At 73.0% G+C, this 57671-nt stretch carries 34 protein-coding genes (2 of these 34 running past the window's edge); 19 read left to right on the top strand and 15 right to left on the bottom strand.

Annotated elements, in window-relative coordinates; translation table 11 throughout:
- A protein-coding gene (locus SROS_RS11900; RefSeq protein WP_012889176.1) for a LysR family transcriptional regulator crosses the window boundary here: on the bottom strand, window positions 1-228 show its 5' portion. Its footprint begins 690 nt before the window's first position; the window shows 228 of its 918 coding nt (coding positions 1-228); its start codon is at window positions 226-228; the stop codon falls past the left edge of the window.
- Between the two features lie 116 nt (window positions 229-344).
- Here SROS_RS11900 and SROS_RS11895 point away from each other — a divergent pair, with 116 nt between their 5' ends.
- The 3 genes from SROS_RS11895 (at window position 345) to SROS_RS11885 (ending at window position 2782) form a co-directional block, all read left to right on the top strand.
- A complete protein-coding gene (locus SROS_RS11895; protein WP_012889175.1) occupies window positions 345-791 on the top strand; it encodes a carboxymuconolactone decarboxylase family protein in 447 nt (148 codons plus the stop codon).
- A gap of 115 nt (window positions 792-906) precedes the next feature.
- Window positions 907-2292: an MFS transporter gene (locus tag SROS_RS11890; RefSeq protein WP_043655361.1), complete on the top strand. Its 1386-nt coding sequence runs from the start codon at window positions 907-909 to the stop codon at window positions 2290-2292.
- 13 nt (window positions 2293-2305) lie between these two features.
- Window positions 2306-2782: a pyridoxamine 5'-phosphate oxidase family protein gene (locus SROS_RS11885; RefSeq protein ID WP_012889173.1), complete on the top strand. Its 477-nt coding sequence runs from the start codon at window positions 2306-2308 to the stop codon at window positions 2780-2782.
- Window positions 2783-2995: 213 nt separating this feature from the next.
- Here SROS_RS11885 and SROS_RS11880 read toward each other — a convergent pair whose 3' ends face one another.
- The 3 genes from SROS_RS11880 to SROS_RS11870 all read right to left on the bottom strand — a co-directional run bounded on the left by SROS_RS11880 (window position 2996) and on the right by SROS_RS11870 (window position 9460).
- Window positions 2996-3664: an AIM24 family protein gene (locus tag SROS_RS11880; protein WP_012889172.1), complete on the bottom strand. Its 669-nt coding sequence runs from the start codon at window positions 3662-3664 to the stop codon at window positions 2996-2998.
- 165 nt (window positions 3665-3829) lie between these two features.
- A complete protein-coding gene (locus SROS_RS11875) occupies window positions 3830-7921 on the bottom strand; it encodes an Ig-like domain-containing protein (RefSeq protein WP_012889171.1) in 4092 nt (1363 codons plus the stop codon).
- A 132-nt stretch (window positions 7922-8053) separates the two neighbouring features.
- Entirely contained in the window at window positions 8054-9460 is a 1407-nt protein-coding gene (locus tag SROS_RS11870) for a glycoside hydrolase family 43 protein (protein ID WP_012889170.1), read from the bottom strand.
- A gap of 404 nt (window positions 9461-9864) precedes the next feature.
- Between SROS_RS11870 and SROS_RS11865 the strand changes: the two genes are divergently transcribed.
- Both SROS_RS11865 and SROS_RS11860 read left to right on the top strand, forming a co-directional pair.
- Window positions 9865-11670 carry a histidine kinase gene (locus SROS_RS11865; RefSeq protein ID WP_012889169.1) on the top strand — a complete coding sequence of 602 codons (1806 nt, stop codon included), beginning with the start codon at window positions 9865-9867 and terminating at the stop codon, window positions 11668-11670.
- A complete protein-coding gene (locus tag SROS_RS11860) occupies window positions 11667-12323 on the top strand; it encodes a response regulator (RefSeq protein ID WP_012889168.1) in 657 nt (218 codons plus the stop codon). Before SROS_RS11865 ends, SROS_RS11860 begins: the two co-directional genes overlap by 4 nt.
- Here SROS_RS11860 and SROS_RS11855 read toward each other — a convergent pair.
- Window positions 12320-12970 (bottom strand): phosphatase PAP2 family protein, encoded by a 651-nt coding sequence (locus SROS_RS11855; RefSeq protein WP_012889167.1) that lies wholly within the window; start codon window positions 12968-12970, stop codon window positions 12320-12322. The genes SROS_RS11860 and SROS_RS11855 overlap by 4 nt on opposite strands.
- Before the next feature lie 119 nt (window positions 12971-13089).
- Window positions 13090-13806 (bottom strand): maleylpyruvate isomerase family mycothiol-dependent enzyme, encoded by a 717-nt coding sequence (locus tag SROS_RS11850; protein ID WP_012889166.1) that lies wholly within the window; start codon window positions 13804-13806, stop codon window positions 13090-13092.
- Window positions 13807-13934: 128 nt separating this feature from the next.
- Here SROS_RS11850 and SROS_RS11845 point away from each other — a divergent pair, with 128 nt between their 5' ends.
- A complete protein-coding gene (locus SROS_RS11845) occupies window positions 13935-16238 on the top strand; it encodes a tetratricopeptide repeat protein (RefSeq protein ID WP_148269030.1) in 2304 nt (767 codons plus the stop codon).
- A 148-nt stretch (window positions 16239-16386) separates the two neighbouring features.
- Here the strand turns inward: SROS_RS11845 and SROS_RS11840 are convergent, their stop codons facing one another.
- Together SROS_RS11840 and SROS_RS11835 are read right to left on the bottom strand one after the other, a co-directional pair.
- A complete protein-coding gene (locus SROS_RS11840) occupies window positions 16387-16767 on the bottom strand; it encodes a nuclear transport factor 2 family protein (RefSeq protein WP_012889164.1) in 381 nt (126 codons plus the stop codon).
- On the bottom strand, window positions 16755-17207 hold the full coding sequence (locus tag SROS_RS11835) for a VOC family protein (RefSeq protein ID WP_012889163.1): 453 nt from the start codon (window positions 17205-17207) through the stop codon (window positions 16755-16757). Before SROS_RS11835 ends, SROS_RS11840 begins: the two co-directional genes overlap by 13 nt.
- 194 nt (window positions 17208-17401) lie before the next feature.
- Here SROS_RS11835 and SROS_RS11830 point away from each other — a divergent pair, with 194 nt between their 5' ends.
- The gene (locus tag SROS_RS11830) at window positions 17402-18427 is read left to right on the top strand and encodes an aldo/keto reductase (protein ID WP_012889162.1); all 1026 of its coding nucleotides are present in this window, start codon (window positions 17402-17404) and stop codon (window positions 18425-18427) included.
- 83 nt (window positions 18428-18510) lie between these two features.
- Here the strand turns inward: SROS_RS11830 and SROS_RS45875 are convergent, their stop codons facing one another.
- From SROS_RS45875 to SROS_RS11800, 6 genes are all read right to left on the bottom strand, one after another.
- Complete coding sequence (locus SROS_RS45875; RefSeq protein WP_148269028.1) at window positions 18511-20391, bottom strand: serine/threonine-protein kinase; 1881 nt, start codon at window positions 20389-20391, stop codon at window positions 18511-18513.
- Between the two features lie 102 nt (window positions 20392-20493).
- On the bottom strand, window positions 20494-22164 hold the full coding sequence (locus SROS_RS11820) for a glycerol-3-phosphate dehydrogenase/oxidase (RefSeq protein ID WP_081453091.1): 1671 nt from the start codon (window positions 22162-22164) through the stop codon (window positions 20494-20496).
- A gap of 143 nt (window positions 22165-22307) precedes the next feature.
- Window positions 22308-23825, bottom strand: coding sequence for a glycerol kinase GlpK (gene glpK / locus SROS_RS11815; protein ID WP_012889159.1), 1518 nt, complete (start codon window positions 23823-23825; stop codon window positions 22308-22310).
- Between the two features lie 37 nt (window positions 23826-23862).
- The gene (locus SROS_RS11810; RefSeq protein ID WP_012889158.1) at window positions 23863-24690 is read right to left on the bottom strand and encodes an MIP/aquaporin family protein; all 828 of its coding nucleotides are present in this window, start codon (window positions 24688-24690) and stop codon (window positions 23863-23865) included.
- Between the two features lie 339 nt (window positions 24691-25029).
- Window positions 25030-26370 (bottom strand): APC family permease, encoded by a 1341-nt coding sequence (locus tag SROS_RS11805; RefSeq protein ID WP_012889157.1) that lies wholly within the window; start codon window positions 26368-26370, stop codon window positions 25030-25032.
- A gap of 121 nt (window positions 26371-26491) precedes the next feature.
- Window positions 26492-27538, bottom strand: a complete 1047-nt coding sequence (locus SROS_RS11800; RefSeq protein WP_012889156.1) for a class I SAM-dependent methyltransferase — start codon at window positions 27536-27538, stop codon at window positions 26492-26494.
- A gap of 303 nt (window positions 27539-27841) precedes the next feature.
- Here SROS_RS11800 and SROS_RS11795 point away from each other — a divergent pair, with 303 nt between their 5' ends.
- Both SROS_RS11795 and SROS_RS11790 read left to right on the top strand, forming a co-directional pair.
- The gene (locus SROS_RS11795; protein WP_012889155.1) at window positions 27842-29386 is read left to right on the top strand and encodes a PucR family transcriptional regulator; all 1545 of its coding nucleotides are present in this window, start codon (window positions 27842-27844) and stop codon (window positions 29384-29386) included.
- A gap of 145 nt (window positions 29387-29531) precedes the next feature.
- Window positions 29532-30782, top strand: coding sequence for an NAD(P)/FAD-dependent oxidoreductase (locus SROS_RS11790; RefSeq protein WP_012889154.1), 1251 nt, complete (start codon window positions 29532-29534; stop codon window positions 30780-30782).
- Window positions 30783-30871: 89 nt separating this feature from the next.
- Here the strand turns inward: SROS_RS11790 and SROS_RS11785 are convergent, their stop codons facing one another.
- On the bottom strand, window positions 30872-32632 hold the full coding sequence (locus SROS_RS11785) for an AfsR/SARP family transcriptional regulator (RefSeq protein WP_169369284.1): 1761 nt from the start codon (window positions 32630-32632) through the stop codon (window positions 30872-30874).
- A gap of 295 nt (window positions 32633-32927) precedes the next feature.
- Here SROS_RS11785 and SROS_RS11780 point away from each other — a divergent pair, with 295 nt between their 5' ends.
- The 10 genes in view from SROS_RS11780 to SROS_RS11735 are tightly spaced (at most 5 nt apart) and all read left to right on the top strand, a layout consistent with a single transcriptional unit that may run on beyond the window.
- Window positions 32928-36410 carry an amino acid adenylation domain-containing protein gene (locus tag SROS_RS11780; RefSeq protein ID WP_012889152.1) on the top strand — a complete coding sequence of 1161 codons (3483 nt, stop codon included), beginning with the start codon at window positions 32928-32930 and terminating at the stop codon, window positions 36408-36410.
- Entirely contained in the window at window positions 36410-37174 is a 765-nt protein-coding gene (locus SROS_RS50885) for a thioesterase II family protein (RefSeq protein WP_012889151.1), read from the top strand. The genes SROS_RS11780 and SROS_RS50885 overlap by 1 nt, the downstream gene beginning before the upstream one ends.
- Window positions 37171-39447, top strand: a complete 2277-nt coding sequence (locus SROS_RS11770; protein ID WP_012889150.1) for a lantibiotic dehydratase — start codon at window positions 37171-37173, stop codon at window positions 39445-39447. Before SROS_RS50885 ends, SROS_RS11770 begins: the two co-directional genes overlap by 4 nt.
- Entirely contained in the window at window positions 39444-41729 is a 2286-nt protein-coding gene (locus tag SROS_RS11765; RefSeq protein WP_012889149.1) for a lantibiotic dehydratase, read from the top strand. The genes SROS_RS11770 and SROS_RS11765 overlap by 4 nt, the downstream gene beginning before the upstream one ends.
- Window positions 41726-44029, top strand: coding sequence for a lantibiotic dehydratase (locus tag SROS_RS11760; RefSeq protein WP_012889148.1), 2304 nt, complete (start codon window positions 41726-41728; stop codon window positions 44027-44029). The genes SROS_RS11765 and SROS_RS11760 overlap by 4 nt, the downstream gene beginning before the upstream one ends.
- Window positions 44026-47562: a non-ribosomal peptide synthetase gene (locus tag SROS_RS11755; protein WP_012889147.1), complete on the top strand. Its 3537-nt coding sequence runs from the start codon at window positions 44026-44028 to the stop codon at window positions 47560-47562. The genes SROS_RS11760 and SROS_RS11755 overlap by 4 nt, the downstream gene beginning before the upstream one ends.
- Window positions 47552-52939, top strand: a complete 5388-nt coding sequence (locus SROS_RS11750; protein WP_012889146.1) for a type I polyketide synthase — start codon at window positions 47552-47554, stop codon at window positions 52937-52939. Before SROS_RS11755 ends, SROS_RS11750 begins: the two co-directional genes overlap by 11 nt.
- Window positions 52936-53139, top strand: a complete 204-nt coding sequence (locus tag SROS_RS11745) for an MbtH family protein (RefSeq protein ID WP_012889145.1) — start codon at window positions 52936-52938, stop codon at window positions 53137-53139. Before SROS_RS11750 ends, SROS_RS11745 begins: the two co-directional genes overlap by 4 nt.
- Window positions 53140-53144: 5 nt before the next feature.
- Window positions 53145-56279, top strand: coding sequence for a non-ribosomal peptide synthetase (locus SROS_RS11740; protein ID WP_012889144.1), 3135 nt, complete (start codon window positions 53145-53147; stop codon window positions 56277-56279).
- Window positions 56276-57671, top strand: the 5' end (the start) of a protein-coding gene (locus SROS_RS11735; protein WP_012889143.1) for a non-ribosomal peptide synthetase/MFS transporter. Its footprint extends 4124 nt past the window's final position; only the first 1396 of its 5520 coding nucleotides appear in the window; its start codon is at window positions 56276-56278; its stop codon lies off the right edge, out of view. The genes SROS_RS11740 and SROS_RS11735 overlap by 4 nt, the downstream gene beginning before the upstream one ends.

The raw sequence follows: 57671 nt of genomic DNA, 5'->3' as shown, positions 1-57671 counted from the left end.
GTGAATACCGCGGTGATGGGGTGTCAGGTCCTCGCGGAGCTGCTGCCCGACGGGCGTCAGCGTCACCCGGCGGCTGGTGCGATCGAACAGCGGGCCGCCGACGCGCCGTTCCAGGACTTTGATCATTTGGCTTACCCGCGCCCGTGACACGTGCAGCCGTTCCGCGGTGCGACCGAAGTGCAACTCCTCGGCCAGCGTCAGGAAGGCCTCGATTTCCTGCCAGTCCATCTCACACGCCCTCCGATCGGTAAAGCCACCTTACCGATAGGTGAGCATTTCGCTGTTGTTCGAGGTCACGGCGTGATCGATGCTTGACCAGCCAACAGGAATCAGAGGAGGGCTCGATGTATCACGAGCGAATCGCTCTGAGCGCGGTATCGCCACAGGCTGTCAAGATCATTATCGAGCTCGACGACGTGTTGCAGCAGGAAGCGCTGATCGATGACCGGTTGCGGGAGCTGGTGAGGATCCGCATCTCCCAGATCAACGGGTGCGCGTACTTCCTCGGCGGGCGCTCCAAGGAGCTCCTCCGCCTGGGTGACACCCAGGAGCGGCTCCACCAACTGGCGGGCTGGCGTGACTCCCGGTTGTTCTCCGCGACCGAACGGGCCGCGCTGGCCTTGGCCGAATCCATGACCTGGTTGCAGTCCGAAGGTGTGTCCGATGAGGAGTACGGCGAGGCCGAGCGGCTGCTCGGGCCCTACAACCTCGGCAACCTCATCATGACGATCTCCCTCTGCAACGCACTGGACCGCATGTGCATGACAGCTCGGCTGCATCCCCCGAGCTGAGCTTCGCCCTGCCCTGACCCTCACGGCACGAATGCCGCGCGGCCGATCCGTGCTGCCCGGATTCGCGTCAACGAAGAACGGAATGGAAAGCCTGATGTTTCAACAGACCGACCGCATGAGCGGGCGAGCATGGGGCATGTTGCTCGTCCTGTGCGGCGCCATCTTCCTGGAAGGCGTGGACGTCTCGATGATGGGCGTGGCCCTGCCGTCGATCCAGGCGGAGCTGGCCATGTCCACCGGCGAGCTGCAGTGGGTGGTCAGCGCCTACGTGCTCGGCTACGGCGGCTTCATGCTCATGGGCGGCCGGGCCGCCGACCTGCTCGGGCGCAGACGCATGTTCCTGTTCTGGCTGGCGGTCTTCCTCGTCTTCTCCGGCCTGGGCGGCTTCGCCGGCGAAGGCTGGATCCTGATCCTGTCCCGGCTGGTCAAGGGCATAGCCGCGGCGTTCCTCACCCCCGCGGGCCTGTCCATCATCACCACGAGCTTCCCCGAGGGCAAGCTGCGCAACAAGGCGCTTCTCGTCTATGCCGGTACGGCCGCCGCCGGGTTCTCCCTCGGGCTCGTCGTCGGCGGCCTGCTGACGTCGATCAGCTGGCGATGGGTGTTCTTCGCCCCGGTCCTGATGACCGCGGCGATCCTCGTCGCCGCCGTCGCGCTGGTGCCCAGGGACGAGCGGAGCGACCGTCCCGCCCAGGGCTTCGACTTCGCGGGCGCCATCAGCGTCACGGGCGCCGTGCTGCTGCTCGTCTTCGCCGTCGAGAGGGCGGCTCACGTGGGCTGGGCGCAGACGCTCCTGCTGCTGGCCGCGAGCCTGGCTCTGCTGGCCGCCTTCGTGGCCATCGAGCGGCGGTCGCGTTCTCCCCTGGTGCGGCTGGGCATCTTCCGTTCGGGAGCGCTGGTCCGCGCCAATCTGGGCGCGATCCTGTTCTCCGGCTCGTTCTTCGCCTTCCAGTTCATCGCCGTGCTCTACCTGCAGCAGCTGCGCGGGTGGTCTCCGCTCCAGACGGGCCTGGCCCTGCTGGCCATCGGCATCGACGCCGTCCTCGCCCCGACGCTGACCCCCTGGCTGGTCAACCGCTTCGGCAACGTGCGGGTGATCTTCGGCGGGCTGCTGCTGGCCTTGCTGGCCTACGTGCTGTTCCAGCCGATCGGCCTGGACTGGACCTACGCGGCCATGTTCCCCACCATGATCCTGCTCGGGACGGCCTTCGCACTGGTCTACGGGCCGCTCACCATCGCCGCCACCGATGGGATCGCCGAGGAGGAGCAGGGGCTCGCCGGCGGGCTGCTGAACACCTCCTTCCAGTTCGGCGCGGGACTGGGACTGGCGGCCGTGACCGCCGTCAGCCTCACCGCGACCGGAGGCGACGTCTCACCGCAGGGCGTACTCGACGGCTTCCGCGTCGCGTTGATCGTGCCCGTCGTCGCCGCCGCCCTCGGCGCTCTCGTCATCGCCCCCGGGCTGCGCCGTAGCAAGACCCCGATCGAGCAGCACGCCTGAAGCTGGAGACACCATGGCTGTGAAAGTGAAGTCCTTCGCCGCGATCGAGAGCGAGTTCAACGCGTTCGTCGGCGCCATCGTCTACGCCACGATGGTCACCGTGGACGCCAGGAATCGGCCCAGGACCAGGGTTCTGATCCCCATCTGGGAGAACGTCGACGGCACCCCGCTCGGCTGGCTCGCCACCTACAGGACGCCCGTCAAGGCGGCACACATCGCCAACAACCCTCACACCAACTTCTCCTACTGGACCCAGGGCAACGACTCCGTCGCCGTCGACACGGTCGCCGAGTGGGTCGACGACCTGCCGACCAAGAGCCACGTGTGGGACCTGTACAAGAGGACGAGCCCGCGTGGAGCCGGCTACAACCTGGGCAACTTCTGGCACTCGCCGGCGGACCCCAAGCTCCACGTCCTGCGCCTGACACCCTGGCGTATCCAGGTCATCCGCGGCATGGACCTGCGCAGCAGGATCTGGCAGGCCGCCTGACCTCCGGGGCCACGCCACCCGATCACCGGCGGGAAAAGGCCGCTCGTCATGAACTCCCCGGCCGGGGAGACACGGGAGGTTCCCCGTCCACCGCGGGCCGCCTCACAGCCCATGCGGTGGACAGGTCTCCGAAAGAGCGCGGCGGACCCGCCTCGTCATCCCGTACGGCGGCCCCGGGCGGGGTCGCCGTACGGCCCGCGGGCACCGGCCGGTTCAGCCGCCGGTCTGCGGGATGATCGGGCCCTCGCTCGCCTGGACCAGGACGAAGCCCTGGCCCTGGAAGGCGAGCTGCGCGGCCTCGCCGCTCCCCCGGCCGATGAGCGCCCCCGCCTTGAGGGTGCGGTTGACGCCCACGCGCAGCCCGGCGCTCCAGCACACCGCGGACTGGCTGTCGGCGAAGGTCGGCGCGTGGGAGGTGTCGAGCAGCACCGGCGCGCCGTGCGCGGTGACCGCCACCCAGCCGGTGCCGTGGATGGTGGTGTTGAACAGGCCGCCGGTGGCGATGCCGGCGCCCTGCAGCCGCTGGATGTCCCAGGTGAGCTGCGGGTCGAAGGCCAGCAGGCTGGTCCCGTTGACGGTGATCGCCTCGTTCTCCAGGTAGAACAGGTGCACGTCGTCGGCGTTGTTGGCCACGAAGAGCGCGCCCTGCCCGCGCACCCGCATCAGCGGCGCGCCCTCACCGGTGACCATCTTCTTCAGGAAGCGCCCGACCCCGCCGGATCCCTCGTAGTCGAAGTCCATCTGTCCCTGGAAGGCGACCATCGACCCCTGCCGCGCCAGCACCTCTCCGTTCAGCTGCACCCGCAGCATCTTGGGGTTCTGCAGAGCGAAATGGCCGGGGAACTGGCCCTGGTCCAGGTTCCCGAAGAACGAGCTACGCACGGAGAGATGCCTTTCAGCCTCGGAGAAGTCGTATGAGGAGTGACGAACGGAACGGGACGGGAGTTCCTCCACGGCCACGGTACCGGCGCAGGCGCCCGGCCGGGCGGTTCGGACGGCCGCCGCGCGCGGCCGTGGCGGGAGCCCCGGTCGCGGGCGGCGGCGCGGTCACCGCCGTGGGGCGGCCGAGGTGGCCCCGCCCGCCGTACCGCCCCCGCTCGCGCCGACGGTGACGGTCGCCTGCGCGGTGAGCGAGGTTCCCGGCACCGTGCCGGTGACCGTGAAGAGGCCTGGCTGGGCGTACTGGGAGGCGGGAATGGACGCCCAGGTCACGGTGGTGGTGATGTTGTCCTTGGAGCCGTCGTTGAAGGTGGCGGTCACCGTCGGAGGAAGGGCCGGGGCCGTGCCTGCCGGGGTGAAGACGGTCTCCGGCTCAAGGAAGGTGACGCTGACGGCGTTGGTCGGCCGCACCCACACCGTGGCCGTGGCCGCGGTGGTGGTGCCCTCCACGATCCCCGCGACGTCGAAGCCGGACCCGCCGTTCGCCACCTGGGCCGCGGTGATCTGTGCCCAGCTCACCGGCGCGTTCACCCGCGAGCCGTTACTGTAGATCTTCGTGACCGTGCCGGGGAGGGTGGGGATCTGCCCCGCCAGGGTCGCCTTGTGGACCGGGCGGATCGACTGCGGGTTCTCCGCGTACGCCCGCCACTCCAGGATTCCCACGGAGCCCGATCCGCCGGCCAGCGAGGCCCGCAACCGGGTCGTGGTCACGCCGGCGAAGGTCACCTTGTTGAAGGCGTTCAGCGCCCGGGGGTAGGTCCCGGGGATGTCCGCGTACGCGCTGCCGTTCCAGTACTGCAGCTTCCACGACGCGGGGAGGCGCACCCCGCCGTTGTCGTCGAAGAAGTACACCTCCGCCGAGTTGAGCCGCTGCGGCTGCGCCCAGGTCAGCTCCGCCCACTGCGTGCCGGTCTCCGGCCAGGTGCCCCACCGGGGGTTCGCCGAGTCGTTGGAGCTCGAAGGGGTGAAGCCGTCGTTGAGCGCGGCCACCGACTCCCACGGGGAGGTGTGGGACGCCGACGGGGCGGCCGTGCCCGCCACGTTCACCGGACCTCCGCCACCCGTGCCCTGGCTGACCGTGACGGTCACGTCCGAGGTCGTCGACGACGAGCCGTCACCGGCCGTCAGGCGCACCGTGTAGGTGCCGGCCACGGTGAACGACGCCAGCGTGGTGGTGGAGCCCGGCGCGGTGAAGATCGCCGTACCCGGCCCGTTCACCAGCGACCAGGCGCTGGTCAGCGTGCCGTTCGGCAGGGCGTCGTCCTTGACCTTGCCGATCAGCCTGACCTGGGAGGGCTGGTTGTACGCCGGGTCCTTGCGGGCCAGCGCGTACGGCGCCGCGTTGGTGGAGGCGGGCGGGCTGCCCGGGGTGTTGAAGACCTTGACCTCCGTGAGACCGGTCCTCACCCCGGTCTGGTGGGTCATGAGCACCCGGACCCGCTGCGCCGTGACCGACGGGAAGCGCACCCGGTTGTGGTTGGCGACCGGCGTGGCCGGGCTCCTGCTCTGGCCCGCGACGGTGACCCAGGCGCCGCCGTCGTGGTACTGGATCTCGTACATCGACGGCTCGGCGTACCCGGTGGCCGAACGGTCGTTGCGGAAGTGCACACGCACGTCGTTGAAGGCCTGGGCCGATCCGAGGTCGATCTCGTACCAGTCCCGGGCGTTCGCGGACCCCTTGGCCCCCCAGAACGGTTCGTTGATCGTGAAGCCGTCCACGGCACCCGCGGTGCCGGTGCCCGAGGCGGTGAAGGACGCCGTGGCGGTCCTCCCCTGCGCCAGGTCGACGGCCCCGGCGGTCAGGTTGACACCGGCCTTGCCGAACAGGTCGACGAGCCGCGCGCCGGTCTGCACGACCTGGGCGGGTGCCTGCGCGCCCGGCACGGCGACGTTGTGGAGCACCGTCCCCGCCGTGGTCACCGTGCCGGTGGCCGGGTCCCAGAGCAGCGGGACGAGCGAGTTGACGGTCACCGCCCGGGTGCCGTTGACATAGACGGAGTAGCCCTGCGGGACGCCCGGGTAGCGGACGATCCCGTCGGCCGGGTCGTCCCACACGATGGTCAGGTCGCTGTTGCGGTAGCGCAGGTTGTTGACGGTGAAGTGGGACCAGCCGATGTTGATCGGCGACAGCTCGACCTTGCTGTCGTCGCGCGGGCGGAGGCCGGCGACGTCCTCGACGACGGTCCAGTTGCTGCTGCCCAGGATCGTGTGGTGGATCCAGGACCGGTAGCCGATGGCCGACCCGTTCCAGTCGGCCCAGTATTCGTTGGAGTCCGGCCAGGCGGTGTCGCCGCCCACGTACTGCGCCCAGGCGTTCCAGTAGAGCAGCTTCTTGTAGTGGTCGGCCGTGACGAAGGAGCTCGGGTAGTTGCGCAGCGCGGAGGAGAACAGCCGGAACTGCACCGTCGAGTTGATCTGCGAGAAGTTGTTCGAGCCGGGGTTGCCCGCCGCCGCCGCTGCCGCCTTGTCCTTCTGGTTCGCCGTGTAGAACGGGAAGATCGGGTACTCGGCCGGGTCGTCGAGCAGCCGTAGCGCCTGACGGTAGGTCGCGGTGTTGGGCATCAGGCCCACCGCGTACGGGTAGAAGTTGTTGATCTCCTTCCACGGCACGAGCGCGTTGGTCGCGACGTGCCGGTGCTGGAGCATCTGGGCGGCGGGGTTCCACAGCACGTTGACGACGGCGTTCTTCACGTTCGTGGCGATGGCGCGCATCTCGCCGGCCTTGGCCGTGTTGCCGATCGTGTCGTAGGCGGCGGCCGAGGCGAGGGCGTTGCTGTAGACGTAGGCCGATTCGGTGCGGTCGAGGTTGCCGCCGCGCCAGTGGAAGGACACCGCGTCGGCGTCATTGCCGGTCAGCGCGCCCCAGTCGTACTCGATGAGGTTGTTGTGGTCGTGGTCGTAGTGCCCGAGCTGCCCCTTGACGTCCTGCTCGGCATACCGTGCCAGGTTGCCCGCGATGGCCGGCTGCCCGCCGTGGATCTGGTAGCTGCGCCAGGCCGCCTCGGAGATGTACTGCGTGTAGCTGTTTGACCAGTTCTCAGGATCACCTGGGTTGTCCATGTATCGACCGTTCTTCGATACCTCGCCCGCCGAGACCCACGGCCCGTAGGAGTACATCGGGTCGCGCAGGTATTTGAGGTCGTCGACGAACATCGGCACGGTCAGGGCGATGGCGTTGTTGTAGCCGAGCGCCCCCTCCACCGAGGTCGGGTACTGGTAGTCCTGCCCGGGGATGTCGGCGTCGAGGTAGTTGAAGCGCATCAGCCACCAGCGGTAGTAGACGCTCTTCTTTATCGCCGCCTCGGGCACGTCGATGTAGGGGACGTTCTTCACCCACCACAGGTTGTAGGCCCGCACGTGGGTGGCGAACGCGTCCGCGGGGGTGGCGGCGCGGTAGGCCCGGTAGTCGGCGAGCGAGGCGGGGATCTCCTCGGTCACGAACCCCATCTCCACCTTGGTCGTCACGGTCGCCCCCGCCGCCACGGTGACCGTCCGGCTCAGGTCGGTGCCGCTGACCGTGAAGCCGTCACCGGCCAGCCGAGGGAAGAGCGTGGTCAGCTTGTTCTTCGCGTCGACGATGCCGGTGAGCTCGTCGCCGGCCGCGGTCTTCGTGTACGGCGAGGCCGCCTTCAGCGTGAGCGTCTGCGCGCTGGAACCGCTGTTGGTGATCGACAGGTTGGTGACGGCGACATTGTTGTCCGTGATGAACTTCGTGACGTTCACCTGGACGTTGCCGCTACTGTGGACGCTCTTCCAGTGGCTGGGCGCCTGCCATCTCCGGTTCACCTGCTCGGTGAAGGTGCCGGGGGAGATCGCGATCGAGTAGGCGTTCTCGTTGCTGATGCTCTCCCAGTAGGCCACCTGCCCGCCGAAGCCGATCACCGACGGGGTGTGGGTCTTCATGAACAGGGCGCGCCCCCGGCTCATCAGCCAGGTGCCCGCCGGGTCGTTACCCGACCTGGCCAGCAGGCGGTCCATCCAGAAGTCGGTGCCGGAGCTCTCGGCGTCGTAGATCGTCTGCATCATGTCGCCGGGCGTGTACGCGGCGGGAGGGGCCGGGATCGCGGGACCGCCGAACGTCGGCAACCCGATGGTCTGGGCCGCGACGGCCGGCCGGCTCGGGGCGAGCGTGGTGACGGTCAGAAGGGCCGCCGTCACGATGACGGTCAGCCGCCGCCAGGCATGTGGGGGGAACGGCATGGTGTCACATCCCTCGGGAGGGGCGGGGGTGGGTGATGCAACCCGGCGCACCGGCGCCGGAGGGTGGGCGGGCGGTCAGGCCGTGATCGGCCGCGGGAGAGGCGGGGCCGGCTCTCCCGCCCGGCGGGAGCCCTAGAGTGCCATCCACTCCAGGACCCCGGTCGAGTAACCGGACCTGGAAGTGATCTTCAGCCGCAACCGGGTCGTGGAGACCTGGTTGAAGGTGGTGACGTTGTAGGTGTCACCGGCCACGCCGCAGGACGACTGGCCGGGCACGTCCACGTAGGAGCCGCCGTTCCAGTACTGCACCTGGCAGGACGCCGGCAGGTCGATGCCCTGGTCGTCGTCGAACCAGTAGGTCGCCACCCGGCTGATGTTCCTGGCCGTGGGCCACTGGTACTCGATCCACTCCGTGCCCCGGTGGTCCCAGTTGCCGTACGCCCCGTGGCTGCGGTCGGCCGACCCCGTGGGCACCGCCCCGTCCTTGATCGCGCCGAGCGTCTCCCACGGGGAGACGTACGAGGTGGAGGCGGTGGCGGTCAGCGCGTGGTTCGTGCCGGTGGGCGGCTGGCCGCCGCCTCCCGGACCCGTGGTCTGCACGACCTTCCGCATGGTGCCGTCGGCGTTCCAGTAGAGCTTGTCGAGCGTGACCGAGCGGCGGAAATTGCCGCCGCCGGGGGCGCCGGCGGTGTGGTAGACCATGTACCACTGGCCCTTGAACTCGACGATCGCCGGGTGGTTGGTGGTCGAGGTGACCTGGTCGAGCACGACGCCGCGATGGGTCCAGGGGCCCAGCGGGTTGCTCGCGGTGGCGTAGCGGATGCACGCGTAGCCCGGCTGGGAGCAGCCCGAGTCGTTGGCGGCGTAGGCCAGGTAGTAGGTGCCGTTGCGCTTGAACATCCACGGCGCCTCCCAGAAGTTGGTCACGCCCGCCGGCGTGACCACCGGGCCGTCCAGGTTCACCATGTCGGGCTTGAGCTTCGCCGCCCGCAGGCCGTAGTAGGAACCCCAGTAGATGTAGGCCTGGCCGTCGTCGTCGGTGAAGACGGTCGGGTCGATGTTGAGCGGCGAGGAGTTCGGCGTGCCGTCGCTGATGAGCGGCCCGCCCTTGGCGTCGGTGAACGGGCCCAGCGGGGTGTCGCCGACCGCGACGCCGATGTCCATCCACCCCGCCCCGTTGCCGTTGACCGGCACGTACCAGTAGTACTTGCCGTTGCGGGGTTCGACCTCTCCGGCCCACGCGTCGGCGCCGGCCCAGCCGAAGTTCGAGATCGACAGCTTCGCCCCGTTGTCGGTCCAGGTGGTCGCGTCGCCGGAGGAGAACACGTGCCAGTCGCGCATGACGAAGTTGGTGCCGCCCGGAGCGGCCTCGTCATGGCCGGTGTGGAGGTACATCGTGTCGCCGACGACCAGTGCGGCGGGGTCCGCGGTGTAGATCGCGGTGGTGATCGGGCCGGCGGCCGGCGCCGGGCCGGCCGAGGCCAGGACGAGGCCCAGCGCGGCGATGACGGCGAGGAAACCTGATCGCAGTCGTCTCATGACAGTACTCCTGGGGGGGTGGGGAGCGGCCGCTGGCGCCACCGGAGAGAGCCGCGAGCCGGGCCGCCGTCCAGGGCCTCAACCAATCAGTTGCTTGCGTTAGCGCTAACATTCCCAGCGGCGCGAGATCCGCTGGAATCATGGATGGCGGCCCCGTTCACGTTCCACCGAGGTTCCCGAAGTGTTTGCGATACCATCCACCCTGTCAAGACCCAACCTTGACGTCCGCGACACACCAGATGTGAGCTGCGATGTCTTCGGCATACTCGGGCCATGCCTCCGCCGGATCGGCGACGCAAGCGCGTTATCGTTAACATTGATCTCGTCATCCTGTGCTCCGGACCGGCGATGCCCCTGACTTTCGGCAGTGGAGTCACCGCCCGCGGCTGGGTAGCGTCGACCGGATGAGGAAGACGCTCGCTGATCGGATCATCCGGTACCACGTGCTCACGGACGTCCTGCTGTGGGCGGCCCTGTGCCTGCCCGTGCTGTGGGCGGGGCTCACCTCCGCCGAGGACGCGTACACCGGGTGGGAGACGGCGGCCGGGCTGCTCCTCGTGGGCGGGGCGGTGGCGCTCGGCCGGTCCGTCCCCCCGGCCTCGATGCTGCTCGCCCTGACGTTGTGGGAGGCCTCGGTCGTTTCGCGCGGGGAGACGACGCTGGGCATCGCCCCGTTCCTCCTGGCGGCGGTCGTCATGAGCTACCTGGCGGGCGTACGGATGACACGGAGCCGGCCCGGACTGCTCGGGCTGGCCGGTGCCACCGCCCTGACGGCGCTCCTCGTGCCCGCCCTGACCGGGGACCTCGGGGCCGGGTTCGTCGCGGTCGTGGGAGTCGCCCTGTTCGGGGCCGTCCCCTGGCTGACGGGGCGGGGCCGATACCAGCATCTGGAGCTGGCCCGCTCCGGCTGGGAGCGCGCCGAGCAGCTCGAGCGGGCGCAGCGGATCATCGCCGACCAGGCCCGGCTGCGCGAGCGCGCCCGCATCGCCGGGGACATGCACGACCTGCTCGGGCACGAGCTGAGCCTGATCGCGCTGCGGATCGGCGGCCTTGAGGTCGCGCCGGGCCTCGACGCGCGCTACCGCGACGCGGCCGGCGAGGCCCGCAGGGCCGTCACCGTCGCCTCCGAACGCCTCCAGGAGATCATCGAGGTGCTGCGCGACGACTCGCTCCCCTCCTCGCCGGACCTGCCCGGGGAGAGCGTCGGGGAGCTGGTGGGACGCGCCAGGGCCTCCGGCGTCCCGGTCGAGGCGCACGGGCTGCGGGAGGGCGGCGCGCGGGAGGGGAGACGGCTCGCGCCGATGGTGGAACGCGCCGTCCACCGCGTGGTGCAGGAGGCGCTGACCAACGCGGTCAAGCACGCCCCCGGGGCCCCGGTGACGGTTAGGCTCGACCATCTGGCGGACGAGACGGTGGTGACCGTGACCAACGGTGCCCCACCCGCGCATCCGGCGTCCGGCCGCACGGGAGGTCGCGGCCGGGAGGGCCTGCCCACGGGAGGAGACCACGGGGGCGACCACGGGCGGGAAGGCCCGGCGCCGCGTGAGGAGCACCGGCGGGAAGGCATGATCGCGACAGGAGGGCACCGGCGGGAAGGCATGAGCGCGACAGGAGAGCACCGGCGGGAGGGCCTGATCGCGGGCGGGGGCTACGGGCTGATCGGCCTGGCCGAACGGGTCCGCCTGTGCGGCGGGACCCTCCGGGCGGAACGGCACGGCGACGGCTTCGAGCTGGCCGTACGGCTGCCGCACGTGCCGGGCCCGGCCGGGGGGAGCCGGATCCCGTCGCCGTCCGCGGCCCGCCTGGGGGAGGCGCGGCGGCGGGTGCGCCGCGCCCGCACCCTGGCGGTCGGCGCGGCCCTGGCGACCTGTGCGGGGGCGGCGGTGGCCGTGAGCGGTTTCATGGCCTACGACACCGTCACCTCCGCCCTGCCGGCCGCTGATTTCGACCGGCTCCGGGTGGGGCAGGATCGGGCCGGGGTCGAGGCGGTGCTGCCCGCGCGGCCCCGGGCCGACGCCGCGGGCAGGCCGGGCCCGCCGGTGCCCGCCGGCGCCGAGTGCCTCCACTACGGAAAGCACCGCAACCCGTTCGCCGAGCGACGCGGCGACCTCTACCGGCTGTGTTTCCGGGACGGCCGACTGGTGGGCAAGGACTTCCTGCCCGCGGCCTGGCCTCCGCCGGCGGTCGCACGGCAGGGGACGGCGCGTTGATCCGGGTGGTGCTGGCCGACGACGAGAGCGTGGTCCGCGCGGGGGTGCGGATGATCCTGGCGGCCGATCCCGGCATCGAGGTGGTCGCCGAGGCCGGCGACGGGCGGACGCTGGTCGAGCTGGTCCGCGAGCACCGGCCGGACGTCGCCCTGGTCGACATCCGCATGCCGGATCTCGACGGGCTCGCCGCGACCACCGAGATCCGCCGGACCGTGCCCGGGACGGCGGTGCTGATCATGACGACCTTCGGCAGGGACTCCTACATCGCGCGGGCGCTCGCCGACGGCGCCGCGGGGTTCCTGCTCAAGACCGGGGACCCGCGCGAGTTCCTGCTGGCGGTGCGGGCGGCGGCCGAGGGCGGCGCGTACCTGTCGCCCAGGGTGGCCGCACGGGTGATCGGCGAGCTGGCCGGCGACCGCCTGGCCCGCGGGTCCGCCGCCCGCGAGCGGATCGACGTGCTCACCCGGCGCGAGCGTGAGGTCCTGGGGCTGGTCGGCGCGGGCCTGTCCAACGCGGAGATCGCCCGGCGCCTGCATCTGGTCGAGGGCAGCGTGAAGACGTACGTCAGCACGATCCTGGGCCGGCTCGGCGTGCGCAACCGCGTGCAGGCCGCCGTCCTCGCCCACGAGGCCGGGCTGGCCGACCTCGGCTAGCCCCTGCCGGCGCGTCCGGTACGGCCCGCGGCTCCCGTCGCGGTGAGCGCCGGGCGGAGCGCGCCCCGGCTCCGCAGGCGCTCCACCCACGGGGTGAGCGGGGGCGTCAGGGCCAGCATCAGCAGCGGGACCACGGCCGCGCCGAGCAGGCAGCCCCCGATGACGTCGTGCGGGTAGTGCACGCCGACGAAGACCCGGGAGAAGGCCCCCAGCGCGGCCGCGGCCAGGACGTAGGGGGCGGTCCGCCGCCAGGCGATGACGAGGCCGGCCGCCGCGGCGGCGGCGAGCGTCGCGTGGTTGCTGGGGAAGGACCAGTCCCCGTACGGGGGGCAGTCGGCGAGGGCGGAGACGCCGCGCAGGACGCGGCACGGCCGGTCCTCCGCCACGAGATTCTTGAACAGCTCGCTGATCACATAGGCCACCACCGTCGCGGCAGGGGCGAGCAGGGCCAGCGCCATCGTCCGGGCGTCCGCGCGCCGGGCCCGCCACCAGGCGCCGAGAAGCAGGGCCGCGAAGGCCAGCAGCACGGCCTCCGTGCCGATCTCGGCCAGGGCCTGGAACCAGGACGGGGTGCTCCGCGCGAACTCGGTGATGTCGCGGTACAGCTCGGCGCTGATGTCGGGCACGCCGTCGATCCGATCGCTCACTTTTCCTCCGTGTCGTCCCTTCTGGGGCGCCTACGACTGTAGGAATCCGGAGGTCAGGCGGGCAGTCGCCGATCGTCAGCGATCGGCATTGACTTTCGTCAAGGTCACCGGGGCCGGGCTCAGGCCAGGCAGCGCAGGACCGCCCTGAGCCTGCGGTCGATCGGGTGGTCGTCCGGCAGCCGGCCGACCGTCGCCTCGACGAACACGGAGACGGGCAGTTGCGCGCTCATACCGGCCGCGTGCACCCAGACCCGTTCGGCGGTCAGCTCGACCTGCGCCTCCGAGCCCTGCTCCCCCAGCACGAAGCTCGCCACCTCGGCCCGCCACCGGGCCCGTCCGTCGGCCTCGTCGTCCGCCATGGGAGCTCCCACGTCGTCGGCGTGCGTGGCGTACTCGGAGTCGTAGTGGAAGGTCTGCAGGCCCACCGGGTACGGCCCGGCCATGGTCGGCAGTTCCGCGTCGCGGCCGAGCGAGCGCATGCGCTCGCGCGTCTCGCCGTTCGCGCGCCGCCACTCCTGGAGCACCTCCTCGACGGGCATGCCGCGGCCGCGCCGTACGCACCAGTCGTTGAAGCCGTCGAAGCCGCCGGTGACGCCCTCGCGTCCGAGCATCGCGGAGAAACCCGGGACGTCGCCGTCCAGGCAGGCGTGGTTGTAGAGCTCCTCGCCGGCCAGGTGCCCCAGGACGTCGCGCACCGACCAGCCCGCGCACCGCGAGGGGCGCCGCCAGCCCTCGTCGTCGAGCCGGGAGAAGTAACGGTCCAGGCGGGCCGCCTCGGTGTCGAAGATGTCGAAGGGGTCGAGATCGGCCAGCCGATCCTTCGATGGTGAGGTCATGTATCAGAGGTACCCGGAGACGCGGGGTCATGCGCCCGGGTCCGGAGCCGCCGCACCGTCTCCCCGGCTGAGCCCCGCTTTCATCAGATTTCAAGTGAAGGGCAAGTGGGAGCCGCGAAAGTTGGCCGGTGAGGAAGACACCGATGAACCCGGCCGGGAACGACGTCCACCCGCGCCCCGGGGAGCAGGCCGGCGACGGCGGGGAGCAGGAGCACGGGCAGATCACCGGGCTGACCCGGCTCCTCGAACTGCAGCGGGAGGCGGGCGACCGCGAGGCCGCCCTCGCCACCGCGAGGCAGGTGCTGGAGCGGGCCCGCCGGCTGTCCGCGCACCGTCTCACCGTCGCCACGGCCCTGCGGGAACTCCGGGAGGAGCTGGTCACGGGCGAGCTGTGGGACGAGGCGCGGGAGGTGGCCGTCGAGACCGTCCAGGCGTACGCCGCGCTCAGCGCGGAGGATCCGGGCCAGCGCTTCTGGCACGCCCTGGCCCTGGACGAGGTGGCCGGGATCGACCTGAAGCTGGGCGAGCCCGCCGGCGCGCTGCAGGCCGTACTGACGTCGACCGGGATGTACCGGGCACTCGCGGGCGAGGACCCGGCCTTCTACCGCCCGGAGCTGCTGCGCTCCCTGCACAACCTCAGGCACGTCCACCGTGAGCTCGGCCGGCTCGGGGACGCCACCGGCGCGATGCGCCAGGCCGTCGACCTCTGCCGCGCGACCCGCGACGACGACCCCGGCTGGACCCCGAAACTGGCCCGCGCCCTCGACTGCCTCGGCAGGGACCTTGAGGAGAGCGGGCAGACCGAGGCCGCGGTCGCCGCGATGAAGGAGTCCGTGGCGCTCTACGGGGACTGCCCGGACAGCGAAGAGACCCGGGCCGACATCCATGAGCGGCTGGGGATCGTCCTCAACGCGATGGACCGGAACGCGGAGGCGGTCGAGGCCGCCGCCGCGTCCGCCGCGCTGCTGCGGGAGATCGGCGACCCGACGCGGCTGGCGACCGCCCTGCACAACCTCGGCATCTGCCTCCAGAACGCCGGCCGGACCGTGGAGGCGGTGGAGGCGGTGCGCGAGGCGGCCGAGGTCTTCCAGCGGCTCTACGACGAGGATCCCGGCTGGGCGGCCGGCCTGGCCGGCGCCCTGGGCTACCTGGGTCTGCTGCGGGAGGCCCGCGAGCAGTTCGAGCGCGCCGTCACCTCGGGCGAGCGCGCCGTGAGCCTGCTGGAGCGCCTGCACGCCGCCGGGGAGGGGGACCACGGCCACGAGCTCGCCCAGGCGCTGCACCACCTGGGCCGCTACCACGAGCGGCTGGAACGGCCGGAGCGGGCGTTCGCGTGCCTGGAGCGGGCCCTGGCGCTGTACGGGGAGCTGGCCCAGCGCGCCCCGGAGCGTTTCCGCTCCGGCCTGGCCGGCGCGTGGGTCGCGCAGAGCGTCTACCTGGCCCTGCTGGGCCGCCCCGGGGAGGCCGTGACCGCGGCGCAGCTCGCGGCCGACCTGTACGGCGGGGCCGCCCCGGCCGGGGCGGAGCAGCGGGCGGGGATGGCCGAGGCCCTGTCCCACCTGGGCGACCGGGCGGCGAACGCCGGGCACCCGGAGCGCGCCGTCCGGGCGACGGCCCGGTCCGTGGAACTCTACGAGGATCTCGCCGCGCTCGACCCGGACCGATACCTGGGCAGGCTGGCGGACGAGCTCGACAGCCTCGCCGTACGGCACTGCGACCAGGAGGACCACGAGAAGGCGCTGCCCCTGCTCGAACGGGCCGCCGCCACCTGGGAGGATCTCGGCCACGACGGCAAGCTCGCGGTGACGCTGCGCAGGCAGCTCCTCGTCCTGAGCTGCCTGCACCGCGACACCGAGGCGGTGACCGACAGGCTGCTGGAGACGGCGGACGACCCGGTCGACGCCTTCACCACGCTCGGCGAGCAGCTCATCGGCGTCCAGCACCGGGAGGCGGCCCTGGAGCACCTGATCCGGGCGGCCACGCTGTGGGAGATCGTCGCGATGCGGCAGCCGGACGCCCCGCCGGCCCCCTACGCCCGCGCGCTCAGCCTCATGGCCACCTGCCTGGACGACCTGCTCCGTCTCGACGAGGCCGTCGCGGCCCAGCGGAAGGCGGTGGAGATCCTCACCTCCGTCGTCGGGGAGGAGCCCGAGCACCTGCCCCTTCTCTCCTGGGCGCTCGGCGAGCTGGCCGACTACCTGCGCCAGACGGGCCGCTCCGACGAGGCGCTCGGCCACCGCCGCCGGGCCGTCGAGATCGACAGCGGGCTCGCCGCGCGGGACCCGGCCCTCCACCGCCGCTCCCTCGCCGGCTCGCTGACCGACCTGGGCCACCTCCTGGCGGATCTCGGTGACCAGGCGGAGGCCGACGGGGTGCTGGCCCGTGCCCGCCTGCTCAGCGCCACGCTGCCGGAGGCCGGGCAGGCCCCCTGAGCCCGCGGCGGGCGGCGCCGAACACGCGGCGCGTGCGGCGGAGCTTGCCCGCCCCGATGGCGGAGGTGTCAAGCAAGGCTGCTGCCTTTCTCCGCGGGACCTGCGGGAACCCTGTCCCCGCAGGTCCCGGTGGGATCCCTGGCAGGTCTCAGCGGGACGTCTGGCGGGTGAACTCCGCACCGTCCCAGTAGTCGACCCGGTGAGCGATGAGGCCGTCGGCGACCTCGAAGCGGAACATCCCGCGGATGACGACGGGCCGCCCCCGGTAGGTGAAGCTCATCCGGTACGGCACCGCCGCCCGGAGCCCGTCCACGATCAGGTCCTCGATCTCGTAACGCAGTCCGGCGAACTCCGACAGGAACACCTTGAGGCGCTCGCGGTAGGCGTCCCTGCCGTGCAGGCTGACCCCGGCCTCGGAGGTGTGCTCGTTGTGGAAGCCGGGGGTGACGCAGGCGGCGATCTCGCCGGGGTCGTGCCTGTTGAGCGCCTCGACGTAGCGCTCGACCGCCTGCCTGGTCAGCTCCCCCACAGGGTCCGGACCTCTTCGAAGACCTGCTGGTTGTGCGAGATCTCCACGACATTGCCGTCGGGGTCCTTCAGCGCGCAGATGTAGCCGACCGGCGCCGGCAGCTCCATCGGCTCCCAGTGCAGGCAGCCCATCTCCCGCGCCTCGGCGGCGATCCGGTCCACGTCCTCGCGGCCGGGCACCTCCATGCCGAGGTGCGCGAACGGGGTGAGCTGCGGCTGCCGCGTCCCCCTGTCCTTGGCGAACTCCACCAGCACCAGCACGAACGGCGTCTCCACCTGCTTGTCGTTGGAGAGCCAGACGTTGCGCCCGTCCTTGTCCGCGTGGCGGGCGACCACCACCAGCGGGGTCATGGTGGTGTAGAACTCGATCGCCTTGTCCACGTCGCAGCAGGGCAGTGCGATGTGCGTCCAGCGCGCCTCGGTGAGCTTCTTCTCAAGCACGTCGGTCCTCCTTCGGTCCTTGTCCGCCGGCCCGTCGAACTCGTCCGGGTCGAGGGGCGTGGGGTGACGCCGATCTCCGGGACGCTATGTCCCCGGTGCCGGGGGCCTTCATGTGCCCGGCGCACAAAGAACCGGGGCGCGCGTGCTCCGGGGCGACATCGGTGCCCGCGGGGAGACATGGCAGGGTCTGTACCGTGAACCATCGCACGCTTGGCCGTACCGGCATCCAGGTCAGCCCGCTCTGTCTCGGCACGATGATGCTCGGGGCCTGGGGGAACAGCGATCCCGACGAGTGCGTGCGCATCGTCGGCACCGCGCTCGACGCGGGTATCAACATGATCGACACCGCCGACGTCTACGCCTTCGGCGAGAGCGAGGAGATCGTCGGCCGGGCCATCAGGCGCCGCAGGGACGAGGTCGTGCTCGCGACGAAGTTCAACAGCCCGATGGACGACTCGCCCGGCCGGCGCGGCAACTCCCGGCGCTGGATCATGCGGGCCGCCGAGGACAGCCTGCGCCGCCTGGGCACCGACTGGATCGACCTGTACCAGGTTCACCGGCCCGACCCGCTCACCGACATCGACGAGACCCTCGGCGCCCTGTCCGACCTCATACGGCAGGGCAAGGTGCGGGCGATCGGCACCTCCTCGTTCCCGGTCGAGGAGATCGTCGAGGCCCAGTGGGTCGCGGAACGCCGCCAACGCGAGCGGTTCGCCACCGAGCAGCTCTCCTACTCGATCCTGGCCCGGCACGCCGAGGCCGCCGTGCTGCCGGTGGCCGAGCGCCACAACCTGGGCGTGCTGGCCTGGAGCCCTCTGAACGGCGGCTGGCTGACCGGCAAATACCGCCCCGGCACGCCACCGCCCGCCGACTCCCGGGCCATGCGCAACGCCGACCACTTCGACTTCCGGGCCGAGGAGGTCCGTGCCCGCAAGCTCTACCTCACCGGCAGGCTGGCCACCCTGGCCGCCGAGGCGGGCATCTCGATGATCCATCTCGCCCTGGGCTTCGTGCTCTCCCACCGCGCCGTCACCGCCGCGGTGATCGGCCCGCGCACGCTGGAGCAGCTCACCGGCCAGCTCGGGGCCGACGCCGTACGGCTCTCACCGGACGTCCTCGACGCGATCGACGAGCTCGTCCCGCCGGGCACGAACGTGAGCCCCGACGATGTCGGCCACGTCCCCCCCGCCCTGACCGACCCCGCCCTGCGCCGGCGCTGAACGTCCCGGCGGCGGCCCGGCTCCTCCGTGCCGCCGCCGGGCCCCCCACGCGGCCCGGGCCCTGCCCGGCGCCGTGCGCGGCGCTAGTCGTCGTCGGAACCGCGGCCGCGCGGCGGGGAGGCGAGGGCGAACCCGGAGTCGCGCAGGAAGGTGAGGAGGGGCCCCTCGGAGGCGAGCCTGCCCTTCCGCCGGGCCTCGGCCAGGTCGCGGCCGAGCTCGCGCAGCTCGTCACGGGCGTCCCCGCCCTTGCCCTCCTGGAGCTTCCCGGCGATTTTGGCGATCTTCCCCCGGATCTTGCGGGCCAGCTTGCGGTCGATGCCCCCGCGGCGTTCCTGCTCGGTGACGGCACGGCTGAGGGCCAGCAGGCGTGCCCGCCATCCCTGTGCCGCCGCGGTCCGGCTGGGGGCCGGTGACGGGGCCGCGGACACGCTCTGCGAGGCGGTCCGCGACGGCGACGGCGGTGCGGACGGCAGCCCGGACGGCCCGGACCGCGTCGCGGAAGGCGCCGCGGACGTGATCGCGGCGGCGGCCGATCCCGCCGGGTCCGGCGGGGCCGACGTCCACAGGGCTCCGGCCACGAGGGCGGCGAGCACGCCCAGCCCCGCCCCGACGTGCCACCCCCGCAGGCGGCCCGGCACGGACTCCGCGCTCCGGGCGGCCTCCCCGGTACGGGCCCGCGCCGTCCACGCCTCCGCCGCCCACACCTCCGTGCTCCGCGCCTCCGCCGTCCAGTCCCGCGCGGCCCCGGCTTCCGTGCTCCGAGCCTCCGCCGTCCAGGCCCGCGTGGACGGAGCTTCCGTGCTCCGGGCATCCACGCGCCGGACTTCCCTGCTCCGGACCTCCGTGCTTCGAGCCTCCGTGCTCAGAGCTTCCGTGCTCCGGGCCCGCGTGGACGGAGCTTCCGTGCTCCGGGCCCGCGTGGACGGAGCTTCCGTGCTCCGGGCCCGCGTGGACGGAGCTTCCGTGGTCCAGGCCCGCGTGGACGGAGCTTCCGTGGTCCAGGCCCGCGTGGACGGAGCTTCCGTGGTCCAGGCCCGCGCGGGCGGACCCGGCTCGGGCTCCGGAGGAGGGGGCGCCGCGCCGTCACGGGCGCGGGGCGCCACCTGGCGGGCGACCCCGGCCAGCACCCGGCGGACGACCTCCCCGCTGGGGGGCCGCGCGGCGGGGTCCTTCTCCAGCAGGGCCAGCACCAGCCGCTCCAGCTCCACCGGGACGTCCGGGCGGTGGCGGCGGGGTGGCTCCGGAAGGCTCCGCACGTGCTGGGAGATCAGGTCCGCCGCCGGTCCGACGAACGGCGGGCGCCCGCACAGCAGCTCGTAGCAGACGCAGCCGAGCGCGTACAGGTCGGATGCCGCGTCCCCCGCCTCGCCGAGAATCTGCTCGGGCGACAGGTAGGCGGCCGTGCCGACGACGTCTCCCCCGGAGGTCAGCCGCGTCGCGGCCTCGGTCGCGACGCGGGCCGTACCGAAGTCGACCACCTTGAGCGCGCCGTCCCCGCTCCGGTGCAGGTTGGCCGGCTTGACGTCGCGGTGCACGACCCCGGCCCGATGCGCGGCGTCCAGCCCGACCGCGGCCTGCCCCGCCAGGCGGCACATCGCGGAGATGCCCGGCGGGCCGTCCTCGGCCAGCTCGGTGGCGAGGTCGCGGCCGGTCAGCAGCTCCATGACCAGGAACGGCCGGCCCTCGTGCTCGCCCACGTCGAACACCGTCACCACATTGGGGTGGACGACCCGCGCGGCGGTCCGCGCCTCCCGGGCGAACCGCTCCCGCATCGAGACGTCGGTCACCTGCGGCGACAGGATCTTGACCGCCACCGGCCAGCCCGGCCGCAGGTCATGACCGCGCCACACCTCGCCCGTACCGCCCCGGCCGATCAGCTCATCCAGCCGATACCGGCCGGCCAGCACGGCCTGCGCCCGTTCCCAACCGCCCACGATCCCCGCCATCGATTCCGAGCCCGGCAATTGGGACCCCACCTTACGGGTGCCCGGCGGTGGAGGCGTCCGCACGGCCGCGACGCTAGGGAACGGGTGCCCGGCGGTGGAGGCGTCCGCACGGCCGCGACGCTAAGGATTCGCCCCGGCCGCGCCCGCGTGGGCGGACGGGTCCGGGACGCTGTGCAGGATCACCTCCGCCGTCGCGTCGTCCGGCTGCTTCTCCGCGGCCATCTCCGCCTCGGCCTGCAGCCGGTAGCGCTCCGTCTCGCGCCGCACCGCGTCGTCGTCCCAGCCGAGGGTCGGGGCGATGAGGGCGGCCACCTCGGGCGCGGCGGCGAGGCCGCGGTCCCTCTCCTCCATGAAGATGTGCGTACGGCGGGTCAGCACGTCCTCCAGGTGGAGGGCCTGTTCGTGCGATGCCGCGTAGACGGCCTCGGCCTTCAGGTAGCCCGGGGCTCCGTCGAGCGCCCGCCCCAGCCCGGGGTCGGCGATGATCATGTCCAGCAGGTCCTCGACCCCCGACCCGTAGCGGTGCAGGAGCCGTTCCACGGTGGGGACGCTCAGCCCGGAACGCCCGGCCAGACGGTGCCGGCCGTTCCACAGCGCCTCGTATCCGGCCGCACCCAGAAGGGGCACCCGGTGGGTGACCGACCCGGCCACGTCGGCGCCGAGCTCTCGCACCGCCATGTCGACGGCGTCCTCGGCCATCACGCGGTAGGTGGTGTACTTGCCGCCGGTGACGATCACCAGGCCCGGGACGGGATTGGCGACCAGGTGCTCACGCGAGAGCTTCGCGGTGTTCGCCGCGCTGCCGGCGAGCAGGGGGCGGAGCCCGGCGTACACGCCTTCGATGTCGTCATGGGTCAGCGGGCGGCGCAGCACCGCGTTGACGTGGTCGAGCAGGTAGTCGATGTCGGCGCGGCTCGCCACGGGGCGGCCCTTGTCGAGGCTCCACTGCGTGTCCGTGGTCCCGATGATCCAGTAATGCCCCCACGGGATCACGAAGAGCACGCTCTTCTCGGTCCGGAGGATCATCGCGGTGCGGAGGGCGATCCGGTCGCGCGGCACGACGATGTGGACGCCCTTCGACGGCTTCATGGTCCGGGTCTCCCCGGCACCGGCCATCTCGAGGGTCTCGTCGGTCCAGACGCCGGTGGCGCTGATCACCTGGCGCGCGCGGACGGTGATCTCCCGGCCGGTCTCGAGATCCAGCACCCGCGCCCCCGCGACCCGGCCTCCCTCGCGGAGCAGGCCGGTCGCGCGTGCCCTGTTCACGACGGCGGCGCCGTACCGCGCGGCCGTCCGGGCGATCGTCAGCGTCATGCGCGCGTCGTCGGTCTGCGCGTCGAAGTACTGCAGGGCGCCAATGAGGGCGTCGGGCCGGAGCGCGGGAGCCTCCTTCAGGGCGCGGCGCCGGCTCAGATGCCGGTGGCGCGGGACGACCGGCCTGAGGCCCCCCAGGAGGTCGTAAAGGGTCATGCCGGCGCCGATGTAGAACCGTTCCCAGATCCGGTGCCTGAGCGGGAAGAGGAACGGGACGGCCCGGACAAGATGGGGCGCCAGGCGGGTCAGCAGCAGGTGACGCTCCTTGAGCGCCTCCCGCACGAGCCGGAAGTCCAGCTGCTCCAGGTAGCGCAGGCCACCGTGGATCAGCTTGCTGGACCGGCTCGAACTGCCGGCCGCCCAGTCACGGGCCTCGATCAACGCGACCGTCAGGCCCCGCGACACCGCGTCGAGCGCGGCCCCCGCGCCGACGACTCCGCCGCCGATGACCAGCACGTCGTATTCGTTCTCGCTCATCTCCCGCAACGCCGTCGCCCGGTTTTGCGGTCCCAATGCTGCAGATTTCACGGTAGGGCTTCCTCTCCTTCAGGGTGAGCGTGGTCTCCCGAGGAGGCGGGGCCCGGCCGCGGTGCCGGACGGGGTCGCGGGCCGATGGCCGGTCAGTCAACGTCGACCCAGTTGAGCGTGCGTTCCACGGCCTTCTTCCAGCCGGCGTAGCCCCGCGCGCGCTCTTCGTCCGTCCAGCGGGGCTGCCAGCGCTGGGCCTCGTTCCAGTTCTGCTTGAGCCCGTCGGTCGACTGCCAGAAGCCGAGTGCAAGGCCGGCGGCGTAGGCGGCGCCCAGCGCCGTGGTCTCGGCCACGACCGGCTTGGAGACGGGGACGCCCAGGATGTCCGCCTGGATCTGCATGCACAGGTCGTTGGCCGTCACGCCGCCGTCGACGCGGAGCACGTCGAGGGTGACGCCGGAGTCGCTGTGCATGGCCTCGACGACGTCGCGGGTCTGGTAGCAGATCGCCTCCAGGGTCGCCCGCGCGATGTGGGCGTTGGTGTTGAAGCGCGACAGGCCGACGATGGCGCCCCGGGCGTCGGAGCGCCAGTAGGGGGCGAACAGGCCGGAGAAGGCGGGCACGAAGTACACGCCGCCGTTGTCGTCGACCTGCCGGGCGAGCGCCTCGCTCTCCGCCGCCCCGGAGATGATGCCGAGCTGGTCGCGCAGCCACTGCACGGCCGAGCCGGTCACGGCGATCGAGCCTTCCAGCGCGTAGACCGGCCGGTCCGCGCCGAACTGGTAGCAGACGGTGGTGAGCAGGCCGTTCTTCGAGCGGACCAGCTCGTGGCCGGTGTTGAGGAGCAGGAAGTTGCCGGTGCCGTAGGTGTTCTTGGCCTCGCCGACCTCGAAGCATACCTGTCCCACCGTGGCGGCCTGCTGGTCGCCGAGGTCGCCCGAGAGCGGCACCTCCCCCTTCAGCGGCCCGTAACGGCGGGTGACACCGTACAGATCCGGGTTGGACGACGGCCGGATCTGCGGCAGCATCCGGCGTGGGATGCCGAAGAACGACAGCAGCTCGTCGTCCCACTCCAGCGTCTCCAGGTCCATCAGCATGGTGCGGCTGGCGTTGGTGGGGTCGGTGACGTGCACGCCGCCGTCGGTCCCGCCGGTGAAGTTCCACAGCAGCCAGGTGTCGGTGTTGCCGAAGATCGCATCCCCCGCCTCGGCCGCCTTGCGCACGCCGTCGACGTTCTCCAGGATCCACTGGATCTTGCCGGCCGAGAAGTAGGTGGCCGGCGGCAGGCCCGCCTTGCGGCGGATGACGTCGCCCCGCCCGTCGCGGTCCAGCGCGGCGGCGATGCGGTCGGTCCGGGTGTCCTGCCAGACGATCGCGTTGTAGTAGGGCCGGCCGGTGATCCGGTTCCACACCACCGTGGTCTCGCGCTGGTTGGTGATGCCGAGCGCGGCGAGGTCGGAAGCGGTCAGGTTGGCCCGGTTCAGGGTCGTCTCGATCACCGCCCTGGTCCGCTCCCAGATCTCCAGGGGGTTGTGCTCGACCCAGCCGGCCTGCGGCAGGATCTGCTCGTGTTCGAGCTGGTAGCGGGCGATCTCGTTGCCACCGTGGTCGAAGATCATGAAACGGGTGCTCGTCGTGCCCTGGTCGACGGCTCCAACGAAGTCAGCCATGGGATGTCGTCTCCTTTGCGGCGTGCCGGTCAGCGCTTCAGGTGGGGCCGGGCTCGGGCTTGGTGGGGACCCGGCCGGGCTCGGGTTCCTCCGTGATCGGCAGGTACCGTCCGACGAGCGCCTGGTAGAGGCCCGCGCCGATCAGTCCGCCGATCACCGGTGCCACGATGGGCACCCAGAAGTAGAGCTGGCCGTACTGGTCTCGCCAGGCCGTCCCGTAACCGGTGAGGAACGAGGCGAGCCGGGGTCCGAAGTCACGCGCCGGGTTGATGGCGTAGCCCGCGTTGGTGCCCCAGGCCATGCCGATCGCCACGACGATCAGTCCGATGATGAACGGAGCGAGGTTGGCGGCGGGCGCGGTGTTGTTCAGGTCGGTGACGGCGAGGATGAGGAACAGCAGGATCGCGGTGCCGATTATCTGGTCGCCGAACGCCGCCCAGGTGCCGACGGGCAGCGCTCCGTTGCCGGGCATCGTCGAGAAGACGAACTGGCTCTTGAACGTGTGGCCGGGATCGAACGCCGCGAGCACGTCGGCGTAGTTCCACCGCACGAGCAGCGCCGCCACGAACGCGCCCGCGGTCTGCGCGAGCGAGTACGGCAGCACCTTGCGCCAGGAGAAGCCCTTGAAGACCGCGAGCGCGACCGTGACGGCCGGGTTGAGGTGCGCGCCGCTGATCCGGGCCGCGGTGTAGACGCCCAGCGTGACGCCCAGTCCCCACGCCCACGCGATGCTGTCATGATCTCCGAGCCCGCCGGCGACGACCTGCGCCACGACGCCCACCCCGAACAGGATCAGGATCAGCGTGCCCGCGAACTCGGCGGCCAGCTCACTGATGATCTTGGGGGCTTTTCTTGGGTTCGCCATGTATGCCCCTTCTCGAAGCTGTGCGGCTCGCCCTTCCCGTGGACCGCCCCGGAGCGGAGACAGGGTCGCAGGTCACCGAGGCCCGCGGACCGTGGGACCTGCCTCGCGGCCGGCGACCGCCGAGCCTTCGAATGCCGGACAGCACTTCCGATCGTTATTGAGATCTCCGCATATGCCGCCCATGACACGCGTTCGACCATCAACAGATGGTGCGGACTGCCTAAAGAACAACACTGACGCCTTCAGCAGGCCCGGCGGACGCGCCCAAAGCCCCGACCCGCGGCGTGCCGTACCGGATCGCGCCGACCCCGGTCCCGTACGGCACGCCGCGGCGGACCGTCACTCGGCGGGGGCCTGGCGGCGGGTCACCAGCCAGTTGACCACCCACAGCAGGAGGCCGATGCCCAGCAGGACGCCCGCCCGGATGTAGACCTCCGCGGGCCGGCCCGTCAGGGGACTCGCCAGGACGAAGGCCAGGACGGCGCCGAGCACGGGCAGGATCGTCGGCGCCCGGTAGTGCGCGTGGTCCACGGTGTCCTTGCGGAGCACGAGGACGGCCACGTTGACGATGGTGAAGACGCACAGCAGCAGGAAGGCGGTGGTGTCGCCGAGCCCCGCGATATCTCCCGTCGAGATCAGGGCGATGGCGAGCGCCGTGGTGAAGATGATGCCGACCACCGGTGTACGGCGGCGCGGATCGACCCGGCCCAGGGCGCGCGGCACGACCCGTTCGTTGGCCAGGCCGTACACCAGCCGGGAGGCCATCATCATGTTGATCAGCGCGGAGTTCGCCACGGCGAACATGGCGATCACCGCGAACAGCTGGGGCGGGAAGCTGATCCCACCGGCCTTGACCACCTCCAGCAGGGGCCCCGACGACTTCTCCAGGACCCGGTGGTCGACCAGCAGCGAGGAGGTGACGGCGACGAGAATGTAGATCATGCTGGTGATCGCCACACCGAGGAAGATCGCCCGGGGGAAGTTGCGCGAGGGATCCCGGGTCTCCTCGGCCATGTTCACCGAGTCCTCGAACCCGACGAACGCGAAGAAGGCCAGGGCCGTGCTTCCGAGCAGCGCGAGGAACAGGCCGCCTTCCTGGTCGGCGCGGATCTCGGTCAGCCGGGCGGGCTCCCCCGCGCCGGTGGCGACCGCGTACACGCCGATGACGATGATCACCAGGAGCCCGGTCAGCTCGATGATCGTGAACACGATGTTGGTCTTCACCGACTCCGAGACGCCGCGATAGTTCAGCAGCGCGATCGCCACGATGAAGACGATCCCGACGATGACGCCGGGCACCGTGACGAACGTCTTCAGGTAGTCGCCTCCGATGGCGCGCGCCGCCGCGCTGGCCGAGGTGAGGCCCGAGCACATGACCGTGAACGCCACCATGAACGTCAGGAACGGCGTCCGGAAGGCGCGCTGGGTGTAGAGGGCCGCGCCGGCCGCTCTCGGATACTTCGTCACGAGCTCGACGTAGGACATCGCCGTCAGCGCGGCGATGACGAACCCGACCAGGAACGGTATCCACAGCGCTCCGCCGACTTTGCCCGCCACCTTGCCGGTGAGCGCGTAGACGCCGGTGCCGAGGATGTCACCGACGATGAAGAGCAGCAGGAGTTTGGGGCCGATGGCCCGCTTGAGAGGGACCTGTCCGACCTCGGGAGTGGGGGATGTCATGCATGATCCCGTTCCCCCCGCCACGTTCCTGACACGGGGATCCGGCGATTACGCGCCCCGGCCGGGGCCGCTCATCCGCGGGAGCGCCCCCGGACGGCGTGCCGGCCTTCCCGCCCGCGCGTCACGGCTTCAGCTCCAGCACCAGGTTGAACGGGGTGACGGCCGCCTGGCGCATCCGGGTGAACCCCGCCTGACCGGCCACCTCGAACAGCCGGTCCTCGCCGGCCTGGGCGCCCAGCGCCTCGGCGCCTCCCTGGGAGATCGCGTTGGGCACGCAGACGGTCGCCGAGGCGTTGAAGAAGAGCCGGCCCACCGGGTTGAGGTCGTCCGGCAGCCGCCCGTGCGCGAACGGCTCGACCAGCAGCACGGTGCCGTCGGGCGCGAGGGTGGAGCGGATGTGCCGCAGCACGGCGGCGGGATGCCCCATGTCGTGCAGGGAGTCGAACAGGCACACCAGGTCGTAGCCGGTCCCGGGGTAGTCGTCGGCGCCGGCCGTGTCGAAACTCACCCGGTCCGCCACTCCGGCCTGCTCGGCCAGCTCGCGGGCCCGCGCGATCGAGGCCCCGTGGTAGTCGAAACCGGTGAAGCGCGAGGCCGGATACGCCTGGGCCATCACCAGGGTCGAGGCGCCGTGCCCGCAGCCGACGTCGGCCACCCGGGCGCCCTCGGCCAGTCTGTCCTGGACGCCGCCGAGCGCGGGGATCCAGGCGGTCGGCAGGTTGGCGGCGTACCCGGGCCGGAAGAATCGTTCGGTGCCGCTGAACAGCGCCTGGTCGTGGTCAGTCCAGGCCAGGCCCTTGTCGCCTCGGTAGGCCTCCACGATCTTGGCCTCGTCACGGTGGACGGACGAGATCACTTCGGCGAGCCCGGTCATGAAGACCGGGCTGGAGTCGTCGGCGAACACCGTCGCCTGCTCCTCGGACAGCGTGTAGGCGCCGTCGTCGTAGGAGACGTATCCGGCGGCGGCCTGGGCCGCGAGCCATTCGGCGACGAGCCGCTCGTGGGTGCCGGTGCGCCGGGCCAGCTCGCCGGGGCTGAGCGGTCCCGCCCCGGCCATCGCCCTCCACAGGCCCAGCCGGTCTCCGAGCACGACCGTCGCCGCTCCGAACGCGGCGCCCATGTCCAGCACGACCCGATCCACGAGCTCCTGAAGCCTGGCCTCGTCCATCGGAGCCTCCTCGACGGTCTGGCGGGCGCCGTAACCGTGAGCCGTTACCTCCCCGGCTGCCGGCGCCGCAGGATGGCCGCGGCGTCCCCCGCGCGCCCGCTCACTCCCGGTGCCTTTCTGTCCCGATCGTACCGTTGACCTCTGTATATCTTCCTAAAACGGACATCCAACATCGCGCAACGGCCCGGTCCCCCGCCGGCCGGGGGAGAATCATTGGATGAGGAACGGAGCCGCACGGAAGCCGGCCGCGGGTGAGACCGCGCCGGCGGCGGGTGCGGCGGCATCGGCGGACGGGCGTGGCGGATGCTGAGGCTGGATCGGCTGGTGAACGTCCTCGGCGGCTACGGGGCCCGGCTGTGCTGCGCTCCCGCGTCGCGGGAGGTGGAGCTGCGCAGCGTGGTGGTGCACGATCCGACCGACCCCCGTCCCGCGACCGGTGACGTGTTCCTGTCGGTCGGCGTGGACTCGCCCGCCGAGGCCGTGCGCCTGGCGCGGTCGGCGCGTGCCGCCGCGCTGCTGGTGCGCGGGAGCCCGCCGCTCGACGAGCGCGCCATGGCGGAGGCCCTTGACGGCGGGATCGCCGTGCTGCTCGTGGAGCCGGAGGTGTCCTGGAGCCAGCTCTTCGGCGTGGTGTACGGCCTGGTTCTCGAAGGACGCGAGACCGAGGCCGGGCGGGGGCCGACCGACCTGTTCGCCTTCGCGGACATGCTCGCGGCCGAGGTCGGCTCCGCGGTGACGATCGAGGACCAGATGTCGCGCGTCCTGGCCTACTCCGGCCTGCAGCAGAGCGCCGATCCGGCACGGCTGGAGACGATCCTGGGCCGGCGGGTGCCCGACGCCATGCGCCGGCTGTTCGAGAGGAAGGGCGTCTTCGCGCACCTGGCGACCTCTGACGAGCCGCTGTTCGTCGGCCCCTTCCCCGCGCACGGCATCAGAGGCCGCATGGTGGTCGCCGTGCGCGCCGGACGCGAGCTGCTGGGATCGATATGGGTCGAGTGCGAACACCCGCTGTCCGACGAGCGCCGGATCGTCCTGGGTGACGGGGCGCGGGCGGTCGCGCTGCACCTGCTCCGTTCCCGGGTCAGCGCGGACCTGGAGCGGCAGGTGGAGTCCGACCTGGTCATCCGGCTGCTGGAGGGGACGGCCGACGCGCCCGCCGTGATCAGCAGGCTCGGCCTGCCCCGGGGGCGGTTCCGGGTGATCGCGCTCCAGGCGCACATCGCCGAGGAGAGGCACGCCGCGGTCCTGATGGCCTTCGAGCGCGCGACCACGGGCTTCGGCTGGTCGCGGCCGGGGCGGAGCGCGCTGTTCGGCAACACCCTGTACACGCTGCTGCCGTGCGACAACGACGTCACCCCCGCCCGCGACTGGCTCGCCGCGATCGTGAGCGTCCTGCCGCGGCGGGTCACCGTGTCCGCCGGCGTCGGCGGGGCGGCGGGGCCCACCCAGCTCCCAGCGAGCAGGCAGGAGGCCGACGAGAGCCTCGCCCTGCGGGCGGCCCGGCCCGGTGGCGCCCCGGCGGTCGTCTACGACGAGTCGTGGGACGAGATCCTGCTGCAACGGCTCCGGGCGGCGGCCTCGTCGGGGCGCGCGCCCGCCCGGGGGCCGGTCGCCGAGCTGACCCGGCACGACGCCGAGCACGGCACCCGGCACATCGCGACGCTGCGCGCCTGGCTGGAGTCGCAGGGAGACCTGGCCGTCGCCGCCGGGCGCCTCGGCGTCCATCCGAACACCGTCCGGTACCGGCTCCGGAAGATGGCCGAGATCACGGACCTCCGGCTCGACCTGCCGGAGAAGCGGCTGGCGATGATCATCGCGCTGGCCGTCATCCAGGAGCGACAGCCCTGATCCTCCCGCCTTTGTCGGAGCCGGACAAAGCCACCTCCCCTGCTTGTCCAACACGCACAGACCGTTTCCGCGCCACGGCGGCGATGCTCGTCTCGCGTGGCTGATGCCCGCGGCAGGCAGATGATGTGAGAGCGGAGAAGTGGTCATGGGTATCGATGGTGGGCCGCGTACGGCAGTGGTGATCGGCGCCGGCGTGGTGGGGCTGTCCACCGCCTGGTTCCTGCAGGAACGCGGTGTGGACGTCACCGTGGTCGACCGTGACGGGGTGGCCGCGGGCGCGTCGTGGGGCAACGCGGGCTGGCTCTCGCCGGGGCTGGCCATCCCGCTGAACGAGCCCGGGGTCCTCCGTTACGGCCTGCGCTCCATGCTCGACCGCAGTGCCCCGCTGCACGTGCCGGCCACCCCCGACATCGGCCTGTGGTCCTTCCTCACCCGTTTCGCGGTGCACTGCAACTGGAAGTCCTGGGGCCGGGCCGTGCGGGCCAACCTCCCGTTCAACGAGGAGTGCCTGGAAGCGTTCGACGTGCTCACCGCCAACGGCGTCGACGCCCCCACGGTCGAGGCCCCGATCATGGCCGCGTTCGAGAACCCGAAGCAGGCCCTGGGACTCCTGCACGAGCTGGAGCGGATCAACGACTCCGGGCAGGAGATCCGCTACACCGCGTTCGAGGGCGACGACCTCGGCAAGCAGGCGCCGCAACTCTCCCCCCGCGCCAGGGCCGGGATCCGGCTGGACGGGCAGCGCCACGTCGACCCCGGGGAGTTCACCCGGTCGCTGGCCCGCGCCGTCGTCGCCCGCGGCGGCACGATCCGCTCCGGCTTCCGGGTGACCGGGGTGCACGACGACTCCGGCAGGCTCTCCGTCCGGTCGGGCGCGGGAGACTCCGTCAGCGGCGACGCCGTCGTCCTGGCCACCGGCGCCTGGCTGAACGTGCTCGGCCGGGAGTGGGGCGTCCGCCAGCCGGTGCGCGCCGGACGCGGCTACTCGTTCACCGTGCCGACCGAGGAGGCCGTGCCCGGGCCGATCTACCTGCCCGCCGTACGGGTGGCCTGCACGCCGTACCAGGGCAAGCTGCGCGTCGCGGGGACGATGGAGTTCCGTGACGCCGACGCCCCCCTGGACCAGAGGCGCGTCGACGCGATCATCGCGTCCGCCCGGCCGCTGCTCACCGGCGTCTCCTGGGAGGAGCGCACCGACACCTGGGTCGGCCCGCGCCCCGTCACCCCCGACGGCCGGCCTCTCATCGGGGCCACCAAGGCCCCCGGAAGGTTCGTCGCCGGCGGGCACGGCATGTGGGGGCTCACCCACGGGCCGATCACCGGGCGCATGCTCGCCGAGCAGATCACCACCGGCAAGCAGCCCGCGGCCCTGCGGGACTTCGATCCCACCCGCTGACGCCGGATGAGCGGCGCCTGAGGGGGCGACGGGGCGATGGCGCCCCGCCGCCCCCTCCGTCAGCTCCGCCGCCCTCTCCGTCAGCTCCGTCAGCTCCGCCGCCCCGTCGCGCCCGGGTCGAGGACGAACAGCCGGGCCAGGTCGTCGAGGCGGTAGTGGAACCGCCCGGCCTGGCCGGTGTCGACCACCGAGACGAACCGGGCCTCGACCAGGGCGCCCAGATGGTCCCCGGCGACGGCGTGGTCCAGGCCGCAGACGGCCGCGACGGTGCCGATCGCGAACTCGACCGGTCCCAGCCTGGCCAGCCGGGCCAGCGTCTGCCGGGCGTCCTCCCCTATCCGGGAGTGACTCTGCCGCAGGCCGTCCCGTACGGCCAGGTCCGCGACGCTCAGCTCGTCCAGGCGGCGGCGTTCGTCACGTAACACGGCGGCCAGGCCGGCGAGCTGCCAGTACGGCCGGGCGGCGAGCCGGGCACCGCAGATGCGCACCGCCAGGGGCAGCCCGCCGCACAGCCGGACCAGCTCGGCCGCCGCGTCGGGTTCGGCGGTCACCCGTTCGTGGCCGATGATGCTCGCCAGCAGATGGATGGCGTGGTCGACGTCGAACCGGTCGAGGTCCACGATCCGCGCGCCGCTGACGCCCACCAGCCGGGACCGGCTGGTGACGAGGACCGAGCACGCCGACGAGCCGGGGAGCAGCGGCCTCACCTGCGCCTCCCCCAGGGCGTCGTCCAGCACGACCAGCATGCGGCGGCCGTTCATGAGGCTGCGGTACAGGGCCGTGCGCTCGGCCGGGTCGTCCGGGACCGCGCCCTTGCCGACTCCGAGCGCCCGCAGGAACCGCCCGAGCACGCGTACCGGGGATTCGGGGACGGCTCCGGTGCCGCGCAGGTCGGCGTAGAGCTGGCCGTCGGTGTAGGCCGACATCAGCCGGTGGGCGACGTGCACGGCCAGGGTGGACTTGCCGGCTCCGGCGGGGCCGGTGACCCCCGCGACCATCGCGGCCGGCCGCGTCGGATCGTTCAGCAGCCCGCTCAGGTGGTCCAGGAGCGCGGCGGTCTCCTTGTCGCGCCCCGTGAAGTCGGCGATGTCGGCGGGAACCTGGTGGGGCACGACAGGACGCCCCCAACCCGCGCCGTGGGACCGCTCGAACCCGCCGAGCAGCGGGGGGTCCTGGTCGAGCACGGTGAGGTAGGCGCGTTGCGCTTCCGCGCTGGGCGCGACGCCCAGCTCGTCGGCGAGCCGGGACCTCAGCTGCTCGTACTCCATGAGCGCCTCGGCGGGCCGGCCGCAGGCGGCGTACAGCTCGATCAGGCGCGTGTGCAGCGGCTCGTCGAACGGCCGCCCCCGGGCCAGGGCGCGGGTCCTCGGCAGCAGCAGTTCGGGCGCCTGTACCGAGATGGAGAGCCCGGCCAGCCGCTGCAGGCACATGGCGTGGTCGTCGTCGAGGGCCCGCACCGCGGAGTCCTCCCGCACCCCGTCGGGAGCGCCGTCCAGCACGGGGCCGCGCCACTGTTCGAGCGCGTTCATCAGGGCGGTCAGACGCTGGTGGGGGTCGACGCCGGTGGTGTCGGAGTCGGCGGCCAGGGCGGCCCGGAACCGGGCTGCGTCGACGGACCGGTCCGGCAGCCGCAGCCGGTAGCCGCCGTCGACGTGCTCGATGGCGGCCGCCGATCCGGTCTGGTCACGCAGCCAGGAGCGCAGCCGCGACGCGGCGGTGCGCAGGGCGATCGTACTGCCGGCGCCGTGGCCCCACACCTGCTCCAGCAGCCGACCTTCGGCGACGACCTCACCGTTGTGCAGCAGCAGCACGGCCAGGAGCATGCGGGGATGGCGCGCCGGCAGCGTCACCGTGATCCCGTCAAGGCAGACCCGGAGCGGTCCAAGAATCTGAAAATCGTATGCGGAAACAGATTTATTGACGATCATGCCTATTCCCCCACGTGAGCCCTTCGCAGATCCCTCGCGAAAAGGTCACACCTAAGCCGCGTATAGCCACGTTTGCGGACATTGCAATCGTACGGCCAATGATCGGCAATGTCCGCCCTTTAACGTTCCACGTGTCAGCGAGCCGCGAGTCGTGCCTGAGGGCGTAACACGGGTAACGGCGGATCCAGATGGTGAGCAACGTGCAGGAATTCCGGAAATGCAACATACGGTAGTCGGCCGATTCCTCGATGTCGTAAATAACAATCCTGACCGCGTCGCGGTGCATTCGGTTGACTCTTCAATCACATATGCGGAACTGGCGTACACCGCCGGCGGGATCCGGCATCTCGTCGCCGCGGCGGGGGGCCGCTCGGGAGCACGCGTCGGTCTGCTGACCGGCCATGACCCGACGATCATCGCCGCGATCATGGGGACGCTGCTCTCCGGCTGCGTCTACGTCCCGCTGGACCCGTCGTACCCGGTGCCGAGGCTGGCGTACATGCTCGACGACGCCGACGTGACCGTGCTGGTCACCACGCGCGGGCACGAGGCGCTCGCCCGGACCCTCCTCGGGGACCGTTCCTGCCAGGTGGTCCTCGTCGAGGACGCGACCCCGGCGCCGCCGCTGGCCGCCGGGCCGATCGAGCCGGACAGCCTGGCCTACCTGCGCTACACCTCCGGATCCACCGGCGTGCCCAAGGGGGTGGCCCAGAGCCACCGCAACCTGGCGCACTGCGTCGGCAACCAGATCGAAAGCCTGTCGATCACCGCCGAGGACCGCCTCAGCCTGCTCGCCTCGGTCAGCTTCGACGCCTCCATCCCCGACATCTACCCCGCGCTGCTGACCGGTGCGGCCGTGGTGCCGATCGACGTCCGCGCTCTCGGGCCGGGCGAGCTGGTGCGCCGCCTGGCCGACCTGGGCGTGACCGTCTACCACTCCACCCCGACGCTCTACCGGTACGTGCTCGACGCGCTGGGGCCCGAGGGCCGGCTGCCCTCGATCCGCACCGTGCTGCTGGGCGGGGAACGGGTGACCGGGGCCGACGTGGCCGCGGGCCGGGGACGCTTCGCCGGTGACTGCTGGTTCGTCAACGGTTACGGAGCCACCGAGGCCACCTTCGTGGCCCACCACCGGACCCCCTTCGACGCGCCGCAGGCCGATCCGGAAGCCGGCCCCCTGGTGCCGATCGGCCGCGCGCTGCCGGGCTACGAGGTGGTGCTGCTGGCCTCCGCCGGCGGCGAGGGGGAGATCGCCCTCCGCAGCCCGTACCTCGCGCTGGGGTACTGGCGGGATCCGGAGCGCACCGCCGAACGGTTCACCGTCGACGGCGAGGGCAGGCGGGTCTACCGGACCGGGGACCTCGGACGCGAGCTCCCCGACGGCACGCTGGTCTGCCTGGGCAGGCTGGACCGGCAGATCAAGGTGCGCGGGTTCCGCGTCGAGCCGGCCGAGGTGGAGACGTACCTGACGGGACAGCCGGGAGTGGCCAGGGCCGTGGTCACCCTCGCCGGCGACAGGCTGGTCGCCCACGTCCAGCCGTCCGCCGGCGCCGTACTGGATCCGGCCGCGATGCGCCGGGGCGCGGCCGAGGTCCTCCCGGACTACCTGGTGCCCACGGCGGTCGTGGTGCTGGACGCGCTGCCGCTCACCCCGACCGGCAAGGTGGACACCCTCGCCCTGCCCGCGCCGGGCCCCGCCCGCGCGGGTGAACGGCCCGCCACGCCCGCCGAGGCCACGGTGCACGACGCCTGGTGCGACGTGCTCGGCGTGGCCCAGGTCGGCGTGACCGAGCCGTTCTTCGACGCCGGCGGCCACTCCCTGCTCCTGGGACGGCTCCAGCAGCGGCTGGCCGACGTGTTCGGGACGCCGGTGCCGATGATGACGCTGTTCGAGCACACCACGGTGCGGGCCCAGGCCCGCGCCCTGTCCGCTCCGGCGGCCGCCCCGTCCCCCCGCCCGGCCGTCGCGGCCGCCTCCGCCGCCGCCGATCCAGTCGACCTCGACGACTTCGACGACTTCGACGACCTCGACGGCCACGTCGCGGTGGTCGGCCTGGCCTGCCGGTTCCCCGGCGCGCCCGACCCGGCCGCGTTCTGGTCCGCGCTGTCCGACGGGGTGGACGCCATCTGGGACTACTCGGACGCGGAGCTGCGAGAGCTGGGCATCGGAGCGGCGCTGCTCGCCGACCCCGCGCACGTGAAGGCCGGCGGGAAGCTGGACGGGGTGGCGGACTTCGACGCGGAGTTCTTCGGATTCACCGCCGACGAGGCCGCCCGCACCGATCCGCAGCACCGGCTGTTCCTGGAGACGGCCTGGGAGGCCCTGGAGGACGCGGGATGTGATCCGGACCGGTTCGACGGCCAGATCGGCGTGTTCGCCTCCACCTCGGCCAACCGGTACTTCCTGTTCCACCTGTTCGGCAACCCCGCCGCCGGCTCGCCCGACGATCCCGACGACTGGGAGGGGCGGATCCTGCCCCACCAGCGCGCCGACCACCTGCCGGGGCAGGTCGCCTACCGGCTCGGCCTGACCGGCCCGGCGATCGCGGTGCAGACCGCCTGCTCCAGCTCCCTGGTCGCGGTGTGCATGGCCGCCCAGAACCTCGCCGACCACCGCTGCGACCTCGCGCTCGCGGGCGGTGTCACCGTCACCTGGCCCCGGCACCGGCACACTCCCGGCGGGATGACCTCCCCCGACGGACGGTGCCGGGCGTTCGACGCCGCGGCCAACGGCTCGGGGTTCTCCAGCGGGAGCGGCGTGGTGGCGCTGAAGCGGCTCGCCGACGCCGTCGCCGACGGCGACCACGTGTACGCCGTGATCCCCGGCTGGGCGATCGGCAACGACGGCGCCGCACGGGCGGGCTTCGCCGTACCGGGCCTGACCGGGCAGGTGTCCGCGGTGACCGAGGCCCTCGGCGACGCGGGGATCTCCCCCGACGAGATCGGCATGGTGGAGGCGCACGGCAGCGGCACGCCGCTGGGAGACGCCATCGAGGTGGAGGCGCTGACCCGCGCCTTCCGCGCGGCCGGCGCCCGGGGCACCGGATACTGCGCGCTGGGCGCGGTCAAGACCAACATCGGCCACACGGACGCCGCCTCCGGGATCGCGGGGTTCATCAAGGCGGTCCTGGCGGTACGGCACGGGCAGGTCCCCGGCAACCTGCACCTCGACTCCCCCAACCCGCAGCTCGACCTGGACCGCGGGCCGTTCTACCTGCCCGCCAAGACCGCGCCCTGGCCCGACGGCCGCCGGCGCGTGGCCGGGGTCAGCGCGATCGGCATCGGCGGCACCGGCGCCCACGTCCTGGTGGCCCAGGCGCCGGAGCCGGCGGTCACACCGCCCGTCACCGGGGGCCGGTACCTGTTCCCCGTCTCCGCGCGCTCCCCGGAAGCCCTCCGCGCCGCGATCGTACGGCTCCGCGACCACCTGGCCGCCAACCCGCACCTGTCGCCGGCCGACGTGGCGCACACCCTGACGGCCGGGCGCCGCTCCTTCGCCCACCGGGCCGTCGTGGAGTGCGGCAGCCTCGCCGAGGCGATCGCGGCGCTCGACCCCGACCTGCTGATGCCGCGGAGCGGCGGAGCCGATACACCGGCTCCGCCGCCCTCCGGCTCCGTCGCCCCGGGGCGACGGGTGCCACTGCCGACCTATCCCTTCCAGCGGCAGCGCTACTGGATCGATCCGCCCGGAGGCACCTGATGACCACCCTGACGGCCCGCTGGTTCCGGTGCCCGCGGCCCCTGCCACACGCGGCCCTGCGGCTGTTCTGCCTGCCGTACGCCGGTGCGGGCGCGGGCGTGTTCCATCCGTGGCCGGCCGCTCTCGCTCCCGGCGTGGAGGTGGTGGGCGTCCAGCTTCCCGGCCGGGAGAACCGGATCGTCGAGCCGGCCGAGATCGACCTGACCGAGCTGGCCGCCGCGGTCGCCGACGCCGCGGCCGCCGACAGCCGTCCCTACGCGCTGTACGGGCACTCGCTGGGCGCGCGGCTCGGGTTCGAGGTGATACGGAGCCTGCGCCGTACCGGGGCGCCCCTGCCTGTCCGGCTGTACGCGGGTGCCGCCCGCGCGCCGCACCTGAGCGGGTCCGACACGTTCGACGGGCTCTCCCGCGTCCCCGACGACGAGCTGGTGACCCGGGTCGTCGCCGGGGGTGGCGTGCCCGAGGCGGTCGCCGGGGAACCGGAGCTGCTGGAACTGCTGCTGCCGACGCTGCGGGCGGACTTCGCCTGGCTGGACGACTACGTGTACCAGCCCGAGCCGCCGCTGCCGGTGCCGATCGTGGCCTTCGCCGGAACGCTCGACCGGGCCGTCTCGACGGAGCAGATGGCCGCCTGGGAACAGCACACCACCGCCGGGTTCGTCCTGCACCACGTCGACGGCGGCCACTTCTTCCTCCAGGACCGCCTGCCGGACCTGCTCTCCCTGCTCTCCGCGGACCTCACGGCCGCAGGCGGTGAACCGTGACGAAAGTGAACCTGGGCGGCACCGGCTGGTCGGTGTGGCAGGACGCGCTGCTGCGCACCACCGGATTCCCCGCCGACGGGCTGGAGGCGTTCGCCGCGCCCTCGGCGGCAGCGGCGGCCGACGACCTGCTGGCCGGGCGCGGGGACGCCGGGGTGTTCGACAAGGCGCTGGCCGGCGCGATCGCCGCCGGGGCCGGGAAGATCTGCGACATCGCCGCCGACCCGCTGGTCCGCGAGGCCGTCACCTGGCAGAACCCCGGCGTGCTCATCGCCCTGGACGGCCTGGTCAGGCGTGGCCCCCAGGCGGCCCGCAACGCGCGCCACCGCGGCCGGGAACGGACGGTGCTCCGTTACTGGCAGCGCTACTGCGCCAAGAACGAGACCATCGGCTTCTTCGGACCGGTCTGCTGGGTCGCCCTCGACGCGGACGCCCGGCAGGCGTTGGACGTCCGTACCGGACCCGGCCTGCTGCGCGAGCGCCGGGTCTTCTTCGAGGGCTGGGCGATGTCCGCCTACGCCGACCACCTGGCCACCGACCCGCGGGTCCGCCGCTGGTGGCCGCCGGCGTTGATGCCGCACCTCACCCTGCGGGAGCGGGAGCTGCTCCGTCCCATGCAGCCGCCGCTGCCGCTGTCCCCGGCCGAGGCCTCGGTGCTGGCCCGCTGCGACGGCCGCACCCCGGCCGCCGAGGTGGTCGCCGGCCTGGCCCGCCCCGAGGACGGCTACCTGCTGCTCGAACGGCTGGCCGAGCGCGAGCTCATCACCTGGGACGCCGCCCTGCCCGGCACCCACGCCATCGAGGAGACACTCCGCGCCCGCATCACCGCGATCGGCGATCCCGACCTGCGGCAGCGCGCTCTGACCGGACTGGACCGGCTGTGCGCGGCCCGCGACGCCGTCGCCGCCACCGCGGGCGACCCCGACGCGCTCAAGACCGCCCTCGCCGCCCTGGACGAGGAGTTCACCGCCATCACCGGCGCTCCGCCCCGCCGCCGCGACGGGCAGATGTACGCCGGCCGTACCCTCTGCTACGAGGACACCACCCGCGACCTCGACGTCACCGTCGGCGCCCCCCTCCTGGACGACCTCGTGCCGCCCCTCGCCGTCATCCTCACCGCCGCCCGCTGGCTGACGGCGGCGCTCGCCGACGCCTACGGAAAGGCCCTGCGCGAGCTCTACGACGACCTGCGGGAGGGCTCCGACGCCCCGGTCCGGCTGGCCGACCTGATGTCCCTGTCCCAGGGCCTGTTCTGGGGCACCGGGCGGCGCCCCGCCGACGACGTCGCCGAGGAGTTCACCCGCCGCTGGGAGAGCCTGTTCGGCCTCGAAGGCAACGACACCCGCGTTCAGCTGTCCGCCGCCGAGCTGGCCGGACCGGTGGCGCGGCTGTTCGCCGCCGAGCGGCCGGGCTGGTCAACCGGCCGGCTGCACAGCCCCGACCTGCAGATCTGCGCCACCGACGTCGACGCGATCAATCGCGGTGACTACCAGGTGGTCCTCGGCGAGCTGCACGCGGCGTGGCCGACGCTCGACTGCGACATCTTCACCTTCTGGCACCCCGAGCTCGACCGGCTGCGCGACGAGCTGACCGCCGACCTCGGCGAGCACCGGGTCCGGCTGCTCTACCCCGCCGGCTGGCCCCGGCAGGGAGGACGGGGCGCGGAGTCGCTGGCCGGCGTCACCGACAGGTCGCTGGGGTTCGCCGCGGCATCGGGCGCCGACCCCGACCGGCTGCTGCCGGCCACCTCGGTCACCGTCTCCGACGAGGACGGAGACCTGGTCGCCACGGCATCCGACGGGCACCGCTGGCCGCTGATCGAGATGTTCGCCGGCATGCTCAACGGCCTCGCCGTCGACGCCTTCAAGCTCACCACCCCCGCCCCCCATGCCCCCCGGATCACCATCGACCGGCTGGTCATCACCCGCGAGACCTGGCGCACCACCGTCGCCGACACCGGGCTGGCCGCCATCACCACCGAGCGCGAACGCTACCTCGCCACCCGCGCCTGGCGACACCGCCTCAACCTGCCCGACCAGGTCTTCGTCAAGATCGGCACAGAAGTGAAACCCTGCTACTTCGACCTGACCAGCCCTCACTACGCCGATGCCCTGTGCACCATGCTGCGCGCCACCGGAGCCGACGCCTCCGTGACGATCAGCGAGGCCCTGCCCACCCCCGAACAGGCCTGGGTCCCCGACCACGACGGCAACCGCTACTTCAGCGAGCTGCGCCTGCAGATCATCGACTCCGTGCCCGCGGGCGGTGGGCGATGACGAAGGTGAACCTGGGAGACACCGGCTGGTCGGCATGGTCGGACGCGCTGCTGCGCACCACCGGATTCCCCGCCGACGGGCTGGAGGCGTTCGCCGCGCCCTCGGCGGCAGCGGCGGCCGACGACCTGCTGGCCGGGCGCGGGGACGCCGAGGTGTTCGACAAGGCGCTGGCCGGCGCGATCGCCGCCGGGGCCAGGAAGATCTGCGACATCGCCGCCGACCCGCTCTTCCGCGAGGCCGTCACCTGGCAGAACCCCGGCGTGCTCGTCGCCCTGGACGGAATCGTCGCGGGCGGACCCGACGCCTCCCGCAACGTGCGCCGGCGGGACCGCGAGCGCGCCGTGATCCGTTACTGGCAGCGCTACTGCGCCAAGAACGAGACCATCGGCTTCTTCGGCCCCATCTGCTGGATCACCCTCGATCCGGAGACCGACCGGACACTCGACGTCCGCGTCGGACCCGGCCTGCTGCGCGAGCGCCGGGTCTTCTTCGAGGGCTGGGCGATCACCGCCTACGCCGACCACCTGGCCACCGACCCGCAGGTCCGCCGCTGGTGGCCGCCCGCGCTCCAGCCCCACCTCACCCTGCGGGAGCGGGAGCTGCTCCGCCCCCTTCAGCCGCCGCTGGCCCTGTCCGCACCGGAGGCGGCCCTGCTGGCCCGGTGCGACGGCCGTACCCCCGCCGCCGAGGTGGTCGCCGACCTGGCCCGCCCCGAGGACGGCTACCTGCTGCTCGAACGGTTCGTCGAGCGCGAGCTCATCACCTGGGACGCCGCCCTGCCCCTCGGGCACGACGCCGAACAGGTCCTGCGCGAACGCATCGCCACCATCGACGGCCCCGACCTGCGGCAGCGCGCTCTGGACGGGCTGGACCGGCTGTGCGCGGCCCGCGACGCCGTCGCCGCCGCCGCGGGCGACCCCGACGCGCTCAAGACCGCCCTCGCCGCCCTGGACGAGGAGTTCACCGCGCTGACCGGGGCCCCGCCCCGCCGCCGCGACGGGCAGATGTACGCCGGCCGCACCCTCTCCTACGAGGACACCACCCGCGACCTCGACGTCACCGTCGGCGCCACCCTCCTGAACGCCGTCGCGGCTCCCCTGAGCGTCATCCTCACCACCGCGCGCTGGCTGACGGCGGCGCTCGCCGACGCGGGCGAGACGGTCCTGCGCGAGCTGTACGACGAGCTGCAGGAGGGAGACGACGGCCCGGTCCGCCTGGCCGACCTGTGGTATCTCGCCCAGGGGCTGCTGTTCACTCCGGGCGCGGGACCGTTCCGCGCGGTGTCGGAGGATTTCACCCGGCGCTGGGTGGAACTGACCGACGTACGGTCCGGCCCCGAAGGCGGCGCCCGCGTCCAGCTGTCCACCGCCGACCTGGCCGAGCCGGTGGCGCGGCTCTTCCCCGCCGAGCGGCCGGGCTGGGCCGCCGCCCGGCTGCACAGCCCGGACCTGCAGATCTGCGCCACCGACGTCGACGCGATCAACCGTGGCGACTACCAGGCGGTCCTCGGCGAGCTGCACCCGGCGTGGGCGCCGTTCGACAGCGCGCTGTTCAGCCCGTTCCACCCCGACCCCGATCGGCTACGTGCCCACTACGACCTCGACCTGGGATCGGACCGGATCCGGATCCTGTATCCGGAGGACTATCCCCGCAACACCAGCCGCGCCGGTTACGGCCTCGCCGGTCCCGGTGACCGGCAGCTGGGTGTCGACAGGGCCCGGGGCGCCGACCCCGACCGGCTGCTGCCGGCCACCTCGGTCACCGTCTCCGACGAGGACGGCGTCCTGGTCGCCACGGCGCCCGACGGCCAGGGGTGGCCGGTGGTCGAGATGTTCGCCGGCATGCTCAGCACGCAGTTGATGGACGCGTTCAAGCTCACCACGCCTGTCTCGCACGCCCCCCGGGTCACCATCGACCGGCTGGTCATCGCCCGCGAGACCTGGCGCACCACCGTCGCCGACACCGGGCTGGCCGCCATCACCAACGAGCGCGAACGCTACCTCGCCACCCGCACCTGGCGCGGACGCCTCAACCTGCCCGACCAGGTCTTCGTCAAGATCGGCACAGAAGTGAAACCCTGCTACTTCGACCTCACCAGCCCCCACTACGTCGGCGTCCTGTGCACCATGCTGCGCACCGCCGGAGACGACGTATCCGTCGTGATCAGCGAAGCCCTGCCCACCACCGAGCAGGCCTGGGTCCCCGACCACGACGGCAACCGCTACTTCAGCGAGTTCCGTCTGCAGATCACCGACTCCGTGAGCGCGGGCGGTGGGCGATGACGAAGGTGAACCTGGGCGGCACCGGCTGGTCGGTGTGGTCGGACGCGCTGCTGCGCACCACCGGATTCCCCGCCGACGGGCTGGACGCCTTCGCCGCCCCCGGGGCCGCGGCCGCCGCCGACGACCTCCTAGCCGGTCACGGCCAGGCCGAGGTGTTCGACAAGGCGCTGGCCGACGCGATCGCCGCCGGGGCCGGGAAGATCTGCGACATCGCCGCCGACCCGCTGTTCCGCGAGGCCGTCACCTGGCAGAACCCCGGCGTGCTGGTGGCTCTGGACGGACTGGTCGCCGGTGGGCCGCAGGCGTCCCGTAACGTACGCCGCCGGGACCGCGAGCGGGCGGTGATCCGTTACTGGCAGCGCTACTGCGCCAAGAACGAGACCATCGGCTTCTTCGGCCCCGTCTGCTGGGTCACCGCCGGGCCGGGCACCGCGCAGGCGGACGCCGGTCACGGCGCCGGGCGGGCGTTGGAGGTGCGCACCGGGCCCGGCCTGCTGCGCGAGCGCCGGGTCTTCCTGGAGGGCTGGGTGATGGCCGCCTACGCCGACCACCTGGCCGCCGACCCGCGGGTCCGCCGCTGGTGGCCGCCCGCGCTCCAGCCCCACCTCACCCTGCGGGAGCGGGAGCTGCTCCGCCCCATGCAGCCGCCGCTGGCCCTGTCCCCGGCCGAGGCCGCGGTGCTGGCCCGTTGCGACGGGCGCACCCCGGCCGCCGAGGTGGTCGCCGGCCTGGCCCGCCCCGAGGACGGCTACCTGCTGCTCGAACGGCTGGCCGAGCGCGAGCTCGTCACCTGGGACGCCGGCCTGCCCCTCGGGCGCGACGCCGAACAGGTCCTGCGTGAACGCATCGCCACCATCGACGGCCCCGACCTGCGGCAGCGCGCTCTGGACGGGCTGGACCGGCTGTGCGCGGCCCGCGACGCCGTCGCCGCCGCCGCCGGAGCCCCCGACGCGCTCAAGGTTGCCCTCGCCGCCCTGGACGAGGAGTTCACCGCGCTGACCGGGGCCGCGCCCCGCCGCCGCGACGGGCAGATGTACGCCGGCCGCACACCCTGCTACGAGGACACCACCCGCGACCTCGACGTCACCGTCGGCGCCCCCCTCCTGGACGACCTCGCGCCGCCCCTGGCCATCACCCTCGTCGCCGCCCGCTGGCTGACCGCCGAGCTCGCCGGCGCCTACACCGCGGCGCTGCGCGAGCTCTACGACGACCTGCGGGAGGACTCCGACGCCCCGGTCCGGCTGGCCGACCTGATGTCCCTGTCCCAGGGCCTGTTCTGGGGCACCGGACAACGACCCGCGGACGCCGTCGCCGAGGAGTTCACCCGCCGCTGGGAGAGCCTGTTCGGCCTCGAAGGCAACGACACCCGCGTCCAGCTGTCCGCCGCGGACCTGGCCGGACCGGTGGCGCGGCTCTTCCCCGCCGAGCGGCCGGGCTGGGCCACCGGCCGGCTGCACAGCCCCGACCTGCAGATCTGCGCCACCGACGTCGACGCGATCAACCGTGGCGACTACCAGGTGGTCCTCGGCGAGCTGCACGCGGCGTGGCCGACGCTCGACTGCGACATCTTCACGGCCTGGCATCCCGACCTCGACCGGCTGCGCGACGAGCTGACCGCCGACCTCGGCGAGCACCGGGTCCGGCTGCTTCATCCCGCCAGCTGGCCCCGGCACACCGGACGCGGTTCGGCGGGGCTGACCGGTGTCACCGACAGGTTGCTGGGCTTCGCCGCGGCGCCGGGTGCCGACCCCGACCGGCTGCTGCGGGCCACCTCGGTCACCGTCTCCGACGAGGACGGAGATCTGGTCGCCACGGCATCCGACGGACACCGCTGGCCGCTGATCGAGATGTTCGCCGGCATGCTCAACGGCCTCGCCGTCGACGCCTTCAAGCTCACCACCCCCGCCCCGCACGTCCCCCGGATCACCATCGACCGGCTGGTCATCGCCCGCGAGACCTGGCGCACCACCGTCGCCGACACCGGGCTGGCCGCCATCACCAACGAGCGCGAACGCTACCTCGCCACCCGCACCTGGCGCGGACGCCTCAACCTGCCCGACCAGGTCTTCGTCAAGATCGGCACAGAAGTGAAACCCTGCTACTTCGACCTCACCAGCCCCCACTACGTCGGCGTCCTGTGCACCATGCTGCGCACCGCCGGAGACGACGTATCCGTCGTGATCAGCGAAGCCCTGCCCACCCCCGAACAGGCCTGGGTCCCCGACCACGACGGCAACCGCTACTTCAGCGAGCTGCGCCTGCAGATCACCGACTCCGTGCCCGCGGGCGGTGGGCGATGAGCGGCCTTCCGCACCACCCGGAGACGGACCGGCCGTCCTTGCCCGAGGGGAACGTCGCCGATCTCATCGTGGCACGGGCCCGCGCCGTACCGGACGCGGTGGCGGTCGCCCAGTGGGACGAGAAGATCACCTATCGCGAGCTGGCCGGCCGCGCCGCGGTGCTCTCCGCCCGGCTCCGCGCGCTCGGCGTCGGGCCGGAGACCAGGGTCGGGATCTGCATGGAGCGACGGCCCGCGCTGCTGGTCGCGCTCCTCGGCGTGCTGCTGTCCGGTGGCTGTTACGTGCCGCTGGACCCGGCAGGTCCGCGACTGCGGCTGCGGGACATGGCCACCGATGCCGGTCTGGACATCGTGGTGTGCGACGGGACGGGAGCCGAGGCGGCGGGCGAGGCGGGGCTTCGGTGCGTCGCCGTACCCGGCCCGGACGAGCCGGCCGACCTGGCCGCCGTGCCGGCCTGTCCTGCGGCGCCGGACAACCTCGCCTACGTGCTGTACACCTCCGGCTCCACCGGCCGCCCCAAGGGCGTGCTCGTCACCCACCGCAACCTGGTCGACTTCGTCCTCGGATCCGTCGCGAGCATCGGGGCCGACCAGAGCACCCGCGCGCTGGCGGTCTCGTCCCTCGGCTTCGACGCCTCCGTCCTCGACCTGTTCGTGCCGCTGGCCGTGGGCGGGGCGGTGCAGCTGGCCGGTGACGCCGACCGCACCGACCCGGCCAGGCTGCAGCGTTTCGCCGCCGAGCACGGGGTCACCTGGGGGTTCACGACCCCGGCCGTGCTGTCCCTGCTCGACCCGGCCACGCTGCCCGCCTGGCGGGTGGTGATGTGCGGCGGCGACGCGGTGCCGGCCCAGCTGGTCAACCGGTGGGCGGCGCCGGGCCGCCGGTTCGTCAACATCTACGGGCCCACCGAGACCACGGTGTCGGCCGTCACCGGCGAGCTGGTCGCGCCGCAGGCCACGCCGGTGCAGATCGGCCACGCGACCCCCGGCCACCGCTGCTACGTCGTCGACGACCGGCTCCGTCCGGTCGAGCCCGGCGCCGAGGGCGAGCTGCTGATCGGCGGTCCCGGCGTTTCCCGCGGTTACCAGGGCAGGCCCGCGCTGACCGCCGAGGCGTTCGTGCCCGACCCGTTCTCCGGCGAGGCAGGCGCGCGACTCTACCGGACCGGGGACATGGTGCGGTACGCCGACGACGGGCAGCTCGTCTACCTGGGCCGTCGCGACGGGCAGGTCAAGATCCGCGGCCAGCGGATCGAGCTCGGCGAGATCGCGGCCGTCCTGGAGGAGCACCCGGCGGTGACGCAGGCGGCCGTGGAGGCGGTGCCCAGGCCCGGCGGCGGCCTGGAGCTGGTCGCGTTCCTCACCCCGCAGGACGCTCCGGCCGACCCGGGATACGCCGCCTCGCGGCTGACCTCGGCGATGCTGCCCGGACGCGTGCTGCGCCTGCCCGAACTGCCGATCAACGCCTCCGGCAAGGTGGACCGGGCGAAGCTGCGCGAGCTGGCCGTCGCGGAACGCCCCGCCGGCGAGTCCCCGGAAGGGAGGACGGCCACCGAACGGGCGCTCGCGGCGGTGTGGCGGCGCCTGGGCGTCGGCACCGACTTCTTCGCGAGCGGAGGCGACTCGATCACGGCGATGCGGCTGGTCGCCGCCGCCCGTGGCGAGCTGGGCCTGGACGTGACGGTGGAGGACGTGTTCGCCGGCCGTACCCTGCCGGAGATCGCCGAGCGGTTCGACAAGGCCGGCCGGCTGCCGGGTCCGGAGCTCACCGTCGGCCACCCGCCGACCCTGGCGCCGCCGCAGCGCCGGCTGTGGTTCCTGGACCAGCTGGCCCCCGACGCCGCGCCGTACAACATCGCCCTGGCCGAGACGCTGCGCGGTCCCCTGGAGGTGCCGGCGCTGCGGGCGGCGCTGCGGGCGGTCGCCGAGCGGCACGCCGTGCTGCGCTGGCGGATCCGGCAGACGGACGGCGTGCCGTACGCCGTCTGCGAGCCCCCGGCCGACGTGGACCTGACCGTGGTGGACCTGAGCGGGTACGGCCAGGCGCAGCGGGACACCCAGCTGCGCACCCGGCTGGCGGCCGGCGCGGCCGCCCCGTTCGACCTGGCGGGCGGCTCCCCCTGGCGGGCGTGGCTGTACGTGCTGGGCCCCGACGAGCACGTGCTGGCGCTGACCCTGCACCACGCGGTGTTCGACGGCTGGTCGCGGGACACGCTCTACACCGATCTGTCCGCCGCCTACACGGCCGCCGTCACCGGCCGGGAGGCGGACCTCCCGCCGCTGCGGGCGTCGTACGCCGACTACGCGGTCTGGCGGGCCGAGCGGGACCAGCGCGACGGCGAGGCGGACCTGGCCTGGTGGGCCGCGCATCTGCGCGGGGCGCCCACCGTGCTGGACCTGCCCCGCGACCGGCCTCGCCCGGCGGTGCAGACCTACCGCGGCGCCGAGGCCCGCGTGACCCTGCCGCCCGGCACCGACGCCGCGGTCCGCGCGCTCGCCGCCGACCTCGGGGCGACCCCGGCGGGGGTGCTGCTGGCCGGGCTCGGCCGGCTGCTGCACAGGCTCACCGGCAGCGCCGACCACGTGGTCGGCGCGGTCGTCGCCGACCGGCGGGTGGCCGCCTTCGACGACCTGGTCGGGTTCTTCATCGACATGGTCCCGCTGCGGCTGCGGTCGGACGAGCAGACCGGCTTCGCCGACCACGTACGGCGGTGCACCCGCGAGCTGCTGGACGTCGCCGCGCACCCGGCCGCGCCGCTGGAGCGGGTGGTCGAGGAGCTCGGCATCCGCAGGGACACCTCCCGCGCCCCGCTGGTGCAGGTGATGTTCAACGTGCTGAACCTCACCGAGCCCCGGCTGGACCTCCCCGGGCTGCGCAGCGAGACGATCGAGGTCGACAAGCCGGGATCGCCGTTCGACCTGACCGTGTACGTGGCGGAGCGGGAGGGCGGATTCTCCGTCGAGGTCGTCTACAACCCCGACCTGTTCGACGCCTCCAGGGTCGACGCGATGCTCGCCGACTACGTGAACGTGGTCGGCGCGCTGGCCGCCGACCCGGCCACCCCGGTGGGCGCGGTCACCCTGCCCGAGCCGCTCTCGCCGGGCGCCGCACCGGACGCCATGCGGGTCGCCGCCCCCGTGGCGGCGCCGCTCGCGGTCCCGGGGGCCGGGTCGACCGCCACCGAGGAGCTGATCGCCGCGGTCTGGCGTGAGGTCCTGGAACGGGACGCCGTCGGGCTCGACGACAACTTCTTCGACATCGGCGGCCACTCGCTGGCGCTCGCCGCCGTGCACGCCCGCCTGTGCGTCCGGCTCGGCCGCGAGCTGCGCATGGTGAACCTCTTCCACTACCCGAACATCCGCGCCCTGGCCGCCTTCATCGACAACCAGGCGGGCGGCTCCGCCGACCGACCCCAGGACGACAACTCCGAACTCGCCCGCGCGGCCTCCCGGGCCGAGGCGCGGCGCAACCGTAACCGGCGCACACGACGCGTCCACAGCACCACCGGACAGGAGAACGACCATGACCAGTGACGTCACCGACGAGGGCGTCGAGCCGATCGCCATCGTGGGGATGGCCGCCCGGGTACCGGGCGCGGCCGACATCGGCGAGTTCTGGCGCAACCTGGTCGACGGTGTCGAGTCGATCACCACCTTCACCCGTGAGGAGCAGGTGGCCAGGGGCGCGTCCGAGGAGGACGTGGACGACCCGAGCTGGGTGTCGAAGGCGCCGTACGTGGAGGGGTACGACCAGTTCGACGCCGGGCTGTTCGGCCTGAGCGCGCGCGAAGCGGAGATCCTCAACCCGCAGCACCGGCTGTTCCTGGAGACGTGCTACTCCGCGCTGAACGACGCCGGCACCGACCCCGCGCGCTACGACGGCGCCATCGGCGTCTACGCGGGCACCGGGGGCAACCAGTACCTGTGGGAGAACCTGGTCCGCAACGAGAAGGTGTGGGCGACCCGCCACGGCATCGGGCTCGCCACCGCCAACTCGCCGAACTACGTCGCCACCACCGTGTCCTACCGGTTGGACCTGCGCGGGCCCAGCTTCACCATCCACACCGCCTGCTCCACGTCGCTGGTCGCGCTCCACCTGGCCTGCGAGGCGCTGCGCGGCGGCGAGTGCGACATGGCCCTGGCGGGCGGCGTCAACGTGGAGCACCCGCCGGCGACCGGATACATCGGGGTGGAGGGGTTCACCTCCCCCGACGGTCACTGCCGGCCGTTCGACGCCGACGCCAACGGCACCGTCTGGGGCAGCGGCGTCGGCGTCGCCGTGCTCAAGCGGCTGGAGGACGCCCTCGCCGACGGCGACCACATCCACGCGGTGGTGCGGGGCAACGCGATCAACAACGACGGCGCCGGCAAGGTCGGTTTCTCCGCGCCCAGCGTCGACGGGCAGGCCGCCGCGGTCGCGCAGGCGGTCGGGCTCGCCGGGATCGACCCGCGCACGATCGGCTACGTCGAGGCGCACGGCACCGGCACCGCGATGGGCGACCCGATCGAGGTCGCCGCCCTGTCGGCGGTGTACACGCAGGCCACGCAGGACCGCGGCTGGTGCGGTATCGGCTCGGTGAAGTCCAACATCGGCCACCTCAGCCAGGCCGCGGGCATCATCAGCGTGATCAAGGCGGTGCTCGCGCTGAAGCACGGGCTGATCCCGCCGACGATCAACTACGAACGCCCCAACCCGGCGATCGACTTCGAGGACACCCCGTTCTACGTGGCGTCCACGCTCAGCAAGTGGGAGACCGACGGCGGGCCGCGGCGCGCCGGAGTGAGCTCCTTCGGCATCGGAGGCACCAACGCGCACGTGGTCCTGGAGGAGGCGCCGCGCACCGGGGCGGCCCCCCTGCCCCCGCGGCCCGCCCACCTGCTGCAGGTGTCCGCCAAGACCGCCACCGCGCTCGACACGGCGGTGGAGCGGCTCGCCGGGCACCTGGCGGCCAACGAGGACCTCGACCTCGCCGACGTGGCCCACACGCTGCGGGTGGGCCGGATGGAGTACGCGCACCGGGCCGCGGTGGTGGCCACCGACCGCGCCGACGCGGTCGCCGCGCTGCGGGACCGCAAGCGCCGCCGCAAGGGAGAGTCCGGCGCAACCCCGCCGGCGGTCGCCTTCCTGTTCTCCGGGCAGGGGGCGCAGCACGCCGGCATGGGCGCGGAGCTGTACCGGACGGAACCGGTGTTCGCCGCCGCCGTCGACGAGTGCGCGGGCCTGCTCACCGAGCACCTCGGCCTCGACCTGCGCGACCTGGTGTTCGGCACCGCGCCCGACGCCGACGAGACGCTCCGGCAGACGCGCTACACCCAGCCGGCGCTGTTCACCGTGGAGTATGCGCTGGCCAGGCTCTGGCAGAGCTGGGGGGTACGGCCGGCCGCGATGATCGGCCACTCCATCGGCGAGTACGTCGCCGCGACCGTCGCCGGGGTCTTCACCCTGCCCGACGCGGTACGGCTGGTCGCCGCCCGCGGCGCGCTCATGCAGTCGATGCCGCCGGGCGCGATGCTCGCCGTCCAGCAGGACGAGTCGGCGCTGGCCGGACAGCTGCCGGAGGGGGTGTCGGTGGCGACCGTCAACGGCCCCGGCACCTGCGTGGTGGCCGGCCCCGCGGACGCGATCGAGGCGTTCGCCGAGACGCTGAAGGCCCGGAAGGTGGGCTGCAAGGCCCTGCGCACGTCGCACGCGTTCCACTCGGCGATGATGGAGCCGATCCTCGACGAGTTCACCGCGCTGGTCGCCTCCGTGCCGCGGCAGGCGCCGAGCCTGCCGTTCTGGTCCAACGTCACCGGTGAGCCCATCACCGCCGAGCAGGCGACGGACCCGGCGTACTGGGCCGGTCACCTGCGGCAGCCGGTCAGGTTCGGCGCCTGCGTCGCCGGGCTGTTCGCCGCGCACGGCGACACGCCGCCGCTGCTGGTGGAGTGCGGGCCCGGCCGGCAGCTGGCCGGGCTGGCCAGGATGCAGCTCCCCAAGGGGGCGCCCGCGCCGCTGCCCAGCCTGCCCGGCCCCGGGGAGCGGGCCGGGGACGCCGTCACCGTCTACGACGCGGCGGGCACGCTGTGGTCCGCCGGAGTGCCGCTGGCCGCCGGTTTCGGCGCGGCGGCCAGCCGGGTGCCGCTGCCGGCCTACCCGTTCGAGCGCCGGCGCTACTGGATCGACGCCGACCCGGTCGACCAGGCCGCCGTCGCCGCGCCGGTCCGGCGCCGTGGCCCGCTGCCGCTGGACGACTGGTTCGCGGTGCCCACCTGGCGCCAGGCCGCCCCGGACCTCCGCCGGACCGACCTCGGCGACTGCCTGGTGCTGGCCGACGGGCCGCGCGGGGAGGAGCTCGTCGCCGAGCTGCGCGCCCGGGGCGTCACCGTGCGGGTGGCCGGTCCCGGCGACCACGAGACGCTGCTCGCCGCCGGCACCCCCGCCAGGATCGTGCACGCCCTGACGCTGGACGGCGTGCCCGCCGACGGCGCGATCGCCGCCACCTGGGAGGCGCAGGAGCGCGGCTTCTTCAGCCTGCTGGAGCTGGTCCAGGCCCTGGCCGGCGCGGGGGTGACCGACGGGGTCCACCTCGACGTGGTGTCGTCGGGCGCCTCGGACGCGCAGGGCGCCCTGCTCCGCCCCGAGCACGCCACCCTCGCCGGCATCGCCCGGGTGGTCCCGCTGGAACTGCCCGGCCTGACCGTCCGCCACATCGACGCCGACCCGGAGGCGGGCGCCGCGCAGACGGCCGACCTCGTCTCCGAGCTGCTGCGGCCCGCCGACGAGACGGAGGTGGCGCTGCGCGCCGGCCGCCGCTGGGTCACCGACTACGCCCAGGTCCCCGTGGGCGCGGAGACCTCCGGACCCGCGGTGGTCCGCGACGGGGGCCGGTACCTGATCACCGGCGGGATCGGCGGGATCGGCATCACCCTCGCCGAGGACTTCGCGCGGCGGTCCCGCGCCCGGCTGGCGCTGCTCAGCCGCGGCGGCCTGCCGCCCCGCGAGGAGTGGGACACCCACCTGGCGGTGCACGGCGGCGCGGACAGGACGGGCCGGGCCATCCTCGCGATCCGGCGGATGGAGCAGGCCGGCGCCCAGGTGCTGGTGCTGGCCGCCGACGTCACCGACCCGGCCGGGCTGCGCGCGGTGCGCGAGCGCATCGACGCCGAGTTCGGCGGGCTGGACGGCATCGTGCACGCCGCCGGCCTGCCCGGCGGCGGCATGGCCGAGGTGAAGGAGCGTGCGGCGGCCACCGCCGTACTGGCTCCCAAGATCGCCGGAACCCTCGCCCTGGCGCAGGTCTTCGGTGACCTCCCGCTGGACTGGGTGGCGCTCTGCTCCTCGGTGACCTCGGTGGTCGGCGGTTTCGGGCAGGTCGACTACTGCGCGGCCAACAACTTCCTCGACGCCTACGCCCGCAGCGCGCACGGCTGGCGCGCGCCGGTCGTCTCGCAGAACTGGGGCGGCTGGACCGAGGTCGGCATGGCCGTCGAGGTGGCGGCGCCCGACGGGTTCCGCGCCGCCCGCGGCGGGGTGGCCGAAGCGGTGGACCACCCGGTCCTGTCCAGCCGGGTGACCGGTCAGGACGGGGAGGCCGAGTGCCACGGGCTGGTGTCCGCCACCACGCACTGGCTGCTCGACGAGCACCGCATCGGCCAGGTGCCGGTGGTGCCCGGAACCGGTCACCTGGAGACGGCGCGGGCCGCCGTGGCCGCGTGTCTGCCCGCCCCGGACGCCGACCACGCCGTGGAGCTGCGGGACGTGGCGTTCCTGGAGCCGTTCTCCGTCCCCGACGGGGGCACCGCGCAGTACCGGGTGGAGCTGACCACCTCGGCGGACGGCGTGGAGTTCCGCGTGGTGAGCCGTACGGCGGGCCGCTCGGCCACGCACGTGCGCGGTTCGGCCGCGTGGGTCCGCCCCGAGCCGGCCTCCGGGGTGGACGCCCCGTCGATCGTGGCGCGGTGCCGGCCGAGCTCGGCCGTACGCGAGACCGGCCGTACCAGCATGCTCAGCTTCGGTCCCCGCTGGGACGCACTGGGCGAGCACCACGTGGGCCCGGACGAGGAACTCGCCAGGATCGTCGCGCCCGAGGCCGCCATCGCCGACCTGGAGCGCTGGGTGCTGCACCCGGCGCTGCTGGACGTGGCCACCGCGTTCGGCGAGGGCCGCGGGGAGGGCAGCTACCTGCCGCTCTCCTACGGCCGGGTGCTGGTGCGCGGGCCGCTGCCCGCCCGCTTCTGGAGCCACCTGCGGTACGCCGACGGCGGTGACGACGTGGTCTCGGCGGACCTGACGCTGTTCGACGAGGACGGCCGGGTGCTGGTGGAGATCGGTGACTTCGTCCTGCGCCGGGTGAACCGCGACGCCGTCGCCGGCGACCTGGCCGCCGTCCCCGGCGGCACGACCGAGGGCGCCGGCGCTGCGACCGCGCCGGCCGGCGACGGGATCTCCCCCGTCGACGGCGCCGAGGCGTTCCGCCGGGTGCTGGCCGCGCGCCTGGGCCCGCAGGTCGTGATCAACCCGCTGCCGGTGGCCGAGCTCGCCGAACGGGCCAGATCCCGGACCACCGACACCATCGCCGAGGACACCGGAGCCGACGAGCGGTCCGGGTCCACGGAGGACGGAGACGACCACGCCACGCCGCGCAACGAGCTGGAGGCGACCATCGCGCGGGTGTGGAGCGACGGTCTCGGCGTGTCGCGGGTCGGCATCGACGACGACTTCTTCGAACTCGGCGGCAACTCGCTGATCGCGGTGCAGCTCATCGCCTCGCTGCGCAAGGCCGTCGGCGTGAAGCTGCCGATGCGCAGCCTGTTCGAGTCCCCGACCGTGGCCGAGCTGGCGCTCGTCGTCGAACGGCTGCGGGCCGCCGACGGCGAGGCCGAGCAGTCCCGCCCGGCCACCACCATCCCCAAGCTGGACCGTAAATGAACAAGGCAGGAACCATGACCGACCACCCCTATCTGGTCGTGCGTAACGACGAGGAGCAGTACTCGATCTGGCCGGCGGGGCGGAACCTCCCCGCCGGGTGGCACGAGGCCGGCTTCAGCGGAGCCAAGCAGGAGTGCCTGGACCACATCGAGACGGTGTGGACCGACATGCGCCCCCTCAGCCTGCGTCAGGGCGGGTGACGGGGATGACCGCCAGGGAATGGGAGGCTCCCGCCTCCTTCGGCCAGGAACGCATCTGGCTGGCCGACCAGCTGGATCCCGGCTCGCCGGTGTTCAACCTGCCGTGCTCGCTGGAGATCCTGCACCCGATCGAGGCCGATGAGGTCGTCGCGGCGCTGAAGACCGTCGTCGACCGGCACGAGGTGCTCCGCACCTCCTTCAGGATCGTCGACGGCGCCCTCCGCCAGGTGGTGCACGCCGAGGTGGACCTCGACGTGCAGGTGCACGACCTGCGGTCGCTCTCCGCCGAGGAGCGCCGGACCCGGATGTACGACCACGCCCTGGCCGCCGCCAGGGCCGCGGTCCCCACCGACCGTGCCCCGCTGTGGCGGGCCACGGTGACCCGGACCGGCGACGCGCGCTGGGTGGTCGGCTTCGTGGTCCACCACGCCGTGTTCGACGCCACCTCGGCCGTCATCCTCACGACGGAGTTGACCGAGCTGTGCGCCGCCTCGGCGGCCGGCCGGCCCGCCGCCCTGCCGGAGCTGCCCATCCAGTACGCCGACTACGCGGCCTGGCAGCGCGGCCAGCTCACCGGCCAGGCCCTGGCCGAGCAGACGGGCTACTGGCGGTCCCGGCTGGCGGGGCTGCCCGCCGTACACACCCTCCCCACCGACCGGCCGCGGCCCGCCCAGCTCGGCTACGCCGGCGACGAGGTCCGCTTCACGATCCCGGAGGAACTGCAGGAGCAGGCCGCCGCGGTGGGACGCCGCTCGGCCGCGACGCCGTTCATGGTGTTCCTGACAGCCTACGTCGCGCTGCTGTCCCGGCTGTCCCGCGACGACGACACCGTCGTCGGGGTGACCATGAGCGGCCGGGACCTGCCGGAGGTCGCCGGACTGGTCGGCATGTTCATCAACCAGATGGTGGTGCGGACGGACACCTCGGGCGACCCGGCCTTCGCCGAGCTGCTCGGCCGGGTCCGCGCCACCCTGCTCGACGCCATGGAGAACGGCCAGATCCCGTTCCAGGCGGTCGTGGAGGCGATCGCGCCGCAGCGGGATCCGGGGGTGCAGCCGCTCTACCAGATCGGCTTCAACTACATCCCCGACTCCGGCATCGAGCCGATCCCCTACAGCACCTCGAAGGACGACCTGGCGTTCGACCTGACCACCGGCACCAGCCGGCTGCTGTACCGCACCGACCTGTTCGACCGGGGCACCGCGGAGACGTTCGTCGCCCGCTACCTGCGCGTCCTGGCCGCGGGCGCGGCCGACCCGGAGACCCGGATCGGCGACCTGCCGCTGATGGACGAGGACGAGCGCGCGTCGCTGCTGGAGGCGGCCGCGCAGGAGCCGCCGCGCGAGCACGCCACGGTGTGCCGCATGGTGGAGGCACAGGCCGCGCGCACCCCGGACGCGACCGCCGTGATCGTCGGTGACCGGCGGCTGACCTACGCGGAGCTGGAGGAGGCCGCCGGACGGGTGGCGGACCGGCTGCGGCGGTCGGGCGCCGGCCCCGAGTCGCTGGTCGCGGTGTACGCCGAGCCGTGCCTGGAGCTGCTGCCCGCCCTGCTGGGCGTGTGGAAGGCCGGAGCGGGTTACGTGCCGGTGGATCCCGGCTACCCGGCGGAGCGGGTGGCGTACATGCTCGCCGACTCCGCCGCCTCGGTGGTGCTCACCCAGCGGCACCTGGCGGGCGCCCTGCCGGCCGCCGGCGCGACCGTGCTCGCCGTCGACGACCCCGGCGAGTGGACCGGGCAGCCGGCCGCCGGCTCCTCCCGGGAGGCCGCGCCGGAGAACGTCGCGTACGTCATCTACACCTCGGGCTCGACCGGCACCCCCAAGGGCGTCGTGGTCGAGCACGGCTCGGTGGCCGCCTACCTGGCGTGGGCCGGCACCGCCTACCCCGGCCTGGCCGGACAGGCGCTGCTGCACTCGCCGATCTCCTTCGATCTGACCGTGACCGGCCTGTTCGGGCCGCTGACCGTCGGCGGCGCGGTGCGGTTCGCCGCCCTCGACGACGGCGTCGCGGCTGGAGACCGGCCGACGTTCCTCAAGGCCACCCCCAGCCACCTGGCGCTGCTGGCGGCGCTGCCCGACCACGCCGCCCCCAGCGCCGACCTGGTGCTGGGCGGCGAGGCGCTGCCCGCCGACTGGGTCACCGCCTGGCGGGAGCGGCATCCCGGCGTCACGGTCGTCAACGAGTACGGTCCCACCGAGGCCACCGTCGGCTGCGTCGCGGCCCACGTGGCGCCCGGCGAGGCGCTGCCCGTCGACCAGGCGGGCGCGGTCGGGATCGGCCGTCCGGCCCCCGGCAACACCGCCTACGTGCTGGACGGCGGGCTGCGGCCGGCGCCCGCCGGTGTCGTCGGCGAGCTCTACGTCGCCGGCCCCCAGGTGACCCGCGGTTACCTGAACCGGCCGGGCGCCACCGCCGCCGCCTACGTGCCGTGCCCCTACGGGCCCCCCGGCGGGCGGATGTACCGCACCGGCGACCTGGCGCGCCGGCGCGCCGACGGGAGCCTGGAGTTCGTCGGCCGCGCGGACGACCAGATCAAGCTCCACGGCTACCGCATCGAACCCGGCGAGATCGAGACGGCCCTGCGGGCGCAGCCCGGCGTCCGCGACGCCGCCGTCAGCGTCCGCGAGGACACCTCCGACGGCAGGCGGCTCGTCGCCTACCTGGTCGGCGAGGCGGACCTCACGGCGGTCGGCGACGCGCTCGCCGCCACCCTGCCGGCCCACATGATCCCGTCCGGCTACGTCACCCTCGACTCCCTGCCCCTGACCGCCAACGGCAAGCTCGACCACGCCGCGCTCCCCGCGCCGTCGGCGGCGCCGGACCGCCGGTACGTCGCGCCCCGCACCGCCGCGGAGGAGCTGGTGGCGGAGGTGTTCGCCGAGCTGCTGGGGGTGGAGAAGGTCGGCGCCGAGGACGACTTCTTCGAACTCGGCGGCAACTCCCTGCTGGCGATCCGGGCCATCGCCAGGATTCGCGGCCAGATCGAGGTGGACATCCCGGTCCGCGGACTTTTCTCCTACGCCACCGTCGCCGACCTCGCGGCTGAAATCGAACGGCGGCTCAACGAAGACCTCGACCAGCTCAGCGATGAGGATGTCGAGCGGCTACTCACAGCGGAAGGTGACGGCCGGCTATGACGACCACCCCAGAGACCACCCCGCAGCCCCCCTTACCGGCCCCCGGCCCGTCCGCGGCCCGCCGGGCGCTGCTGGAGCAGCGGCTGCGCCGGCGGGCCACCGCCACCGTGAAGCCCCGCCCCGAGGGGACCGCCCCGCCCCTGTCCTACCAGCAGGAGCGGGTCTGGTTCATGGAGCAGTTCGCTCCGGGCACGAGCCAGTACAACATCCCGATCCCGATGCGCCTGACCGGCGAGGTCGACCTCGAACTGCTGGACCAGGCCCTGCAGACGCTCCCGGTCCGGCACGAAGCGCTGCGGATGCGGTTTCCCGCCGACTCCGACGGCCGGCCGACCGTCCAGGTCGAGCCCGCCGTCGCGGTGCCGCTGCGCTTCGTGACGGCCGACGACGAGTCCGCGGCCCAGGTGCTGATCGACGAGGTGGCCACCGAGCCGTTCGACCTCGCCGAGGGGCCGCTGCTCCGCGCCCTGCTGATCAGGCTGGCCGACGACGACCACCGGCTGCTGGTCAGCACCCACCACATCGTCGGCGACGGGTGGTCGGTGGACCTGCTGCTGCGGGACCTCGCCTCGGCCTACCACTCCCTGCGGGCCGGCGAACAGGCCGCGCTCCCCGGCCTGCCGATCTCCTACGGCGACTTCGCGCACTGGCAGCGGCAGACCCAGACCGGTCCCGAGCTGGACCGCCAGCTGACGTTCTGGAGCGAGCGGCTCGCCGGCGTGCCGGCCCTGGAGCTGCCCGCCGACCGGCCGCGGCCCGCCACCCAGGTCTTCGACGGCGACTGGCACATCGTCGACGTCGACGCCGAGCTCACCGATGCGGTCAACCGGCTCTGCAGGGAACGCAACGCGACGCTGTTCATGACGCTGCTCGCCGCCTACCAGGTGCTGCTGGCGCGGCACTCCGGCCAGGACGACTTCGCGGTCGGTTCCTCCTCGGCCGGCCGGTCGCTGGCGGAGCTGGAGAACGTGGTCGGCATGTTCGTCAACATGCTGCCGATGCGCGCGCAGCTCGGCGACGACCCCACCTTCGACGAGCTGCTCGAACGCACCCGGGTCGGCGTGCTCGACGCCTTCGACCACGCGGAGGTCCCCTTCGAGCAGCTGGTCAACGCGCTCGGCGTGCCCCGCGACGTCAGCCGGTCACCGGTGTTCCAGGCGATGTTCGCGCTGCAGAACTACCAGATGGGCAGGATCGCGGACGCGGGAAGCTCGGACCTGCGCATCGCGTGGTTGCCGATGGACCTGCGGGCCACCCGCTTCGACATCGAGCTGCACGTCATCGAGATACCGGACGGGCTGATCGTCAAGTTCGTCTACAACACGGCGCTGTTCGACGAGGCGACCGTGGCGAGCATGGCGACCCGCTTCGTCACCCTGCTGCGGGCGATCG

It is taken from the genome of Streptosporangium roseum DSM 43021, assembly GCF_000024865.1.
GTDB lineage: Bacteria > Actinomycetota > Actinomycetes > Streptosporangiales > Streptosporangiaceae > Streptosporangium > Streptosporangium roseum.
This window is presented reverse-complemented; position numbering and strand designations above follow the sequence as displayed.

Coding starts and splice junctions, on each gene's coding strand:
- SROS_RS11895 (WP_012889175.1), top strand. CDS start 345: ATGTATCACGAGCGAATCGCTCTGAGCGCGGTATCGCCACAGGCTGTC.
- SROS_RS11890 (WP_043655361.1), top strand. CDS start 907: ATGAGCGGGCGAGCATGGGGCATGTTGCTCGTCCTGTGCGGCGCCATC.
- SROS_RS11885 (WP_012889173.1), top strand. CDS start 2,306: ATGGCTGTGAAAGTGAAGTCCTTCGCCGCGATCGAGAGCGAGTTCAAC.
- SROS_RS11875 (WP_012889171.1), bottom strand. CDS start 7,921: ATGCCGTTCCCCCCACATGCCTGGCGGCGGCTGACCGTCATCGTGACG.
- SROS_RS11870 (WP_012889170.1), bottom strand. CDS start 9,460: ATGAGACGACTGCGATCAGGTTTCCTCGCCGTCATCGCCGCGCTGGGC.
- SROS_RS11865 (WP_012889169.1), top strand. CDS start 9,865: ATGAGGAAGACGCTCGCTGATCGGATCATCCGGTACCACGTGCTCACG.
- SROS_RS11850 (WP_012889166.1), bottom strand. CDS start 13,806: ATGACCTCACCATCGAAGGATCGGCTGGCCGATCTCGACCCCTTCGAC.
- SROS_RS11820 (WP_081453091.1), bottom strand. CDS start 22,164: ATGAGCGAGAACGAATACGACGTGCTGGTCATCGGCGGCGGAGTCGTC.
- glpK (WP_012889159.1), bottom strand. CDS start 23,825: ATGGCTGACTTCGTTGGAGCCGTCGACCAGGGCACGACGAGCACCCGT.
- SROS_RS11810 (WP_012889158.1), bottom strand. CDS start 24,690: ATGGCGAACCCAAGAAAAGCCCCCAAGATCATCAGTGAGCTGGCCGCC.
- SROS_RS11805 (WP_012889157.1), bottom strand. CDS start 26,370: ATGACATCCCCCACTCCCGAGGTCGGACAGGTCCCTCTCAAGCGGGCC.
- SROS_RS11800 (WP_012889156.1), bottom strand. CDS start 27,538: ATGGACGAGGCCAGGCTTCAGGAGCTCGTGGATCGGGTCGTGCTGGAC.
- SROS_RS11795 (WP_012889155.1), top strand. CDS start 27,842: ATGCTGAGGCTGGATCGGCTGGTGAACGTCCTCGGCGGCTACGGGGCC.
- SROS_RS11790 (WP_012889154.1), top strand. CDS start 29,532: ATGGGTATCGATGGTGGGCCGCGTACGGCAGTGGTGATCGGCGCCGGC.
- SROS_RS11780 (WP_012889152.1), top strand. CDS start 32,928: ATGCAACATACGGTAGTCGGCCGATTCCTCGATGTCGTAAATAACAAT.
- SROS_RS50885 (WP_012889151.1), top strand. CDS start 36,410: ATGACCACCCTGACGGCCCGCTGGTTCCGGTGCCCGCGGCCCCTGCCA.
- SROS_RS11765 (WP_012889149.1), top strand. CDS start 39,444: ATGACGAAGGTGAACCTGGGAGACACCGGCTGGTCGGCATGGTCGGAC.
- SROS_RS11760 (WP_012889148.1), top strand. CDS start 41,726: ATGACGAAGGTGAACCTGGGCGGCACCGGCTGGTCGGTGTGGTCGGAC.
- SROS_RS11755 (WP_012889147.1), top strand. CDS start 44,026: ATGAGCGGCCTTCCGCACCACCCGGAGACGGACCGGCCGTCCTTGCCC.
- SROS_RS11750 (WP_012889146.1), top strand. CDS start 47,552: ATGACCAGTGACGTCACCGACGAGGGCGTCGAGCCGATCGCCATCGTG.
- SROS_RS11745 (WP_012889145.1), top strand. CDS start 52,936: ATGAACAAGGCAGGAACCATGACCGACCACCCCTATCTGGTCGTGCGT.
- SROS_RS11740 (WP_012889144.1), top strand. CDS start 53,145: ATGACCGCCAGGGAATGGGAGGCTCCCGCCTCCTTCGGCCAGGAACGC.